At 72.0% G+C, this 57,005-nt stretch carries 51 protein-coding genes and 1 pseudogene (1 of these 52 running past the window's edge); 40 read left to right on the top strand and 12 right to left on the bottom strand.

Annotated elements, in window-relative coordinates:
- The 4 genes from V5O46_RS20975 to V5O46_RS20960 form a co-directional block, all read left to right on the top strand.
- Window positions 1–2,126, top strand: partial view of a polysaccharide deacetylase family protein gene (locus V5O46_RS20975; RefSeq protein WP_332886173.1) — the 3' portion only. The gene continues 82 nt to the left of window position 1, outside the view; only the last 2,126 of its 2,208 coding nucleotides appear in the window; its start codon lies off the left edge, out of view; its stop codon occupies window positions 2,124–2,126.
- Entirely contained in the window at window positions 2,123–3,415 is a 1,293-nt protein-coding gene (locus V5O46_RS20970) for an acyltransferase family protein (RefSeq protein WP_332886172.1), read from the top strand. Before V5O46_RS20975 ends, V5O46_RS20970 begins: the two co-directional genes overlap by 4 nt.
- A gap of 452 nt (window positions 3,416–3,867) precedes the next feature.
- Window positions 3,868–4,299, top strand: a complete 432-nt coding sequence (locus tag V5O46_RS20965; protein WP_332886171.1) for a hypothetical protein — start codon at window positions 3,868–3,870, stop codon at window positions 4,297–4,299.
- Window positions 4,300–4,498: 199 nt separating this feature from the next.
- The gene (locus V5O46_RS20960; RefSeq protein ID WP_332886170.1) at window positions 4,499–5,191 is read left to right on the top strand and encodes a Hint domain-containing protein; all 693 of its coding nucleotides are present in this window, start codon (window positions 4,499–4,501) and stop codon (window positions 5,189–5,191) included.
- A 242-nt stretch (window positions 5,192–5,433) separates the two neighbouring features.
- On the opposite strand, the pseudogene V5O46_RS20955 reads toward V5O46_RS20960, so the two are convergent.
- Window positions 5,434–6,065, bottom strand: a pseudogene (locus V5O46_RS20955) (tyrosine-type recombinase/integrase); the annotation flags it as partial.
- Between the two features lie 57 nt (window positions 6,066–6,122).
- On the opposite strand from V5O46_RS20955, the gene V5O46_RS20950 reads away from it, so the two are divergent.
- The 12 genes from V5O46_RS20950 to V5O46_RS20895 all read left to right on the top strand — a co-directional run bounded on the left by V5O46_RS20950 (window position 6,123) and on the right by V5O46_RS20895 (window position 19,798).
- The gene (locus V5O46_RS20950; protein ID WP_332886169.1) at window positions 6,123–6,320 is read left to right on the top strand and encodes a hypothetical protein; all 198 of its coding nucleotides are present in this window, start codon (window positions 6,123–6,125) and stop codon (window positions 6,318–6,320) included.
- A gap of 10 nt (window positions 6,321–6,330) precedes the next feature.
- The gene (locus V5O46_RS20945) at window positions 6,331–6,735 is read left to right on the top strand and encodes a type II toxin-antitoxin system VapC family toxin (protein WP_332886168.1); all 405 of its coding nucleotides are present in this window, start codon (window positions 6,331–6,333) and stop codon (window positions 6,733–6,735) included.
- Between the two features lie 602 nt (window positions 6,736–7,337).
- A complete protein-coding gene (locus tag V5O46_RS20940) occupies window positions 7,338–8,171 on the top strand; it encodes an alpha/beta fold hydrolase (protein WP_332886167.1) in 834 nt (277 codons plus the stop codon).
- A gap of 137 nt (window positions 8,172–8,308) precedes the next feature.
- Window positions 8,309–9,220: a hypothetical protein gene (locus V5O46_RS20935; protein WP_332886166.1), complete on the top strand. Its 912-nt coding sequence runs from the start codon at window positions 8,309–8,311 to the stop codon at window positions 9,218–9,220.
- 165 nt (window positions 9,221–9,385) lie between these two features.
- Window positions 9,386–10,786 carry a nitrate/nitrite transporter gene (locus V5O46_RS20930; RefSeq protein ID WP_332886165.1) on the top strand — a complete coding sequence of 467 codons (1,401 nt, stop codon included), beginning with the start codon at window positions 9,386–9,388 and terminating at the stop codon, window positions 10,784–10,786.
- Window positions 10,787–10,905: 119 nt separating this feature from the next.
- Window positions 10,906–12,057 carry a uroporphyrinogen-III synthase gene (locus V5O46_RS20925; protein WP_332886164.1) on the top strand — a complete coding sequence of 384 codons (1,152 nt, stop codon included), beginning with the start codon at window positions 10,906–10,908 and terminating at the stop codon, window positions 12,055–12,057.
- A 500-nt stretch (window positions 12,058–12,557) separates the two neighbouring features.
- On the top strand, window positions 12,558–13,154 hold the full coding sequence (locus V5O46_RS20920) for a CGNR zinc finger domain-containing protein (protein WP_332886163.1): 597 nt from the start codon (window positions 12,558–12,560) through the stop codon (window positions 13,152–13,154).
- 306 nt (window positions 13,155–13,460) lie between these two features.
- The gene (locus tag V5O46_RS20915; protein ID WP_050782511.1) at window positions 13,461–13,985 is read left to right on the top strand and encodes a sigma-70 family RNA polymerase sigma factor; all 525 of its coding nucleotides are present in this window, start codon (window positions 13,461–13,463) and stop codon (window positions 13,983–13,985) included.
- The gene (locus V5O46_RS20910) at window positions 13,985–14,851 is read left to right on the top strand and encodes an anti-sigma factor family protein (protein ID WP_332886162.1); all 867 of its coding nucleotides are present in this window, start codon (window positions 13,985–13,987) and stop codon (window positions 14,849–14,851) included. Before V5O46_RS20915 ends, V5O46_RS20910 begins: the two co-directional genes overlap by 1 nt.
- Before the next feature lie 107 nt (window positions 14,852–14,958).
- Complete coding sequence (locus V5O46_RS20905) at window positions 14,959–17,256, top strand: HelD family protein (protein ID WP_332886161.1); 2,298 nt, start codon at window positions 14,959–14,961, stop codon at window positions 17,254–17,256.
- Window positions 17,257–17,756: 500 nt separating this feature from the next.
- The gene (locus tag V5O46_RS20900; protein WP_332886160.1) at window positions 17,757–19,172 is read left to right on the top strand and encodes an NAD-dependent malic enzyme; all 1,416 of its coding nucleotides are present in this window, start codon (window positions 17,757–17,759) and stop codon (window positions 19,170–19,172) included.
- A 344-nt stretch (window positions 19,173–19,516) separates the two neighbouring features.
- Window positions 19,517–19,798 carry an HU family DNA-binding protein gene (locus V5O46_RS20895; protein WP_003990598.1) on the top strand — a complete coding sequence of 94 codons (282 nt, stop codon included), beginning with the start codon at window positions 19,517–19,519 and terminating at the stop codon, window positions 19,796–19,798.
- A gap of 94 nt (window positions 19,799–19,892) precedes the next feature.
- On the opposite strand, the gene murA is transcribed toward V5O46_RS20895, so the two are convergent.
- Window positions 19,893–21,239, bottom strand: a complete 1,347-nt coding sequence (gene murA / locus V5O46_RS20890; RefSeq protein ID WP_332886159.1) for a UDP-N-acetylglucosamine 1-carboxyvinyltransferase — start codon at window positions 21,237–21,239, stop codon at window positions 19,893–19,895.
- Between the two features lie 251 nt (window positions 21,240–21,490).
- On the opposite strand from murA, the gene V5O46_RS20885 reads away from it, so the two are divergent.
- From V5O46_RS20885 to V5O46_RS20820, 14 genes are all read left to right on the top strand, one after another.
- Window positions 21,491–22,063, top strand: a complete 573-nt coding sequence (locus tag V5O46_RS20885) for a YqgE/AlgH family protein (protein ID WP_332886158.1) — start codon at window positions 21,491–21,493, stop codon at window positions 22,061–22,063.
- A gap of 30 nt (window positions 22,064–22,093) precedes the next feature.
- Window positions 22,094–22,378, top strand: coding sequence for a DUF3039 domain-containing protein (locus V5O46_RS20880; protein WP_332886157.1), 285 nt, complete (start codon window positions 22,094–22,096; stop codon window positions 22,376–22,378).
- A gap of 289 nt (window positions 22,379–22,667) precedes the next feature.
- Window positions 22,668–23,960, top strand: coding sequence for an extracellular solute-binding protein (locus V5O46_RS20875; protein WP_332886156.1), 1,293 nt, complete (start codon window positions 22,668–22,670; stop codon window positions 23,958–23,960).
- Window positions 23,957–24,847: a carbohydrate ABC transporter permease gene (locus V5O46_RS20870; RefSeq protein WP_332886155.1), complete on the top strand. Its 891-nt coding sequence runs from the start codon at window positions 23,957–23,959 to the stop codon at window positions 24,845–24,847. Before V5O46_RS20875 ends, V5O46_RS20870 begins: the two co-directional genes overlap by 4 nt.
- A complete protein-coding gene (locus tag V5O46_RS20865) occupies window positions 24,844–25,689 on the top strand; it encodes a carbohydrate ABC transporter permease (protein WP_332886154.1) in 846 nt (281 codons plus the stop codon). Before V5O46_RS20870 ends, V5O46_RS20865 begins: the two co-directional genes overlap by 4 nt.
- A gap of 13 nt (window positions 25,690–25,702) precedes the next feature.
- Window positions 25,703–27,325, top strand: a complete 1,623-nt coding sequence (locus V5O46_RS20860) for a beta-N-acetylhexosaminidase (RefSeq protein ID WP_332886153.1) — start codon at window positions 25,703–25,705, stop codon at window positions 27,323–27,325.
- Between the two features lie 245 nt (window positions 27,326–27,570).
- Entirely contained in the window at window positions 27,571–28,464 is an 894-nt protein-coding gene (locus V5O46_RS20855) for an FAD binding domain-containing protein (RefSeq protein ID WP_332886152.1), read from the top strand.
- Window positions 28,461–30,299, top strand: coding sequence for a (2Fe-2S)-binding protein (locus V5O46_RS20850; protein ID WP_332886151.1), 1,839 nt, complete (start codon window positions 28,461–28,463; stop codon window positions 30,297–30,299). Before V5O46_RS20855 ends, V5O46_RS20850 begins: the two co-directional genes overlap by 4 nt.
- On the top strand, window positions 30,296–32,596 hold the full coding sequence (locus V5O46_RS20845; protein WP_332886150.1) for a xanthine dehydrogenase family protein molybdopterin-binding subunit: 2,301 nt from the start codon (window positions 30,296–30,298) through the stop codon (window positions 32,594–32,596). Before V5O46_RS20850 ends, V5O46_RS20845 begins: the two co-directional genes overlap by 4 nt.
- Before the next feature lie 116 nt (window positions 32,597–32,712).
- Complete coding sequence (locus V5O46_RS20840; RefSeq protein WP_332886149.1) at window positions 32,713–32,910, top strand: Arc family DNA-binding protein; 198 nt, start codon at window positions 32,713–32,715, stop codon at window positions 32,908–32,910.
- A complete protein-coding gene (locus V5O46_RS20835; RefSeq protein ID WP_332886148.1) occupies window positions 32,910–33,278 on the top strand; it encodes a type II toxin-antitoxin system death-on-curing family toxin in 369 nt (122 codons plus the stop codon). Before V5O46_RS20840 ends, V5O46_RS20835 begins: the two co-directional genes overlap by 1 nt.
- A gap of 120 nt (window positions 33,279–33,398) precedes the next feature.
- Window positions 33,399–35,189, top strand: a complete 1,791-nt coding sequence (locus tag V5O46_RS20830) for a DEAD/DEAH box helicase (RefSeq protein WP_332886147.1) — start codon at window positions 33,399–33,401, stop codon at window positions 35,187–35,189.
- Between the two features lie 292 nt (window positions 35,190–35,481).
- On the top strand, window positions 35,482–36,132 hold the full coding sequence (locus V5O46_RS20825) for an IclR family transcriptional regulator (RefSeq protein ID WP_332886146.1): 651 nt from the start codon (window positions 35,482–35,484) through the stop codon (window positions 36,130–36,132).
- A gap of 181 nt (window positions 36,133–36,313) precedes the next feature.
- The gene (locus V5O46_RS20820; protein WP_332886145.1) at window positions 36,314–37,102 is read left to right on the top strand and encodes a YlbL family protein; all 789 of its coding nucleotides are present in this window, start codon (window positions 36,314–36,316) and stop codon (window positions 37,100–37,102) included.
- Window positions 37,103–37,146: 44 nt separating this feature from the next.
- On the opposite strand, the gene V5O46_RS20815 is transcribed toward V5O46_RS20820, so the two are convergent.
- Genes V5O46_RS20815 through V5O46_RS20795 form a run of 5 tightly spaced genes read right to left on the bottom strand, consistent with a single transcriptional unit; the run spans window position 37,147 to window position 41,515 of the window.
- Window positions 37,147–38,154: a glycine betaine ABC transporter substrate-binding protein gene (locus tag V5O46_RS20815; protein ID WP_332886144.1), complete on the bottom strand. Its 1,008-nt coding sequence runs from the start codon at window positions 38,152–38,154 to the stop codon at window positions 37,147–37,149.
- The gene (locus V5O46_RS20810) at window positions 38,151–39,035 is read right to left on the bottom strand and encodes an ABC transporter permease (RefSeq protein WP_408649030.1); all 885 of its coding nucleotides are present in this window, start codon (window positions 39,033–39,035) and stop codon (window positions 38,151–38,153) included. The genes V5O46_RS20815 and V5O46_RS20810 overlap by 4 nt, the downstream gene beginning before the upstream one ends.
- Entirely contained in the window at window positions 39,032–40,303 is a 1,272-nt protein-coding gene (locus V5O46_RS20805; protein WP_332886185.1) for a betaine/proline/choline family ABC transporter ATP-binding protein, read from the bottom strand. The genes V5O46_RS20810 and V5O46_RS20805 overlap by 4 nt, the downstream gene beginning before the upstream one ends.
- A gap of 43 nt (window positions 40,304–40,346) precedes the next feature.
- Window positions 40,347–40,994 carry an ABC transporter permease gene (locus V5O46_RS20800; protein WP_332886143.1) on the bottom strand — a complete coding sequence of 216 codons (648 nt, stop codon included), beginning with the start codon at window positions 40,992–40,994 and terminating at the stop codon, window positions 40,347–40,349.
- Window positions 40,995–41,038: 44 nt separating this feature from the next.
- A complete protein-coding gene (locus V5O46_RS20795) occupies window positions 41,039–41,515 on the bottom strand; it encodes an Lrp/AsnC family transcriptional regulator (protein WP_332886142.1) in 477 nt (158 codons plus the stop codon).
- A gap of 124 nt (window positions 41,516–41,639) precedes the next feature.
- Here V5O46_RS20795 and hppD point away from each other — a divergent pair, with 124 nt between their 5' ends.
- The gene (gene hppD, locus V5O46_RS20790) at window positions 41,640–42,785 is read left to right on the top strand and encodes a 4-hydroxyphenylpyruvate dioxygenase (protein WP_332886141.1); all 1,146 of its coding nucleotides are present in this window, start codon (window positions 41,640–41,642) and stop codon (window positions 42,783–42,785) included.
- A gap of 13 nt (window positions 42,786–42,798) precedes the next feature.
- Here the strand turns inward: hppD and V5O46_RS20785 are convergent, their stop codons facing one another.
- Window positions 42,799–44,211: a tetratricopeptide repeat protein gene (locus V5O46_RS20785; RefSeq protein ID WP_332886184.1), complete on the bottom strand. Its 1,413-nt coding sequence runs from the start codon at window positions 44,209–44,211 to the stop codon at window positions 42,799–42,801.
- Between the two features lie 100 nt (window positions 44,212–44,311).
- On the opposite strand from V5O46_RS20785, the gene V5O46_RS20780 reads away from it, so the two are divergent.
- Window positions 44,312–45,721 carry an FAD-binding oxidoreductase gene (locus tag V5O46_RS20780; RefSeq protein ID WP_408649029.1) on the top strand — a complete coding sequence of 470 codons (1,410 nt, stop codon included), beginning with the start codon at window positions 44,312–44,314 and terminating at the stop codon, window positions 45,719–45,721.
- A 10-nt stretch (window positions 45,722–45,731) separates the two neighbouring features.
- Here the strand turns inward: V5O46_RS20780 and V5O46_RS20775 are convergent, their stop codons facing one another.
- Window positions 45,732–46,148: an SsgA family sporulation/cell division regulator gene (locus V5O46_RS20775; RefSeq protein WP_332886139.1), complete on the bottom strand. Its 417-nt coding sequence runs from the start codon at window positions 46,146–46,148 to the stop codon at window positions 45,732–45,734.
- 256 nt (window positions 46,149–46,404) lie between these two features.
- On the opposite strand from V5O46_RS20775, the gene V5O46_RS20770 reads away from it, so the two are divergent.
- Both V5O46_RS20770 and V5O46_RS20765 read left to right on the top strand, forming a co-directional pair.
- Window positions 46,405–47,967 (top strand): RDD family protein, encoded by a 1,563-nt coding sequence (locus tag V5O46_RS20770; protein WP_332886138.1) that lies wholly within the window; start codon window positions 46,405–46,407, stop codon window positions 47,965–47,967.
- 668 nt (window positions 47,968–48,635) lie between these two features.
- On the top strand, window positions 48,636–49,397 hold the full coding sequence (locus tag V5O46_RS20765) for an RDD family protein (RefSeq protein WP_332886137.1): 762 nt from the start codon (window positions 48,636–48,638) through the stop codon (window positions 49,395–49,397).
- A gap of 27 nt (window positions 49,398–49,424) precedes the next feature.
- Here the strand turns inward: V5O46_RS20765 and V5O46_RS20760 are convergent, their stop codons facing one another.
- Window positions 49,425–49,724: a hypothetical protein gene (locus tag V5O46_RS20760; RefSeq protein ID WP_332886136.1), complete on the bottom strand. Its 300-nt coding sequence runs from the start codon at window positions 49,722–49,724 to the stop codon at window positions 49,425–49,427.
- A 402-nt stretch (window positions 49,725–50,126) separates the two neighbouring features.
- Between V5O46_RS20760 and V5O46_RS20755 the strand changes: the two genes are divergently transcribed.
- Complete coding sequence (locus V5O46_RS20755) at window positions 50,127–52,493, top strand: immune inhibitor A domain-containing protein (protein ID WP_332886135.1); 2,367 nt, start codon at window positions 50,127–50,129, stop codon at window positions 52,491–52,493.
- Between the two features lie 134 nt (window positions 52,494–52,627).
- Window positions 52,628–52,972 (top strand): hypothetical protein, encoded by a 345-nt coding sequence (locus tag V5O46_RS20750; RefSeq protein WP_332886134.1) that lies wholly within the window; start codon window positions 52,628–52,630, stop codon window positions 52,970–52,972.
- A 27-nt stretch (window positions 52,973–52,999) separates the two neighbouring features.
- Here V5O46_RS20750 and V5O46_RS20745 read toward each other — a convergent pair whose 3' ends face one another.
- A complete protein-coding gene (locus tag V5O46_RS20745) occupies window positions 53,000–53,587 on the bottom strand; it encodes an isochorismatase family protein (protein ID WP_332886133.1) in 588 nt (195 codons plus the stop codon).
- A 142-nt stretch (window positions 53,588–53,729) separates the two neighbouring features.
- The gene (locus tag V5O46_RS20740; RefSeq protein ID WP_332886132.1) at window positions 53,730–55,076 is read right to left on the bottom strand and encodes a nicotinate phosphoribosyltransferase; all 1,347 of its coding nucleotides are present in this window, start codon (window positions 55,074–55,076) and stop codon (window positions 53,730–53,732) included.
- Window positions 55,077–55,184: 108 nt separating this feature from the next.
- Here V5O46_RS20740 and clpS point away from each other — a divergent pair, with 108 nt between their 5' ends.
- The 4 genes from clpS to V5O46_RS20720 all read left to right on the top strand — a co-directional run bounded on the left by clpS (window position 55,185) and on the right by V5O46_RS20720 (window position 56,944).
- Window positions 55,185–55,502, top strand: a complete 318-nt coding sequence (clpS, locus tag V5O46_RS20735) for an ATP-dependent Clp protease adapter ClpS (protein WP_332886131.1) — start codon at window positions 55,185–55,187, stop codon at window positions 55,500–55,502.
- A 12-nt stretch (window positions 55,503–55,514) separates the two neighbouring features.
- Window positions 55,515–56,123 (top strand): DUF2017 domain-containing protein, encoded by a 609-nt coding sequence (locus tag V5O46_RS20730; protein WP_332886130.1) that lies wholly within the window; start codon window positions 55,515–55,517, stop codon window positions 56,121–56,123.
- A gap of 169 nt (window positions 56,124–56,292) precedes the next feature.
- Window positions 56,293–56,715, top strand: coding sequence for a M67 family metallopeptidase (locus V5O46_RS20725; RefSeq protein ID WP_332886129.1), 423 nt, complete (start codon window positions 56,293–56,295; stop codon window positions 56,713–56,715).
- A gap of 133 nt (window positions 56,716–56,848) precedes the next feature.
- Window positions 56,849–56,944, top strand: coding sequence for a putative leader peptide (locus V5O46_RS20720; RefSeq protein ID WP_317774922.1), 96 nt, complete (start codon window positions 56,849–56,851; stop codon window positions 56,942–56,944).
- The last annotated feature ends 61 nt before the right edge of the window (window positions 56,945–57,005 follow it).

Genomic DNA, 57,005 nt, shown 5'->3' with positions numbered 1-57,005 from the left:
TGCTGCCGCTGCTCGTCCTCGTCGCCCTGATGGCGATGCTGATGCTGCGCGGCTACGTACACAGCGAGATCCTCGCCGACCACCGCGTCCGCCCGCCCGCCGCCACCGACCAGGTCCCGCAGAAGATCCTGGAGGGCGGCCCGGTCATCGACACCCGCAGCGGCCGCACCGAGAGCCTCGGCGTCCCCGACCACCGACTCGTCCTCACCTTCGACGACGGACCGGACCCGACCTGGACCCCGAAGGTGCTGGACGTGCTCAGGAAGCACGACGCCCACGCCGTCTTCTTCGTCACCGGCACCATGGCCTCCCGCTACCCGGACCTGGTCCAGCGCATGGTCGACGAGGGCCACGAGGTCGGCCTGCACACCTTCAACCACCCCGACCTCTCCTACCAGTCCAGGGAACGCATCGACTGGGAGCTGTCGCAGAACCAGCTCGCCATCACCGGCGCCGCGGGCATCCGCACCTCCCTGTTCCGCCCGCCGTACTCCTCGTTCGCCGACGCCATGGACAACGAGTCCTGGCCGGTCACCGAGTACATCGGCGCCCGCGGCTACATCACCGTCGTCAACAACACCGACAGCGAGGACTGGCAGCGGCCCGGCGTCGACGAGATCATCCGCCGCGCCACCCCGAAGGACGGCGCGGGCGCCATCGTCCTGATGCACGACTCCGGCGGCGACCGCAGCCAGACCGTCGCCGCGCTCGACCGGTTCCTGCCGGACATGAAGGAACAGGGCTACGAGTTCGACAACCTCACCGAGGCCCTGGACGCGCCCAGCGCGCACAGCCCGGTCACCGGCGGCGAGCTGTGGAAGGCCAAGGCCTGGATCTTCCTGGTCCAGGCGTCCGAGCACATCACCGACGGACTCGTGGCCGGGCTCGCGGTCATCGGCTTCCTGGTCATCGCCCGCTTCGGGCTGATGCTGCTCCTCTCCGGCATCCACGCCCGCCGGGTGCGCCGCCGCGACTTCCGCTGGGGACCGCCGGTCACCGAGCCGGTCTCGGTGCTGGTCCCGGCGTACAACGAGGCCAAGTGCATCGAGAACACCGTCCGTTCCCTGATGGACAGCGACCACCCCGTCGAGATCCTGGTCATCGACGACGGCTCCACCGACGGCACCGCCCGCATCGTGGAGGCGATGGGACTGCCGAACGTCCGGGTGGTCCGCCAGCTCAACGCGGGCAAACCGGCCGCACTCAACCGCGGCCTGGCCAACGCCCGCCACGACATCGTCGTGATGATGGACGGCGACACCGTCTTCGAGCCGTCCACCGTCCGCGAACTCGTCCAGCCCTTCGGCGACCCGAGGGTCGGCGCGGTCGCCGGCAACGCCAAGGTCGGCAACAAGGACTCCCTGATCGGCGCCTGGCAGCACATCGAGTACGTGATGGGCTTCAACCTCGACCGCCGTATGTACGACGTCCTGCGCTGCATGCCGACGATCCCGGGCGCGGTGGGCGCCTTCCGCCGCTCCGCCCTGGAGCCCATCGGCGGCATGAGCGACGACACCCTCGCCGAGGACACCGACGTCACCATGGCGCTGCACCGGGACGGCTGGCGCGTGGTCTACGCCGAGAACGCCCGCGCCTGGACAGAGGCGCCGGAGACCGTCCAGCAGCTGTGGTCCCAGCGCTACCGCTGGTCGTACGGCACCATGCAGGCGATCTGGAAGCACCGTCGGGCAGTGATCGACAAGGGCCCCTCCGGCCGCTTCGGCCGCGTCGGCCTGCCCTTCGTCTCCCTCTTCATGGTCCTGGCCCCGCTGCTCGCCCCTCTGATCGACATCTTCCTCCTCTACGGCATCATCTTCGGCCCCACGGAGAAGACGATCGCGGCCTGGCTGGGCGTCCTGGCGATCCAGGCGGTCTGCGCGGCCTACGCCTTCCGCCTCGACCGCGAACGCATGACCCACCTGATCTCGCTGCCGCTGCAGCAGATCCTCTACCGCCAGCTGATGTACGTGGTGCTGCTGCAGTCCTGGATCACCGCCCTCACCGGTGGTCGGCTGCGCTGGCAGAAGCTGCGCCGCACCGGTGTCGTCGAGGCGCCCGGCGGCGCGCCGTCGACGCCCCGGCAGCGCACGGGCAGCGGCGACGACCACCGGAGGCCGGTGGCATGACCCACGCACCCGGACACCCGGCCGGCACGGGCACATCTCCGGAGCCGTTCCGGGAGCCGTTCCCCGCCGTCCCGGACCAGCGGACGCCGGACCCCGAACCCGCCCCCGCTCCCCCCGGCGCGCGCAAGCCGGGCCGCGACCGGTACCTCGACCTGCTGCGCTCCCTCGCCCTGTTCCGCGTCGTCGTCTACCACCTCTTCGGCTGGGCCTGGCTGACGGTGCTGTTCCCGTCGATGGGGGTGATGTTCGCGCTGGCCGGCTCGCTGATGGCGCGTTCGCTCAGCCGCCCCGCGCTCGGCGTGATCAGGAGCCGGATCCGCCGTCTGCTGCCCCCGATGTGGGCGTTCGGCGCGGTCGTGCTGACGCTGCTGTTCGCGGGCGGCTGGAACCCGGCCGACGACCCGGACCACGGCGACACCTGGGGCCTGCTCGGCCTGGTCAACTACCTGGTCCCGATCGGCGCCCCGCCCTTCCCCTGGCACATCGGCTCCCCGTCCGGCCTGCTGGACGACACCTGGGCGGTGCAGGCCGCCGGCCCGCTGTGGTACCTGCGCGCCTACCTGTGGTTCGTGATCGCCTCCCCGCTGCTGCTGTGGGCCTTCCGCCGGGCCCCCTGGCCGACGCTGCTCGCGCCGCTCGGCCTGACCGCGGTCGTCGGCACCGGCCTGGTCACCGTCCCCGGCGAGACCGGCAACGCGGTCACCGACTTCGCGGTGTACGGCGGCTGCTGGGTGCTGGGCTTCGCCCACCACGAGGGCCTGCTGAAGCAGATCCCGCGGTACGTCTCCGTCTCCTGTGCGTCGCTGGTCATGGCCTTCGGACTGTGGTGGGCCTCGAACCACCTCGGCGCCGACGGCTGGGACCTCAACGACATCCCGCTGGCCCAGGCCACCTGGTCCTTCGGCTTCGTCGTGATCCTCCTCCAGTACTCCCCGTCCTGGCAGGAGCTCCCGGGCCGGCTGAAGAAGTGGGACCGGCTGGTGACCCTCTCCAACAACCGCGCGGTCACCGTCTACCTGTGGCACAACCTGCTCATCATGGCCACGGTCCCGGTCATCGACCTCGTCTACAAACTGCCCTTCATGCAGAACGCGCAGGCGGCGGACGCCCTCGGCACCACCTACCAGCTGTGGATGTTCTGCCTCGTCTGGCCCCTGATCGGTCTGACGATCGTCGCGGTGGGCTGGCTGGAGGACCTCGCCGCCAAGCGCCGCCCTCGCCTGTGGCCGAACGGCGCACGGCGCGGCGGCTCCCGAGGCGGGAACGGTCGTTCGATATCAAGGCGATGAGCCCAGAGCACGCGCCAGGCCCACCGGCTTGGAGTCACCGCTCTCCCAAGGGGTTCATCAGGTCCCTCCTTCGTGGATACCCCTGCCTTCAGGCAGGGCGAAACGAAGCTCCTGCGGAGCAGCGCAGGGAAAGCCGGTCCGCCGTCGGGACGGACCGGCGTCCATCCCCAGCCACCCACGCTCTGCCGCAAGTTGACGGGGTAGTACAACGGAGTACTCCGGGCGGGCGGTCGGCGACGAAGCGGAAACTCCTACGGCGCGAGCCGTAGGAATCCCCCTCCTTCAGGAGGGGGAGGAAGTCAAGTCGTACTTCTACGGCGCCGTGCATGCACCGAGGACTTCGGCGACACCTCCACGGCCGGGGACGACTTCTGCCACCCGCCTGTGCGGCGATCGGGGTTGGTGGAGCAGTCGACCGCGACGGACTCGCTGCGCGAGGGCAGGTCGTAGATGTGATCGGACGGATTGTCCGCGCACTTCCTACGACGGCGGGACCTACGGCACCGCACCCACCAAGGGGCGACGCCACCAGGACCGAGCGGCTGACCGAGCACGACGGCACCACCGCCACGTACCAGGTCAGCGGCATCACCGAGTACGACCGGTTCGGCCGCCCCACCGCCCAGACCGACGCGGGCGGTGCCCGGACCACCACGGCGTACACCGACGTCAACGGGCTGATCTCACAGACCGAGCACACCAACGCCCTCGGCCATGGCACGACCACCGACTACGCCCCCGCCTGGGGCCAGTCCACCGGCCAGACCGACCCCAACGGCAAGCGCACCGACCTCGCTTACGATCCGCTCGGCCGACTGGTCTCCGTGTGGCTGCCCGACCGGGCCAGGACGACGATCCCGACTACCTGCCCGGCATGGAACTGAGCCTGGCCAAGGGCGGCAGCACGGTCAGAGCCACGCGGGGGCTCCCTGGAACTGGGTCAAGGGCTACAAACTCGCGAAACGCGTCAAGGGCCTCGTCGGCGACCTCATCAGCGGCGTCAAGAACGTCTGGAAGAACTCCAAGGCACTCGGCAAGGCCAAGGACACGCTCAAAGCGGTGCGAGAAAAGACCAAGGCTGCCGTGGCCAAGGCCAAGGAGCGGCTGATCAAGTGCCACAGCTTCCTGCCCGGCACCAGGGTCCTGCTCGACGACGGCACCACCAGACGGATCGAGGACGTCGAACTCGGCGACAGGGTCACCGTCACCGACCCGGACACCGGTGGGACCGTCACCCGCGAGGTCGTCGGCACCATCGTCACCGAGGACGACAAGTACTTCGTCGACCTCACGATCGACACCGGCGGCGATCCGGCCTCGCTGACCTCCACGACCACCCACCCCATCTGGGTGCGGTCGGAGAACCGGTGGCTCGAGGCCGGCGACCTCGAGCCCGGCAGGACGTCCGCCCCTTCCAGAAGCGCCAGCGCACCCACGATCTCACGGTCAGCGGGATCCATACGTACTATGTGCTCGCGGGGGGTGCGCCAGTCCTGGTTCACAACTGTAATGGTGTCTCTATTTATAGGACGCCGAAGGTTGATGACATGGCGCATGAGTTGGAGCGTGGCCCCAACCCGGCATCGCATCAAGATGGCGACGCTTCGGTCTATCTCGGGGAGAAGAGCGTGGCGAAGGAATATCAGAATCGCGGCTCCTGTGCGAATGGGTCAATTCGTTGCGACATGCGCGAGGATTTCCTCAAGGGATTCTCGGACACCGTACTCCGGTATGACCGTAAGGGGCCTGGAGGTTCCGCAAGAATCGAGTTCGTGATCCCAGTTGGGCGACTTGATCGATTCAACGAGCTTACGCTACGTAGAGTGTGGGAGCCCGGGAATGGGTGACGGCATGGTGCGGGTTGACGAAGAGCTGGAAGTGGTCGTGTCTGCGACTACGGCATGGGGGGTCAAGGTGACCACTCGGGATGGAGTGGAGGGGTTTATCGACAACCTCAAAATTCCGTCATGGCTAGCTCGGGAGGAACTGCCAGTGAGCGGCACATCTCTACGGCAACGTCAGCGGACGGGGGCGGCCGGGCAGGGAGGTGGTCCGTCGCCGCCGGAGTGTGTCGTCTTGTCGTTCTCCAGGCTGCCGAGTGCATTGCTGAGGGTGTCGATGGCGTCGCGCTGGAGTCGGAGTCTTACGTGAGCGTAGACGGTGGCGGTGACGCCGATGTGGGCGTGGCCGAGGAGTTCCTTGATGACGACGAGGTCGACGCCCTGTTCCAGGAGCAGGGTCGCGGTCGAGTGCCGGAGATCATGGAACCGGATCGTCCGGAGCCTTGCGCTGTGGATGAGGCGACGGAAGCGGCGGGTGAGGTTGGTGGGGTCGAGCGGCCTGCCCTTCGGGGTGGTGAAGACGAGCCTGTTGTCCAGCCAGCCCGTTCCGCCTGCCTGACGTTCTTCCCGCTGCCGTCCTTGGTGGATCTTGAGGGAGTTGATGCACTCGGCGGGGAGGGCGATGCGGCGTTCGGAGGCGAGGGTCTTGGTGTTCAGGACGGTCAGGCCTTGGGGCTGCGGGTGCTCTGGAGGGAGCGGTGGATGGTGGCGGTGCCGCCGTCGAGGTCGAGGTCTCCCCAGTGGAGGCCGAGGAGTTCGCCTTTACGGACGTTCGGAGATCGGCTGTGGGGTGAAATCCGGTGTCGGCGCGGGGCAGCCCCCGTATGCTGGCCCTGGTAGCGGCATCCCATCCCGTGGAGGTCCCGATGAGCACACCTGAGGCGGAGTACTCCGGCTACCCACCGCTTCGGCCCCGCGTTTCGGTCGAGGAGCTGCTGGCCGCGAAGAACACCCAGCCGATCCGGTCCCTGGACGACCTCGCCGCCGACACCTTCGAGTCGGATGAGGAGCTGGAGGAATTCCTGGCCTTCACGCACGCCGAGCGTCACCGCGACGTCGCCTGAGCCGCTGCAAATGCAACCTGCCATCCTCGACACCGACGTCGCCTCGCTGTCCCACAAGCGCAAGCTCACCGGCCCGCTCGCCACCAGGCTGATCGGCCGCAAGCCGCTGATCACCTTCGTGACCTTCGGTGAACTGACCAAGTGGACCGAGATCCGTCACTGGGGGACCCGCAGCCGCCAGGAACTCGCCGACTGGCTCTCCGGCATCCCGATCCTGCCCGGCGACGAAGCCGTGGCCGCGACCTGGGGCCGCCTGTCAGCCGCGGGCATCCAGCGCGGACGACCACGCCCGATCAACGACATGTGGATCGCGGCCCGCGCCCTCGCCTACGACCTGCCGCTGGCTACGCTCAACGTCAAGGACTACGAGGACTTCCGAACCCACCACAGTCTGCGCATCCTCGGCACGGAGTAGCCGCTCGCCGTTGGCGCAGTCGGACCGGCTCCCGGACGAGGCAGCGGCCCGTGACCGGGCTGATCGGAAACGGGCTGTCGGCGCGTCGCCTCCGACGGGGAGCGAAGCCGGCCTTCTCCGAGCGGCGAACCCGCCCCGCCCCGGCCCCGCACTACCGGATCGGCGGACGGCCGAGCCGCCGCGAGGCCCACCGCTGGCTGAGGGGTCAAGACTCTTGGCGGCGGTAGTGACGGCGACAACCACGAACAACCCCGGCCGAACCCGCACCTCAGCGGACCGCAGAATATCGCTTGACCTGCGAAAACGATTGGCAGCAACGCTGACGGCAACGTCAGCGGATGATGGACCGATGCTCTCCGAGTGGCCGGATCGCGCGGACAGCGCAGCCCGGACCCGCAGGAAGAGGCGGCCGAGCATGCCTGACACCGGCACGCCGGCCCGGAAGCAGCGACGGCAGCAACCACGGATTCCCCCGTACCACCACGGACACCAGCGGAACGCAGATCACGCTCGTGGTGTGCCGGCCACGACCGATGAGTCCGGGCCGTTCGCGGAGTCTGGGTGAGTGAAGGATTCGTCACCGCCCCCATTCCGGAGGATGCATGCCCACCGATGCGAGCGCCCCCGCCACCGCCCGTTCCCTTCAGGTGCCCGGCGCACGTCTGTACTACGAGGTGCGCGGCGAGGGACCGCTCATCGTGCTGGTCGGGGCCCCGATGGACGCCGCCGCCTTCGCCCCGCTGGCCGAGTTGCTCGCCGTCGACCACACGGTGCTCACCACCGATCCGCGCGGCATCAACCGCAGCAGGCTCGACGACCCCGAGGAGGACTCGACTCCACAGCTGCGCGCCGACGACCTGTCCCGGCTGATCGCCCAGGTCGGCGCGGGACCGGCCACCGTGCTGGGCTCCAGCGGCGGTGCCGTCAGCGCGCTGGCCCTCGTCCAGGACCACCCCGAGCAGGTGCACACCGTCGTGGCCCACGAACCCCCGGTGATCGAGCTGCTGGAGGACCGGGAGCAGCTGCGCACCGGTACCGAGGAACTCGTCGCCACCTACCTCGCCGGCGATGTGACGGGGGCCTGGAGGAAGTTCTTCGCCCAGGCCGGCATCACGATGCCCGAGCCGCTGATCGAGGAGATGTTCGGCGGGGAGCGTGACCCGCGGCAGGTGGCGGACGAACGCCGCTGGTTCGCCCACGAGATGCGCCTCTCCACCTACTGGCAGCCAGACGTGTCGGCCCTGCGCGCGGCGGCCACCCGCGTCGTGGTGGGCGTCGGCGACGACTCCGCCGGTGAGCTCTGCGACCGGACGTCCCGGGCGCTCGCCCGGTCGCTGGGCGCGGAGCCGACCTCCTTCCCCGGTGGCCACACCGGGTTCGTCGAGACCCCGGACGCCTTCGCCGACCGACTGCGGTCGGTCGTGGGTGACGGCTGAGACAGCACGGCGGGCGCGCTTCCGGCCCCGACACCTCGTCCCGGGTCGGCGGCGCGCGCGGCGGCGAAGGGGGTGTGTGGAAGACTTCCCGAGTCGGGTCGTGAGAGCAGGGACAGGCCGGGGGAGATGGTGCGGACGTGAGCGGGCGGCAGGTGCAGGAGATGCTGCGGCGGATGGCGAGCGGTACGCCCGTGGAGCTGACCAGCCGGATGGCGTCCGTGAAGAAGCTGGCCCGGCTGGCCGGGATCGCACAGCAGTTCGGGTACGAGTATGCCGATGTGCGGCAGGGCTCCGGTCTCAACGGTGCGATCACCATGCTGCTCGTACCCGACCCCGGCCCCGAGGCCCGGGCCCGCGCCGCACAGAACTGGGCGCAGTACCCGAACGCGGGCGACGGGGTCTCCGTGCCGCCCGTGCCGCCGGAGTCGTACGAGCTGCTGAAGACCCGGATCAACTACGACTACACCGGCAAGATCGCCGAGCGCGGGATGAGCTACGGCGCACTCGGCGCCACCATGGGCTGCGCGGCGCTCACCCTTCGGCTCGGCGGTGAGTCCGGCGACTACGTCCTCGCCGGCGGGCTGTGGCTCGGACTGCTCGTGCTCATCGGAGTCGCCTTCCTCGTCAACCGGAAGCGCAACGCCAGGTTCGGGGCCCGGTTGCAGCAGCTCGGGTTCGTGCCGGTGAGGGAGGGGACGGGCCGGGTGCGGTACCTCCCGCCGGGCACGGCGGGAGCCTACCCGGCTCCGCCGCCCGGTCCGGGTGGCCACGCCGGTCCGCCCGCGCCGGGGGCGTACGCTCCGCCGTCCGTCCCGGGCCAGTACCCGGGTGCGCCCGCCGCCGGCCCCTACGCCGGGCAGCCCTCCCCGTCCGCGCCTGGCCCGTACCCCGGTCAGCCCGCGTCCGTGCCTGGCCCGTACGCCGGTCAGCCCGCCCCTGGCCCGTACGCCCCCGGCCCGTACGCCTCGCAGGGACAGCCCCCGCAGCAGCCTCAGCCGCCCTCCGGCCCGCCCCGGCAGAGCCCCCACTGGCAGCCCCCGCAGGGCTGACCGCGTCGCCGGGAGACCCTCGAGGATCCGGTGACCTCTCATCGCGCTCCGGGGGAGGGTGAGAGCAAAGTTCCCTCGCGGTCACCCGCAGCCACAGTGCGGAAACGCGCTCTCCCTACCTTCGGTTCTCGGCCACACCTGAGCCCCGGAGCCCGTGGAGGCGTGATGACAGCCCCGAGTACCGTCCCGAGCACACCCCCCGCACCCCGACGGGGGTCCCGTTGGATCGAGGAGTGGGACCCCGAGGACGAGGTCTTCTGGGAGGCGAAGGGCAAGCACGTCGCCCGGCGGAACCTGACCTTCTCGGTGATCTCCGAGCACATCGGGTTCTCCGTGTGGAGCATGTACTCGGTGCTCGCGCTGTTCATGGGCCCCGCGTACGGCATCGACCCGGCAGGCAAGTTCTTCCTCGTCGCCGTGGCCTCCCTGGTGGGTGCGGTCCTGCGGGTGCCGTACGGCTTCGCCGTCGCCCGGTTCGGCGGCCGGAACTGGACGGTCTTCAGCGCGGGGCTGCTGCTGGTGCCGACCACCGCGCTGCTGTTCGTCATGGAGCCCGGCACCTCGTACACCACCTTCATGATCGTGGCGATTCTCACCGGTGTCGGCGGGGCCAACTTCGCCTCCTCCATGACCAACATCAACAACTTCTATCCGCAGCGCCTCAAGGGCTGGGCCCTCGGCATGAACGCGGGCGGCGGCAACATCGGCGTCGCCGTGGTGCAGCTGCTCGGACTGCTGGTCATCGGCGTCGTCGGCGCCGGGCACCCGCGGGTGCTGCTGGCCGTGTACGTGCCGCTGATCGTGGTCGCGACCGTGCTCAGCGTCCGCCGTATGGACAACCTGGCGCCGGTGAGCAACGACACCGGCGCGTTCAAGGAGGCCGTGCGGGAGACCCACACCTGGATCATGTCCTTCCTGTACATCGGCACCTTCGGCTCGTTCATCGGGTACGGCTTCGCCTTCGGCCTGGTGCTGCAGAACCAGTTCGGCCGCACGCCGCTGCAGGCGGCCTCCCTCACCTTCATCGGTCCGCTGCTGGGCTCGCTGATCCGGCCCGTCGGCGGCCGGCTCGCCGACCGGATCGGCGGGGCGAAGGTCACCCTGTGGAACTTCGCGCTGATGGCCGTCGCCGCCGCCTTCGTCGTCCTCGCCTCGGTGCAGCACTCGCTGGGGCTGTTCATCGGCGCGTTCATCGCGCTGTTCGTCCTCACCGGCATCGGCAACGGCTCGACGTTCAAGATGATCCCCGGCATCTACGGTGCCAAGGCCGCCGCGCAGGGCCTGGCCGGCGAGGCCGCGTCCGTCTACACCCGCCGGATGTCCGGCGCCTCGATGGCCCTGATCGGCGCGGTCGGCGGGCTCGGCGGGCTCGGCATCAACCTGGCGCTGCGCCAGTCCTTCCTCACCGTGGGCAGCGGCACCGGCGCGTTCGTCGCCTTCCTCGGCTACTACGGCGTGTGCTTCCTCGTCACCTGGGCGGTATACCTTCGCCGGTCGGAGCCCGGCACGCCGGGTCTGCCGGCCACGCCCGAGACAAAGCGTCAGCCCAGCTATGCCCAGGTGTGATCGAGTGTGACGTAACACGTGCGACATACACCCGAACCGAGCCTGTCACGAGCCGTTGACAGGCTCGGTCGGCACGTGAACGGCGCTTGGAAGTGAACGACCGGATCGGGGCAACAGCCATGGACGACCGACAGCAGCGACCGGACCAGGGCCCCCTGGCCGGCTTCACCGTGGGGGTGACCGCCGCCCGCCGTGCCGACGAACTCGGCGCGCTTCTCCAGCGGCGCGGCGCGGCGGTCATGCACGCCCCCGCACTGCGGATCGTGCCGCTCGCCGACGACAGCGAGCTGCTCGCCACGACCAAGGAGATCATCGACCGGGTGCCGGACGTCGTCGTCGCCACGACCGCGATCGGCTTCCGCGGCTGGGTCGAGGCCGCCGACGGGTGGGGGTTCGGCGAGGCCCTGCTGGACCGGCTGCGCACCGTGGAGCTGCTGGCCCGCGGCCCCAAGGTCAAGGGCGCGGTGCGGGCCGCCGGGCTGACCGAGGCGTGGTCGCCGATGTCGGAGTCGCTGGCCGAGGTGCTGGACCGGCTGCTGGAGGAGGGCGTCGACGGCCGGCGCATCGCGGTCCAGCTGCACGGCGAGCCGCTGCCCGGGTTCGTGGAGGCGCTGCGGGCGGGCGGCGCCGAGGTGGTCGGGGTCCCCGTATACCGATGGCTGCCGCCGGAGGACATCGGCCCCGTCGACCGTCTCCTGGACGCCGCCGTATCCCGCGGGCTGGACGCGCTGACCTTCACCAGCGCCCCGGCCGCCGCCTCCCTGCTGTCCCGCGCCGAGGAGCGCGGCCTGCTGCCCGAACTGCTCGCCGCCCTCGGCCACGACGTGCTGCCGGCCTGCGTCGGCCCGGTCACCGCACTGCCGTTGCAGGCGCGCGGTATCGACACCGTGCAGCCCGAGCGGTTCCGGCTCGGCCCGCTCGTCCAGCTGCTCTGCCAGGAACTCCCCGCCCGTGCGCGGTCCCTGCCGCTGGCCGGGCACGAGGTGGAGATCCGCGGGCACGCGGTACTGGTGGACGGCGAGCTCAAACCCGTACCGCCCGCCGGGATGTCCCTGCTGCGGGCACTGTCCCGGCGGCCCGGCTGGGTGGTGCCCCGCGCGGAGCTGCTGCGCGCGCTGCCCGGTGCCGGTCGGGACGAGCATGCGGTGGAGACGGCGATGGCCCGGCTGCGCTCCGCCCTCGGGGCGCCGAAGCTGATCCAGACCGTGGTCAAGCGCGGCTACCGGCTCGCCCTGGACCCGGTCGCCGACACCAAGTACGTCGGCGCCTGACGCGTCTGCGGTCTGCCGTCCCGCCGACGCCTGGTAGGCGCGGTGCCCGACGTGTCTGCGGTCCGCCGTCCCGCCGACGCCTGGTACGCCCGGTGCCCGACGCGTCTCCCGTCCGCCGCCCCCGGTACGCTCGGCGCCCGACGCGTCCGCCGGTGTCGAGTCCGCCGGCACCACCCGCGTCCCGGCCATGTCCGCCGGCCTGCCGGCCCAGGTCCGCCCGCGCCGCCCGCGTCCCGACGGCTGCCGGCCGGACGTCCGCCCGCGTCCGTCCGCGTTCGGCCGTGCCTGACTGGCGCGCCGACGTCGGACCGGCCTCTGTGCCGGCGTCGGACCGGCCTCTGTGCCGACGTCGGTCCGCCTCCGTGCGTGCCGCCCGGCCGGTATGGGGGCTTCCGGTGTGCGGCGCGGACGGGCACTGTGGATGCAGAACGGTCCCTCCTTCCCGCGAACGTTTCGCTTCCCTCACTCCTGCTGGGGAACTCCTAGGCGGTGACAGGCACATGGCACTGGGTACGGCGACCTCCCCGTACGAGCTGCGGTTCGACACCGGGCGGATCTGTCTGGACCTCCTCGCCACCACCCACCCGGTGGAACGGCTCGGCTCCGCCGAGGTACTGCGGGCCTGGATCACCGGATCCGGACTCGTCCCGCCCGGGACCGAGCTGGCCCACGCCGACGCCTCCTGGCTGACCGCGTTCCGGGAACTGCGTGCCCAGACCGCCCGGTTGGTGCGGGCCCCCACGGCGTCCGGCATCCTTCCGTACGACCGCGCGCTCGCCCGCGTCAACGACCTCGCCCGTGCCGCGCCCCCGGCTCCGCGCGCGGTGCGCGGCGCGGACGGTGCCCTGGTCCGGGAGCTGAGCGCACCGCCCGAGTGCACCGCCCTGCTGGCCGTGGTCGCCCGGGACGCCGTGGAGCTGCTCACCGACCCGGTTGCACGGGCCGCCCTGCGCCAGTGCGAGGGCGACAACTGTCCGATCGTCTACCTGGACACCTCCCGGGGCCGTCGCAGGCGCTGGTGCTCCAGCGAGATCTGCGGCAACCGCGAGCGCGTCGCCCGCCACCGCCGCCGTACCGCCGCCCTCGCCCGCGCATGACGGACGGCCGACGCCCGGGAGGCATGTGATCTCGGCAACACCCGCTCCGTCCGGGCCGCCCCGCCCGCGTCCGACGACGGGCGGCAATGTGCGGGAAATGTAAAGGAGATGGGGGAGATATATGGCCCCATGTCCCGCTCAGGACGGCGCCCTCGGAAAACTTGCGGCTTCCTTTGAACACCCCGCGCCCCGTGTCCGTACCGGATGGGCGAGCGACCGACTCGGGGGAACCCCCGGACATCGGAGGTGGGCGTGCGCAAGGATCCCGTCGTGGCCAAGGAACGTGGAGCGAGGGCCCGACATCGCATGTCTTCCCAGCCCTCGGAACCCGACGAGGAGCTGATGCGTGCGCTGTACCGGGAGCACGCCGGACCGCTGCTGGCGTATGTGCTGCGACTGGTCGCGGGGGACCGGCAGCGCGCCGAGGACGTGGTGCAGGAGACGCTCATCCGTGCCTGGAAGAACGCCGGTCAGCTCAATCGGGCGACCGGTTCGGTACGCCCCTGGCTGGTGACGGTCGCCCGGCGCATCGTCATCGACGGCCACCGCAGCCGGCAGGCCCGGCCGCAGGAGGTCGATCCGTCGCCGCTGGAGGTCATCCCCGCGGAGGACGAGATCGACAAGGCGCTGTGGCTGATGACGCTGTCTGACGCGCTCGACGACCTGACCCCGGCCCACCGGGAGGTGCTCGTCGAGACGTACTTCAAAGGGCGTACCGTCAACGAGGCGGCGCAGACCCTGGGAATACCCAGCGGCACCGTCCGCTCCCGGGTGTTCTACGCCCTGCGTTCGATGAAGCTGGCTCTGGAGGAGCGGGGGGTGACGGCGTGATGAGCGAGTACGGGGGTTTTCCGGGATTCGGCGCGGGTGGCACGGGTAATTCTGGCCCCATGGGCCCCATGCAGGGATCACCTCAGGGATCACCGGTGCCGAACGAACACGAGACCGTCGGCGCCTACGCCCTCGGCATCCTCGACGACGCCGAGGCGACCGCCTTCGAGACGCACCTCGCGGGCTGCGAGTGGTGCGCCCAGCAGCTCGACGAGCTCGCCGGGATGGAACCGATGCTGGCCGCGCTGGCGGACCTGCCGGGCTCCGGCACGCCCGCGGTCGGCGATTCGCTGTCCGCCCGGCCCGCCCCGCGGCTGGCGGAGAAACTCGTCGACGAGGTCGCCGAGCGCCGCGCCCGCAAGAAGCGCCGCAACCTCTACCTGGTGGGCACGGCCGCCGCGCTGATCATCGGCGGCCCGTTCGCCGCCGTGGCGACGACCGGCGGCGACGGCGGCGACGGCGGCGGTGGCGGCAACCGTACGACCGAGGCTGCCCCGGAGGCCGGTCCAGCCCAGTCCGCCTTCGCCGAGATGCCCGACCGGGTCAGCGCGACCGACCCGAGCACCGAGGTCAGCGCGACCGTGGCGCTGGAGAAGAAGGCCTGGGGCACCCACGCCGTCCTGGAGCTGAAGAACGTCAAGGGCCCGCAGAGGTGCGCGCTGATCGCCGTCGGCGAGAACGGCGAGCGGGAGACCGTCACCTCCTGGTCGGTCCCGGACTGGGGCTACGGCATCCCCGACGCCACCACCGAGCAGGCCAAGAAGCCGCTCTACGTGCACGGTGGCGCCGCCTTCGAGCCCAACGAGATCGACCACTTCGAGGTGATGACCTTCGACGGGAAGAAGCTGGTGGAGGTCGACGCATAGCCGGGCTCCGGGCCCGGCTCGTGACCGGGCCCATGGACAGGCCGTAGCCTCCGGCGGCCCCCTTCGCGTACGGTTGACGGCTGCCCAGCACGTCAGAAGGGGGCCCGGTGGCCGCACAGGCGCAACAGGAATCAGCGGTCGGCTCGGTTCACGACTCCGTACGCGACCGAGAGATCGGCGTGGAACAGGAACACCTGGACCGGGTGTACCGCCGCCTGGAGGAGAAGATCCACGAGGCCGAGTTCCTGATGGACGACGCCGCCCGGCGCGCCCAGGTCGGCACGCCCGGCGCGCTGGCCGAGCGGGACGCACAGGTCTTCCGGGCGGGCATCCACCTCAACCGGCTGAACAACGAGTTCGAGGACTTCCTCTTCGGCCGGATCGACCTGCTGCAGGGCAGGGACGGCAAGAAGGGCCCGGACGGCGCGTACACCGCGGTCGAGCCCGCCGAGGGGGCGGTCCGCCCGGACAACACCGCCGACATCGCCGAGACCCTGCACATCGGGCGCATCGGCGTCCTCGACGCGGAGTACGCGCCGCTGGTCATCGACTGGCGGGCGCCCGCCGCCGCGCCCTTCTACCGCTCCACCCCGGTCGACCCCGGCCGCGTCGTGCGCCGCCGCGTCATCCGCTCCAAGGGCCGCCGGGTCCTCGGTGTCGAGGACGACCTGATGCGGCCGGAGCTCACCGCCCGGCTGGACGGCCGCGAGCTGCCGGTGATCGGCGACGGCGCCCTGATGGCCGCTCTGGGCCGGGCCCGCTCCCACACCATGCGGGACATCGTCGCCTCCATCCAGGCCGAGCAGGACCTGGTGATCCGCGCCCCCGCCGCCTCCGTCACCCACGTCGAGGGCGGCCCCGGCACCGGCAAGACCGCCGTCGCCCTGCACCGCGCGGCCTATCTGCTCTACCAGGACCGGCGCCGGTACTCGGGCGGCATCCTGATCGTCTCCCCGACCCCGCTGCTGGTGGCGTACACCGAGGGCGTGCTGCCCTCGCTCGGTGAGGAGGGGCAGGTCGCCATCCGCGCCATCGGCTCACTGGTCGACGGTGCCGAGGCCACCCTGTACGACTCGCCGGGCACCGCCCGCGCCAAGGGCTCCGCCCGGATGCTCAAGGTGCTGCGCCGCGCCGCCCGCGGAGCTCTGGAGCTGAACGATTCGCCGCAGCGGTTGCGCGTGGTCGCCTTCGGCCGCCGTCTGGAGCTCGAGGCCGAGGCGCTGGCCGGCATCCGCCGCGCCGCCCTCGGCGGCACCGCCCCGGTGAACCTGCTGCGCCCGCGTGCCCGAAGGCTGCTCCTGGACGCCCTGTGGGAGCTGTCCGGCGCCGCCGCCCGGCACACCGACCCCGAGCTCGCCGCCGAACTGCGCTCCTCCTTCGACGAGGACGTGTCGGCGGAGGACTCCTTCACCGCCTTCCTCGACGCCTGGTGGCCGGAGCTGACCCCGGCGGCGGTGCTGGCCGCCATGGCCGACGAGCGGCGGCTGGGCCGCTGGTCCCGGCGGGTGCTCAACCCGGGCGAGGTGCGCCGGGTCGCCCGCTCGCTGCGCCGCGACGGCCGTTCGGTGCACGACATCGCCCTGCTCGACGAGCTGCAGGCGATCCTCGGCGCCCCGGCCCGCCCGGCCCGGAAGCGCGAACTGGATCCGCTGGAGCAGCTCACCGGCCTGGAGGAGCTGATGCCGCAGCGCGAGGAGAGCCGGCGCGAGCGTGCCGAGCGGCTGGCCCAGGAGCGCGTCGAGTACGCCCATGTCATCGTCGACGAGGCACAGGACCTCACGCCGATGCAGTGGCGGATGGTCGGCCGCCGCGGCCGGCACGCCACCTGGACGGTCGTCGGCGACCCGGCCCAGTCCTCCTGGTCCGACCCCGACGAGGCGGCCGAGGCCCGCGACGAGGCGCTCGGGACCCGGCCCCGGCGCCGCTTCCGGCTGACCGTGAACTACCGCAACCCGGCCGAGATCGCCGAGCTGGCCTCCCGGGTGCTCGCCCTGGCCATGCCGGGCTCCGAGTCGCCCTCGGCGGTGCGCTCCACGGGCGTCGAGCCGCGGTTCGCGGTCGCCGGGGAGTCGCTCGCCGGGTCCGTCCGGGCGGAGACCACGCGGCTGCTGGAGCGGGTCGACGGCACGGTCGGCGTCGTGGTGGCGATGAACCGCCGCGAGGAGGCCCGGCGGTGGCTCGCCGGGCTGGGCGACCGGGCGGTGGCCCTGGGCAGCCTGGAGGCCAAGGGTCTGGAGTACGACGCGACGGTCGTCGTCTCGCCGGCCGAGATCGCCGACGAGTCCCCGGCCGGTCTGCGGGTGCTCTACGTCGCGCTGACCCGGGCCACCCAGCAGCTGACGGTGGTCTCGGGGGAGCGGGACGAGCCGGATGCGGCCGGGGTGCCGGACCTGCTGCGCGACTGACGGATCCGGATCCGTCAGTCGCACCCACGGCCGCGGAGACACGCGCGGAAGCGTGAGACACGGAAGCGTGAGACACGGAAGCGTGAGGCCCGCACCGGCATCCGGTGCGGGCCTCACGCATGCGTCCCGTGCGCGACGCGTACGTTCACATGGCACCGACCCGCCATGCTCGCCTCGCGGCAAGTGGTCGCTCGAAGCGACGAAGGTTGGGCCCGGGGGCTTGGATCGGGCCGGTGCCACGTCCACGGTAACAAACGATCGCGGCGCGGCCATTCCCCTTCCGGGTGCCTTTTCCCGGCCTCCTGCTCCGCTGTCGGAGCCCCTTCCTTCGCGATCAGAATTCTCGTATGGTGGAAGTTATTTTCCGAAAGCACCGTCCGGTGTCGCGTCGTACGCGAACAAAACGTTCGCAATCCACGGCGGCTACCGCGTACTCAGCGGTAGGTGCGACGATCGGACGGCACAGCACAGCCTTACGGTGAAAGCAGAGGAAGTCGGCCATGGCAACGGCGCCCAGCGTCTCCTACTCGATGACGGTCCGGCTGGAGGTGCCCGCGAGCGGAACCGCCGTCTCACAGCTCACCACCGCCGTGGAGTCCTCCGGAGGCTCGGTGACCGGCCTCGACGTCACCGCTTCCGGCCACGAGAAGCTCCGGATCGACGTCACCGTCGCCGCCAGCTCCAGCTCCCACGCCGACGAGATCGTGGAGAAGCTGCGCGGCATCGAGGGCGTCACGCTGGGCAAGGTCTCCGACCGTACGTTCCTCATGCACCTCGGCGGCAAGATCGAGATGGCGTCCAAGCACCCCATCCGCAACCGCGACGACCTCTCCATGGTCTACACCCCCGGTGTCGCCCGGGTCTGCATGGCCATCGCCGAGAACCCCGAGGACGCCCGCCGGCTGACCATCAAGCGCAACTCCGTTGCGGTCGTGACGGACGGCTCCGCCGTGCTGGGCCTGGGCAACATCGGCCCCAAGGCGGCACTGCCCGTCATGGAGGGCAAGGCGGCCCTGTTCAAGCGGTTCGCCGGCATCGACGCCTGGCCGATCTGCCTCGACACCCAGGACACCGACGCGATCGTCGAGATCGTCAAGGCCATCGCCCCCGGGTTCGCCGGCATCAACCTGGAGGACATCTCCGCCCCGCGCTGCTTCGAGATCGAGGCGCGGCTGCGCGAGGCCCTGGACATCCCCGTCTTCCACGACGACCAGCACGGCACCGCCATCGTCGTCCTCGCCGCCCTCACCAACGCCCTGCGCGTGGTCGGCAAGGCGATCGAGGAGGTGCGCGTGGTGATGTCCGGCGCCGGCGCGGCCGGTACGGCGATCCTGAAGCTGCTGCTCGCCGCCGGTGTGAAGAACGCCGTCGTCGCCGACATCCACGGCGTGGTGCACGCCGGCCGCAAGGACCTCGTCGACGCCGCCCCCGGGTCGGCGCTGCGCTGGATCGCGGACAACACCAACCCCGAGGGCCTGACCGGCACCCTGAAGGAGGCGGTGCACGGAGCCGACGTCTTCATCGGTGTCTCCGCCCCCAACGTCCTCGACGGCGACGACGTGGCCGCCATGGCGGACGGCGCGATCGTGTTCGCGCTCGCGAACCCCGACCCCGAGGTCGACCCGGCAATCGCCCGGCAGACGGCCGCAGTTGTGGCCACCGGCCGCTCCGACTTCCCCAACCAGATCAACAACGTGCTGGTCTTCCCGGGTGTCTTCCGCGGTCTGCTGGACGCCCAGTCCCGCACGGTCAACACGGAGATGATGCTGGCCGCCGCGCAGGCCCTGGCAGACGTGGTGACCGAGGACGAGCTCAATCCGAACTACATCGTCCCCAGCGTCTTCAACGACAAGGTCGCCGGCGCCGTCGCCGGCGCGGTGCGGGACGCGGCGAAGGCGGCCGGAGCGACCGCGTAGCCGTTCGGCCTCTCCGGGCCTCAGCGGCGGCTGTGAGGAGTACCACGGTCGCCGCACCGGCGCGTCGCGGAACCGATGGGCCCGGCGCGCCCTCTAATGTGGCGGCCAGGCTCAGGCCCTCTCATCGTGTGACTCCCAAGGGTGTTCTCACGACTCCTGGGGGTGCCGGATTGGCTTTACCGCCGCAGGTGGAGGCAGGATGCCTCCCTGGGCGCGAGGGTCCGACAAGGGACCCGGGTCCGGGACCTCACCGGGGACCCTGGCAGCATCGGCTTGGCCGTGCCCATCATGCGGCTTGGCCGCGTGGCACGCCGCAACGGCAAGAAGAACACGGGAGTAACAACATGAACCGCAGTGAGCTGGTGGCCGCGCTGGCCGACCGCGCCGAGGTGACCCGCAAGGACGCCGACGCCGTGCTGGCCGCGTTCGCCGACGTCGTCGGCGACATCGTCTCCAAGGGGGACGAGAAGGTGACCATCCCCGGCTTCCTGACCTTCGAGCGCACCCACCGTGCCGCTCGCACCGCCCGCAACCCGCAGACCGGCGAGCCGATCCAGATCCCGGCCGGCTACAGCGTGAAGGTCTCCGCGGGCTCCAAGCTCAAGGAAGCCGCCAAGGGCAAGTGATTCCGGCCCCTGCGCCGCCGGACGGCGTACGGGGTGCACCGAACGCGCAAGGGGCGGCCACTCTCGGAGTGGCCGCCCCTTTGCGTACGAACCGTCAGCCGAGCACCTTGCCCGGCAGTTCCACCTTCGCGCCGAGCTCCATGAGCTTCTCCATGAAGTTCTCGTAGCCCCGGTTGATCAGCTCGATGCCGTGCACGCGGGAGGTGCCCTGGGCGGCCAGGGCGGCGATCAGATACGAGAAGCCGCCGCGCAGGTCGGGGATGACCAGGTCGGCGCCCTCCAGCTTGGTCGGGCCGGACACCACCGCCGAGTGCAGGAAGTTCCGCTGGCCGAAGCGGCAGTCGGAGCCGCCGAGACACTCGCGGTAGAGCTGGATGTGTGCACCCATCTGGTTCAGCGCCGAGGTGAAGCCGAGCCGGGACTCGTACACCGTCTCGTGGATGATGGACAGCCCGGTGGCCTGGGTGAGCGCCACCACCAGCGGCTGCTGCCAGTCGGTCTGGAAGCCGGGGTGCACGTCGGTCTCCAGGGCGATGGACTTCAGCTGCCCGCCCGGGTGCCAGAAGCGGATGCCCTCGTCCTCGATCTCGAAGGCGCCGCCCACCTTCCGGTAGGTGTTCAGGAACGTCATCATCGAGCGCTGCTGGGCACCGCGGACGTAGATGTTGCCCTCCGTCGCCAGCGCCGCCGAGGCCCAGGACGCGGCCTCCAGGCGGTCCGGCAGGGCGCGGTGGTTGTAGCCGCCGAGCTTGTCCACACCGGTGACGCGGATGGTCCGGTCGGTGTCCATCGCGATGATCGCGCCCATCTTCTGCAGGACGCAGATCAGGTCCTCGATCTCCGGCTCCACGGCCGCGTTGGACAGCACGGTGACGCCCTCGGCGAGCACGGCCGTCAGCAGCACCTGCTCGGTCGCGCCCACCGACGGGTACGGCAGCCGGATCTTCGTACCGCGCAGCCGCTGCGGCGCCTCCAGATACTGGCCGTCCGCCCGCTTCTCGATCGTCGCGCCGAACTGCCGCAGCACGTCGAAGTGGAAGTCGATGGGCCGCCCGCCGATGTCGCAGCCGCCGAGCCCGGGGATGAAGGCGTGCCCGAGGCGGTGCAGCAGCGGCCCGCAGAACAGGATCGGGATCCGGCTGGAACCCGCGTGGGCATCGATGTCGGCGACGTTCGCGCTCTCCACGTGCGTGGGGTCGAGCACCAGCTCGCCCGGCTCCTCGCCCGGACGGACCGTCACCCCGTGCAGCTGCAGCAGCCCGCGCACGACCCTCACGTCACGGATGTCCGGCACGTTGCGCAGCCGGCTCGGCGCGCTGCCGAGCAGCGCGGCCACCATGGCCTTCGGTACCAGGTTCTTCGCACCGCGGACACGGATCTCGCCCTCCAGCGGGGTTCCGCCGTGGACCAGCATTACGTCATCAGCGCCGTTGACGGTCATGAATCTCGCGTTCCGTGGGTGGGGCAGGGGGCAGGAGGCACAGCGTAATCGCCTTTCACCCCCCTTCTGTAAGCCTGCGCACCGCACCGGGACGTCATAGCTCTGTCACAACACGAACGGTTCGCCGCCGGGCACGTGGCGTCACGGCCCCGCACGTGCGCGTGCGGTGCACCTCTGCGCCTGACCAGGCTCCGCACCGGGGCGCCCGATTGCCTCCCCACGGGCAGGCAGGATGCGGGATCATGTCTGGCATGACCGAGGTGTCCTCGCTCACAGGGCGGCTGCTCGTGGCCACCCCTGCCCTGGCGGACCCGAACTTCGACCGTGCGGTGGTGCTCCTTCTCGACCACGACGAGGAGGGCTCCCTCGGTGTCGTCCTCAACCGCCCGACGCCGGTCGGCGTGGGCGACATCCTGGAGGGCTGGGCGGACCTGGCCGGCGAGCCCGGCGTCGTCTTCCAGGGCGGCCCGGTCTCCCTCGACTCCGCCCTCGGTGTCGCGGTCGTCCCCGGCGCGGCGGCCGGCGAGACCGCGCCCCTGGGCTGGCGCCGGGTGCACGGGGCGATCGGCCTGGTGGACCTGGAGGCCCCGCCGGAGCTGCTGGCCCCCGCGGTCGGCTCGTTGCGGATCTTCGCCGGATACGCGGGCTGGGGCCCCGGCCAGCTGGAGGAGGAGCTGTCGGAGGGCGCCTGGTACGTGGTCGAGTCCGAGCCCGGTGACGTGTCCTCCCCGGTGCCCGAGCGGCTCTGGCGCGAGGTGCTGCGCCGCCAGCGCAACGAACTGGCGATGGTGGCGACGTACCCGGACGACCCTTCGCTCAACTGAACCGCGCGGGCTTAAGTACCCTTGACTCCTATGAGCACTCTCGAGCCCGAGCGCGGGACTGGTACGGGGACCCTCGTCGAGCCGACGCCGCAGGTCTCCCACGGTGACGGCGACCACGAGCGCTTCGCCCACTACGTCCAGAAGGACAAGATCATGGCGAGCGCTCTCGACGGCACCCCCGTCGTGGCGCTGTGCGGCAAGGTCTGGGTGCCGGGCCGTGACCCGAAGAAGTACCCGGTGTGCCCCATGTGCAAGGAGATCTACGAGTCCATGAGCTCCGGCGGCGACGAGGGCAAGGGCGGCGACAAGAAGTAGCCCCGGCCCGGCCGGGCCCCGTTCCCGCTCCCGCTCCTGATCCTGCCCCGGGCGGGATGTCCGGCTGAGACCTGTGAGGCCCTCGGTGCGCGTTTCGGCGCGTTCCGGGGGCCTTTGTGCTGCTCTGCGCCGGTCTGCCGCCCCGTGGCGTTGCACAGGGTGCGCCGGGCGGTCACAGAGTGGTTGAGACCTCTTGTGGGGCCGTTCATCCAGTACTTAGCCTCCGTGGTGTTGTGCAGAGCAAAACCGTCATTGCGTATGTTGCAACACCCTCTCGGAGGCTCGCTCCATGAAACTCCCCGTCCGCCTGGCCCTGCTCCTCACCCTCGTGGCCGCCACCGCCTGCGCCCCGCAGACGTCCGACAACTCCTCCTCCGGCAAGGACGACAAGACCGGCACCCTCCGGGTCTGGCTCTTCCAGGAGGTCGGCAACCAGCCGAAGGAGGCGGTCGTCGACACGGTTCTGGCCGACTTCGAGAAGGCCCACGAGGGCACCGAGGTCACCGTCGAGTACATCCCCGTCGAGACCCGTGCCCAGCGCATCAAGGCCGCCTTCAACGACCCGGCCAGCGCCCCCGACGTCATCGAGTACGGCAACACCGACACCGCCGGATACGTGAAGGACGGCGGGCTCCTCGACGTCACCGCCGAGTTCGCCGCCTGGGACGAGGCCAAGGACACCGACCCCACGGCCCGGCAGTCGGTCACCGTGGACGGCAAGGTCTACGGCGCCCCGTACTTCGTCGGCGTACGCGCCCTGTACTACCGCACCGACGTCTTCGAGCGGCTCGGCCTCGACGTCCCCAGGACCCTCGACGAGGTCGGGTCCGCCGCGGAGGCGGTCCGCGCCGCCGAGCCCGACCTGTACGGCATCGCCGTCGGCGGCGCCTACACCTACGGCGCCATGCCGTTCATCTGGGCCCACGGCGGCGAACTCGCCACCGGCAAGGGCGGTTCGTACGCCGCCGCCATCGACAGCGCCGCCGCGCAGCAGGGCATCGAGGCGTACACCTCCCTCTTCGGCGACGACAACTGCCCCGCCGCCAAGTGCGCCGGCATGGGCGGCAACGACACCGTCACCGCGTTCGCCTCCGGCAAGGCGGCCATGGCGATAGCCGGCAACTTCAGCCACCAGGCCGTGGAGGCGGGCAAGGTCAAGGGCAACTACGCGGTCGTCCCGCTGCCCGGCGTGGAGCGCGGCTCCATCGCCCCCGCCTTCGCGGGCGGCAACAACATCGGTGTCCTGAAGAGCACCTCCCACCGGACCCTCGCCGTCGACCTGATGAAGCGGCTGGCGTCCAAGCAGACGCAGGCGCAGCTGTTCGACGAGATGGGCTTCCTGCCCACCTTCGCCGACGTCCGGCAGCAGGCGGCGGCGAAGGACCCGTTCGTGAAGCCGTTCGTCGACACGCTCGCCGCGGGCACCAGGTTCGTGCCGGCCTCGCCGGCGTGGGCCCAGATCGACTCGTCGCTGGTGCTGCCGACGATGTTCCAGGAGGTCGTCAGCGGCAGGAAGGAGGTGCCGGCCGCGGCGGGGGACGCCGCGCGGAGGATGAACGAGGCGTTCGGCTCCGCCGGATGAGCGGGGTGCGGAGCCGGAACCCCGGTACCCCCTGGCTCTATCTCGCCCCTGCCCTCGTCGTCCTCGGCGGACTGCTCGTCTATCCCGTCTACCAGCTCGGGCTGATCTCGTTCCTGGAGTACACGCAGGCCCAGGTCAGCGGCGGGGAGCCGACCCGGTTCCGGGGGCTGGGGAACTACGCCGAGCTGTTCGGGGACCCGCGGTTCTGGCAGGTGCTGCTGGCCACCGTGGTGTTCGCGGCGGCGTGCGTGGTGTCGACCCTGGCAGTCGGCTGTGCCCTCGCCGTGCTGCTCACGCGCGTGCGTGCGGTGCCGCGGCTGGCGCTGATGCTGGCCGCGCTGGGCGCGTGGGCCACCCCGGCGGTCACCGGGTCGACGGTCTGGCTGATGCTGTTCGACCCGGACTTCGGCCCGGTCAACCGCCTCCTCGGCCTCGGCGACCACTCCTGGACGTACGGCCGCTACAGCGCCTTCCTCCTCGTCCTGCTCGAAGTGGTCTGGTGCTCCTTCCCGTTCGTGATGGTCACCGTCTACGCCGGCATCCGCGCCGTACCCGTCGAGGTGCTGGAGGCCGCCGCCCTGGACGGCGCCTCGCAGTGGCGGATCTGGCGCTCGGTGCTCGCACCGATGCTGCGGCCGATCCTGGTGGTCGTCACCATCCAGTCGGTCATCTGGGACTTCAAGATCTTCACGCAGATCTACGTCATGACGAACGGCGGCGGCATCGCCGGGCAGAACCTGGTCCTGAACGTGTACGCCTATCAGAAGGCGTTCGCCTCCTCGGAGTACAGCCTCGGCTCCGCGATCGGCGTCGTGATGCTGCTGATCCTGCTCGCAGTGACCCTCGTGTACCTGCGGCTGCTGCGGCGCCAGGGGGAGGAGCTGTGAGAATCTCGCGCGCGCGTGTGCGCCGTCCGTGGCGGCTGGCCGCCGAGGTCTCGGCGCTGCTGATCGCGGTCGTCGTCGCCTTCCCGCTGTACTGGATGGTGCTCAGCGCCTTCAAACCGGCCGGGGAGATCGAGTCGGCCGAGCCCCGCCCGTGGACGGCCGCCCCGTCGCTGGACTCCTTCCGGCGCGTCTTCGAGCAGCAGGAATTCGGCCGCTACTTTCTCAACAGCCTGATCGTCGCGGGCGCCGTGGTGATCGCCTCCGCGCTGATCGCGTTTCTCGCGGCGACGGCCGTGACCCGATTCCGGTTCCGCTTCCGGACCACTCTGCTGATCATGTTCCTGGTGGCCCAGATGGTGCCGGTGGAAGCCCTCACGATCCCCCTCTTCTTCCTCATGCGGGACTTCGGCCAGCTGAACACGCTGGGATCGCTGATCCTGCCCCACATCGCGTTCTCGCTGCCGTTCGCGATCTGGATGCTGCGGGGCTTCGTGAAAGCCGTGCCCGAGGCCCTGGAGGAGGCCGCCTGCCTGGACGGCGCGAGCCGGGCGCGATTCCTCTGGCAGATGCTTTTCCCGCTCGTCTTCCCGGGGCTGGTGGCGACCAGTGTGTTCTCCTTCATATCGACCTGGAACGACTTCCTGTTCGCCAAGTCGTTCATCATCAGCGACACCTCCCAGTCCACCCTCCCGATGGCGCTGCTGGTCTTCTACAACCCGGACGAGCCGGACTGGGGCGGGGTGATGGCGGGTTCCACGGTGATGACGATTCCGGTGCTGGTGTTCTTCGTGCTCGTACAGCGACGGCTGGTCTCCGGACTGGGCGGAGCGGTCAAGGACTGAGGTGGATTCACGGATGGATCTGATTCCCGCGCCCCGCAGCGTCACCGCGGGTTCCGGCGAGGTGCGGCTCACGGAGCACTCCCGGCTCCGCGCCGGCCGCGGCACGGAGGGTGCCGGCCGCCGGCTGCGCACCGACCTCTCGCAGGCCACCGGTCTGCCGCTGCACGAGGCGCGCGAGTCCGACGGCGCCCGCGACGACGGCATCCGCCTCCGGCTCGCCCCCCGGCTGGGCCCCGAGGAGTACCGCCTGGTCAGCGACCGGACCGGGGTCCTCATCGAGGGCGGCACCGCGGCGGGTGTCTTCCTGGGCGCGCAGACGCTCCGGCAGCTCCTGGGCGCCGACGCGTTCCGCAGCGCCCCGCTGGGCCGGGACCGGCCCTGGGCCGTACCGCACGTCACGATCGAGGACGGCCCGCGATTCCGCTGGCGCGGATTCATGCTCGACGTCGCCCGGCACTTCATGCCCAAGGACGGCGTGCTGCGCTATCTGGATCTGCTGGCGGTGCACAAACTCAACGTCTTCCACTTCCATCTGACGGACGACCAGGGCTGGCGCATCGAGATCGGGCGGTACCCGGAGCTGACCGCCACCGGCGCCTGGCGGGCCCGCACCAAATTCGGCCACCGGGCCTCGCCGCTGTGGGAGGACAAGCCGCACGGTGGCTACTACACCCAGGACGACATCCGCGAGATCGTCGCCTACGCCGCCGAACGGCACATCACCGTCGTCCCCGAAATCGACGTACCCGGACACTCGCAGGCCGCCGTCGCCGCGTATCCGGAACTCGGCAACACCGATGTCGTCGACACCGCCGCGCTGTCCGTCTGGGACAGCTGGGGCGTCTCCCCGAACATCCTGGCCCCCACCGACCGCACCCTGTGTTTCTACGAGGGCGTCCTGGAGGAGGTCCTCGCGCTGTTCCCCTCGGAGTTCATCCACATCGGCGGCGACGAATGCCCCAAGGACCAGTGGCGGAGCTCGCCCGCGGCGCAGGCCCGCATCGAGGAACTCGGGCTCGCCGACGAGGACGCGCTGCAGTCCTGGTTCATCCGGCATTTCGACGGCTGGCTCCGCGCGCGCGGGCGGCGGCTCATCGGCTGGGACGAGATTCTCGAGGGCGGACTCGCCGACGGGGCGGCGGTGTCGTCCTGGCGCGGCTACGCCGGCGGGATCGCCGCCGCGCGGGCCGGGCACGACGTCGTCATGTGCCCGGAGCAGCAGGTGTATCTGGATCACCGTCAGGACCCGGGCGCGGACGAGCCGGTGCCGATCGGGTACGTGCGCACCCTGGAGGACGTCTACCGGTTCGAGCCGGTTCCGCCCGAGCTGACACCGCAGGAGGCCCGGCACGTGCTGGGCGCCCAGGCCAATGCGTGGACCGAGGTGATGGAGAGCCCCGCCCGCGTCGACTACCAGGTCTTCCCGCGGCTCGCCGCGTTCGCGGAGGTCGCCTGGAGCACCCTGCCGGCCCCCGCTGAGCGGGACTTCGCCGGCTTCGACCGCCGGATGGCCGCCCACTACCGGCGGCTGGACGCGCTCGGTGTGGCCTACCGCCCGCCCGCCGGGCCCCGGCCGTGGCAGCGCCGCCCGGGAGTGCTCGGCCGGCCGATCGACGGCCCGCCGCCGATCAAGTAGCCGGGTAAGTGCGGAAGAACGCCGCAACCATCACCGAAGAGTGGCAATCTCCACGGTGCGCCTGCACTGTGAAGATGTCGTGTGAAAACGGACCATCTCCTCGGTGACGGGGCGAACGTCTCCTAGCGGACCCCCGCGTTCGGCCCCCGCGAAGATGTGCCAGAGTTGCCACGTCCGCCCTGTCAGCACGTACCGTACGGCAGCACAGGCGCGACCCGGTGGGACAGCGGGAAGGGGCAGCCGGTTTGAGCACGCAGACACCGCAGACGGCGCAGGCCGTCACGCTGCCCGCGACACTGGACGAGGCCGTCGCGGCGCTCACCGCCATGCCCGCCGCCGTCCCGGTGGCGGGCGGCACCGATCTGATGACCTCCGTCAACTCCGGACAGCTCAGGCCCGCCGCCCTGGTCGGTCTCGGCCGGATCAGCGAGATCCGCGGCTGGCAGTACCAGGACGGGCACGCGCTGCTCGGCGCCGGACTCACCCACGCCCGCATGGGCCGCCCCGACTTCGCCGCCCTCATCCCGGCGCTGGCCGCAGCCGCGCGCGCGGCGGGCCCGCCGCACATCCGCAACGCCGGCACCCTCGGCGGCAACATCGCCTCGGCCGCCCCGACGGGTGACGCGCTGCCGGTGCTGGCCGCCCTGGAGGCGACGCTGATCGTCGCGAGTCCGGGCGGGGCCCGCCGGGAGATCCCGGTGTCGCACCTGCTCGCCGGGATGGAGCTGCTCCGCCCCGGCGAGCTCATCGGCTTCGTGAGGGTGCCGCTGCTGCACGCCCCGCAGGTCTTCCTCAAGGCGACCGGCCGGACCGGACCGGGCCGCGCGATCGCCTCCGTCGCCCTCGTGCTCGACCCGGCCCGGCGCGGGGTGCGCTGCGCCGTCGGCGCCATCGCCCCCCTGCCGCTGCGGCCCCTGGACGCCGAGCAGTGGGTCGGCGGCCTCATCGACTGGGACAACGACCGGGCGATCGTCCCCGAGGCCGTGCACGCCTTCGGGGAGTACGTCGCCGCGGCCTGCATCCCCGATCCGGCCCCGGCCGAGGACGGTTCCGCGGGGCAGCTCCCGCCCGCCGTACTGCACCTGCGGCGCACCGTCGCCGCGCTGGCCCGACGAGCACTGGGGAGGGCGCTGTCGTGACCGACGACCAGCACGGGGGCCGGCACCCCGAGGGCACCGGGCGGCCCGGCGGACGCTGGGACCCGCTGCCCCAGGGCGACTACGACGACGGCGCCACCGCCTTCGTGCAGCTGCCCGAGGGCGGCGTCGACGCGTTGCTCGCGGCCGCGGACAGCCCGCTCGCCGCGCCCGGCCACGGCTACACGCCCCCGCAGATCACCGTCACCCCCGCCACCACCGGGACCGACCCGGCCGCCACCGGCAGCTGGACGATGCCGGACGTGCCGGCCGACGGGCCCCAGTGGCCCGTTCCGGACTCCGACGGCCCGTACGCGGGCCACCATCAGGACCCCTACGGCGCGGCCGGGCAGCAGCCCCCCGTGGTGGACGACCGGTTCGGATACGACGCGGGGGCGGGAGCCACCGGCCAGTGGAGCGTCGCCGGGCCCGCCGCCCCTGAGGCGGCCGGCGACGCGCCGACCGCACCCGGCCACGACGTGACCGGACAGTGGTCGATCCCGGTGGCCGACGGCGACCTCCCGGACGAATCGGGCGAGTTCCCCGCGTCGTCCCTGGCCGACCAGTGGAACGGCACGGCGCCCGCCACCCTCCCCGGCGGGGCCCCCGCCCCCTGGGCTCCCCAGGCGGCCGGAGCGCCCTGGGGCGACCGGCCTCGACAGCCCGGCGCCGTGCCCCCGGCCGACGAGCCGGACGGCGGGGAACCGGAGGCGGCCGCCGCCTCCGGGACCGTCGAGGCCCCCGCGGCCCCCTCGGCCCCCGGGGCCGACGGCGACTCCCGGGGTCCGGAGCAGACCGCCGCTCCCGAGACCACCGGGGCGGCCCCGCCGCCCCCCGCGGGCCCGGCCGAGCCCCCGGCGGACCGCGCCCGGACCGCGGCGACCTCGGAACCCGGATCCGCGCCGGACGACCCGGCCCGGGCACCGGCCACGGCCGAACCCGCAGCCGGCCCCGGACCCGCCGCTGCCGCCGGACCCTCCGCCACCCCCGCCGCGGATCCCGAGCAGGACGCGACCGACGCCCCCACCACACCCGACCCCACCCCCGTACCCCCGCAGGACCCCGCCGTCCCCGGCGGCGGCCACCACGACGAGCACCCCCTCGCCTCCTACGTGCTCCGGGTCAACGGCGCCGACCGCCCCGTCACCGACGCCTGGATCGGCGAGTCCCTGCTGTACGTGCTGCGGGAGCGGCTCGGACTCGCGGGCGCCAAGGACGGCTGCTCCCAGGGCGAGTGCGGCGCCTGCAACGTCCAGGTCGACGGGCGGCTGGTCGCCTCCTGCCTGGTGCCCGCCGTGACCACCGCGGGCAGCGAGGTCCGCACCGTCGAGGGCCTGGCCGCCGACGGGCGGCCGTCGGACGTGCAGCGGGCGCTGGCCCGGTGCGGCGCGGTGCAGTGCGGGTTCTGCGTCCCCGGCATCGCGATGACACTGCACGATCTGCTCGAGGGCAACCCGGCGCCCACCGCGCTGGAGACCCGCCAGGCGCTGTGCGGCAACCTGTGCCGGTGCTCCGGCTACCGGGGCGTCCTGCGCGCCGTCGAGGAGGTCGTCGCCGAGCGCGAGGCGACCACCGCGGCCGAGGCGCCCGGCACCGACGACGGCCGCGACACCCGGGACGGCTTGGGCGGCCACGACGCCCACGGTTCCCGGGACGCCCATGGCAGCCAGGCCGCCCAAGCCCCCCACGAACCGCCCGGAACCGGCGTCGGCGAGCCCCGTATCCCGCACCAGGCAGGCCCCGGCGCGGGCGGCGTGCACCCCTCGGCGTTCGAGACCCCGGACACCGACCAGCCCCACGGCGACCGGTCGTACGGCCAGGACGGAGGCCACGCGTGAGCCACGAAGCCGCCACCGCGGAGGCCGCCCCCGCCGCCGAACCGATCCCGCACGGACTCGGCGCCTCCCTGCCGCCCGCCGACGCGCGCGCCAAGACGGAGGGCACCTTCCCCTACGCCGCCGACCTGTGGGCCGAGGGCCTGCTGTGGGCGGCGGTGCTGCGCTCCCCGCACCCGCACGCGCGGATCGTGTCCATCGACACCTCCCACGCGCGCGAGATGCCCGGTGTCCGCGCGGTCGTCACCCACGAGGACGTGCCCGGCGCGACGCTGCACGGCCGCGGCCGTGCCGACCGACCCGTCTTCGCCTCCGAGGTGGTGCGCCACCACGGCGAACCCATCGCCGCCGTCGCCGCGGACCACCCGGACACCGCGCGGATGGCCGCCGCCGCGGTCATCGTCGAGTACGAGGCGCTCGATCCGGTCATCGACCCCGAGCAGGCCTTCGAGGCGGAGCCGCTGCACCCCGACGGCAACCTGATCCGGCACATCCCGCTGCGGCACGGCGACCCGGACGCGGACGGCGAGATCGTCGTCGAGGGGCTGTACCGCATCGGCCGCCAGGACCCCGCGCCCGTCGGCGCCGAGGCAGGCCTCGCCGTGCCCCGCCCCGACGGCGGCGTGGAGCTGTACGTGGCCTCCACCGACCCGCACACCGACCGCGACACCGCCGCAGCCTGCTACGGCCTGTCCCCCGAACGGGTGAAGATCGTGGTCACCGGGGTGCCGGGTGCCACCGCCGACCGCGAGGACCAGGGCTTCCAGCTGCCGCTCGGCCTGCTGGCGCTGCGGACCGGCTGCCCGGTGAAGCTGACCGCCACCCGTGAGGAGTCCTTCCTCGGCCACACCCACCGGCACCCCACCCTGCTGCGCTACCGCCACCACGCGGACGGCGAGGGCCGGCTGGTGAAGGTCGAGGCGCAGATCCTGCTCGACGCGGGCGCCTACGCCGACACCTCCTCCGACGCGCTGGCCGCCGCCGTCGGCTTCGCCTGCGGCCCGTACGTCGTGCCGAACGCGTTCATCGAGGGCTGGGCGGTGCGCACCAACAACCCGCCCTCCGGCCATGTCCGCGGCGAGGGTGCCATGCAGGTGTGCGCCGCGTACGAGGCGCAGATGGACAAGATCGCCAGGAAGCTGGGTCTGGACCCGGCCGAGGTGCGGCTGCGCAACGTCATGGCCACCGGGGACGTGCTGCCCACCGGCCAGACCGTGACCTGTCCGGCCCCGGTCGCCGAACTCCTCCAGGCGGTACGGGACTTCCCGCTGCCGCCGCTGCCCAAGGACCTCCCCGAGGAGGAGTGGCTGCTGCCCGGCGGCCCCGAGGGCGCCGGCGACCCCGGCGCGGTGCGTCGCGGCGTCGGCTACGGCCTCGGCATGGTGCACATGCTCGGCGCGGAGGGCGCCGACGAGGTCTCCACCGCCACCGTGAAGGTGCAGAACGGGGTGGCGACCGTGCTGTGCGCGGCCGTCGAGACCGGCCAGGGCTTCACCACGCTGGCCCGGCAGATCGTGCAGGAGACCCTCGGCGTCGACGAGGTGCAGGTGGCACCGGTCGACACCGACCAGCCCCCGGCCGGCGCCGGTTGCCGCGGCCGGCACACCTGGGTGTCGGGCGGCGCGGTGGAGCGGGCCGCCAAGATGGTCCGCACCCAGCTGCTCCAGCCGCTCGCCCACAAGTTCGGCATGTCGGCGGAGCTGCTGCAGATCACCGACGGCAAGATCACCTCGTACGACGGCGTGCTGTCCACGACCGTCACCGAGGCGCTGGACGGCAAGGAGCTGTGGGCCACCGCGCAGTGCCGCCCGCATCCCACCGAGCCGCTGGACGGCGCGGGCCAGGGTGACGCGTTCGTCGGCATGGCCTTCTGCGCGATCCGCGCGGTCGTCGACGTCGACATCGAGATCGGTTCGGTACGGGTGGTGGAGCTGGCCGTCGCCCAGGACGTCGGCCGCGTGCTGAACCCGGCCCAGCTGACCGCCCGGATCGAGGCCGGGGTCACGCAGGGCGTGGGCATCGCGCTGACGGAGAACCTGCGCACCCCGCGCGGTCTGATCCGCCACCCCGACCTGACCGGCTACGCCCTGCCGACCGCCCTGGACGCCCCGGACATCCGGATCGTGAAGCTGGTCGAGGAGCGGGACGTGGTGGCGCCGTTCGGCGCCAAGGCGGTCAGCGCGGCGCCCGTGGTGGCCTCCCCGGCGGCCGTCGCCTCCGCGGTGCGCGCGGCGACCGGCCGCCCGGTCAACCGGCTGCCGATCCGCCCGCAGGCGGCGGTGGTGACGGCGGAGCGGTGACGGCGGGGCGCGGGCCCGCCCCGAACCGGCGGCAGGACCCACGGGCGTAAGTGGTACGGCGGCTGCGGGAGCAAACGCGGTGCCACTAGGTGGTACCGCGTAGTACCGTTGTGGGTATGGCTGGACTGAACGTGCGGTTCTCGGAAGAGGAGCTCGACGCCCTGCGCGAGCGCGCTGCGGCGGAGGGGCGCAGCATGCAGGCCTTCGCGCACGACGCCGTGATGGCCGCCATAAACGAGCACTCGAGACTGTTCAACGAGGCGGCCGAGCACGTCCTGAAGGCGAGCGCCGAGCTGAACCGGAGACTCGCCTGATGCACTACCTCACGCTGCCCGAACTGCTCCACCTTGCGAAGCGGCTCGGGGCGGACGAGGTGCGCGACTACGGCCTGCTCGACTCGGCGCTGGCCCGTCCGCGGTCAAGCGTCTTCGGTCAGGACGCCTACCCCGACGTGTGGCAGAAGGCCGCCGCTCTCATGGAGTCACTCGCCCGCAACCACGCACTCGTCGACGGGAACAAGCGTCTCGCCTGGTATGCGACCTGGGTGTTCCTTCACGTGAACGGCCATCCCCTGGACGCGGACTTCGACGTGGACGAAGCCGAGCGCTTCGTGCTGGACGTCTGCCAGGGCGCGCTGGACGTGCCCAAGATCGCGGCCCAGCTGCCGCGGTTCGCTCGGTGACTGTGACGTCGGTCCCACCCGCGGGTGACCCGGGCCGGACCCGGGGTTGACGGGGGCGGGGCGCCGGTAGGGTGGCCCGGTTGTCGTACGTGGCCGAGCCGTTCAACCCCTTCGGAGACCGTGACTACCACCGCCAGCTCCTCGCACCACCTGTCCCCGGCCTTCCCGGGCCGCGCCCCCTGGGGCACCGCCAGCAAGCTGCGCGCCTGGCAGCAGGGCGCGATGGACAAGTACATCCAGGAGCAGCCCCGCGACTTCCTGGCGGTCGCCACCCCCGGCGCCGGCAAGACGACCTTCGCGCTGACGCTGGCGTCCTGGCTGCTGCACCACCACGTCGTGCAGCAGGTCACCGTCGTCGCCCCGACCGAGCACCTGAAGAAGCAGTGGGCGGAGGCGGCGGCCCGGATAGGCATCAAGCTCGACCCCGAGTACAGCGCCGGGCCGCTCGCCAGGGACTACCACGGCGTCGCCGTGACCTACGCCGGAGTCGGCGTGCGGCCCATGCTGCACCGCAACCGCGTCGAGCAGCGCAAGACCCTCGTCATCCTCGACGAGATCCACCACGCCGGCGACTCCAAGTCCTGGGGCGAGGCGTGCCTGGAGGCGTTCGAACCGGCCACCCGGCGCCTCGCGCTCACCGGTACGCCCTTCCGGTCCGACACCAACCCCATCCCCTTCGTCTCCTACGAGGAGGGCGGTGACGGCATCCGGCGCTCCGCCGCCGACTACACCTACGGATACGGCTCCGCGCTCACCGACGGTGTCGTGCGGCCCGTCATCTTCCTCTCCTACAGCGGCAACATGCGCTGGCGCACCAAGGCCGGCGACGAGATCGAGGCCCGCCTCGGCGAGCCCATGACCAAGGACGCCGTCAGCCAGGCCTGGCGCACCGCCCTCGACCCGCGCGGCGAGTGGATGCCGGCCGTGCTGCGCGCCGCTGACCAGCGGCTGACCGAGGTCCGCAAGGCAGTCCCGGACGCCGGTGCCCTGGTCATCGCCGCCGACCAGGACTCGGCCCGCGCCTACGCCAAGCTGATCCGGGAGATCACCGGTGACAAGGCCACCGTGGTGCTGTCCGACGACGCCGGCGCCTCGAAGCGGATCGACGACTTCAGCGCGAGCACCGACCGCTGGATGGTCGCCGTGCGCATGGTCTCCGAGGGCGTCGACGTGCCCCGGCTCGCGGTCGGGGTGTATGCGACGACCATCTCCACCCCGCTGTTCTTCGCGCAGGCCGTCGGCCGGTTCGTACGGTCCCGGCGGCGCGGCGAGACCGCCTCCGTCTTCCTGCCCACCGTGCCCGACCTGCTCTCCTTCGCCAACGAGATGGAGCGTGAGCGGGATCACGTCCTCGACAAGCCGACGAAGGGCGGCGAGGAGGACCCGTACGCCGAGGAGGAGCAGCTCCTCAAGGAGGCGGAGAAGCAGCAGGACGAGGACACCGGCGAACAGGACATGCTGCCCTTCGAGGCGCTGGAGTCCGACGCCGTCTTCGACCGGGTGACGTACAACGGCGCCGACTTCGGTATGCAGGCCCACCCGGGCAGCGAGGAGGAGCAGGACTACCTGGGCATTCCCGGGCTGCTCGAACCGGACCAGGTGCAGATGCTGCTGCAGAAGCGGCAGGCCCGGCAGATCGCGCACAGCCGCAAGAAGCCGGACGAGGAGGCCGACCTGCTCGAACTGCCCGCCGAGCGGCGGCCGGTCGTCTCGCACAAGGAGATGATGGAGCTGCGCCGGCAGCTCAACAACCTGGTCGGTGCCTACGTCCACCAGAGCGGCAAGCCGCACGGCGTCATCCACACCGAGCTGCGCCGCGTGTGCGGGGGTCCGCCCAGCGCCGAGGCCACCCCCGGGCAGCTGCGGCAGCGCATCGCCAAGGTGCAGGAGTGGGCGACCCGGATGAAGTGAGTGGCGCGGGCCACAGACGTGCGCCGTACGTATCGGGACAAACGCCGGTACTCCTCACCGCTCGCTGCCCGGATTCTGGACGGAGGCTTTCGCTGAGCGGACCGGCTCGCTAATGTCCCTGCACGCACACGCCCCGTGGCAGCGCCGCCGCGGAGCGCAGCCGTGAAGCGACTTGGGTCCGGACCGCCGCCGGGCCGCCGGCCGATCGGCGGCCTGAAGCGCGTCACCGACGGGACTCGGTGACGCATCTGCCGCGAGGGCCGCCGACCTCACCACTGAAGGAGTGGGCGTCGTGACCGCGGAGACTTCCCAGACGCTCGACAGAGGACTACGCGTCCTCAAGCTGCTCGCCGACACCGACCACGGTCTGACCGTGACCGAACTCTCCCACCGGCTGGGGGTGAACCGGACCGTCGTGTACCGGTTGCTCGCCACGCTGGAGCAGCATGCCCTGGTACGCCGTGATCTGGGCGGACGGGCCCGGGTCGGGCTCGGGGTGCTCGGGCTGGGCCGCCAGGTGCACCCGCTGGTCCGGGAGGCCGCCATGCCGGCGCTGCGGGCACTGGCCGAGGACATAGGGGCCACCGCTCATCTGACGCTGGTGGACGGCGCGGAGGCACTGGCCGTGGCCGTCGTCGAGCCGACCTGGACCGACTACCACGTGGCCTACCGTGCCGGGTTCCGGCATCCGCTGGAGCGCGGCGCCGCCGGCAAGGCGATCCTCTCCGCCCGGCAGCAGCAGGTGGCCGTGGACGACGATCCCGGCTACACGCTCACCCACGGAGAGCTGGAGGCCGGGGCGTGCGGGGCCGCGGCGCCGCTGCTCGGGGTCTCCGGGGTGGAGGGGAGCGTAGGGGTCGTGATGCTTGCGGACGTGGTGCCGGAGCGGGTGGGTGCGCGGGTGGTGGACGCGGCACGGGAGGTGGCGGAGGCGCTGCGCTGACGCTCCCCCCTCCAGCCCGGGCGGTCGGGCCGCGGGGCGGCCGGGGTGGGCTCTCGGGGTACCCCCTCCGGGGGAGGCACCCCGCCGGCGGCGGACCGCAGGCACGGCGGAGCGCAGCGCAGCGGGGCGCGGCACAGCACCGGGCCCTGGCCGGAACGTACCCCCACGTTAGATTGACCCCGTGCTCTCTCGGTTCTCCCGCCTCACACGCCCCCAGGCCCTCACCCTCTGCGCGCTGCCCGTCGTAGGGCTGCTGGCCGTCGCGCTGTTCGCGCCGCTCCCCTTCACCGTGGCACAGCCCGGCCTGACGGCGAACGTGCTCGGCGAGAACCGCGGCACCCCGGTGATCACGATCTCCGGTGCCCCGACCCACGACACGACCGGCCAGCTGCGGATGACGACCATCGAGGCGACCGGACCGGACGCCCGCGTCTCGCTCGGCGACGTGCTCGACGGCTGGTTCGACACCGACCGGGCGGTCATGCCCCGCGACGCGGTCTACCCGCGCGGCGACGACCTGCGGGAGATCGAGCAGTACAACCGGGAGCAGATGGAGGAGTCCCAGGACGCCGCCACCACCGCCGCCCTGGACCACCTGGACCTCAGCGCCGCCGACGTCGACGTCACGCTGCGCCTCGCCGACGTGGGCGGACCCAGCGCCGGACTGCTGTTCTCCCTCGGCATCATCGACAAACTGGACACCGGCGACCTCACCGGCGGCCGGGTCGTCGCCGGCACCGGCACCATCACCCCGGACGGCGAGGTCGGCGCGGTGGGCGGGGTGCCGCTGAAGACGCAGGCCGCCCACCGGGACGGCGCGACCGTCTTCCTGGTGCCGAGGGCGGAGTGCGCGGACGCCGAGGCGGAGCTGCCGGAAGGGATGCGGCTGATCCCGGTGGAGACGCTCACCGGTGCGGTGGACGCGCTGACGGCTCTGGAGACGGGCCGGGGAACCGTCCCCGCCTGCTGATCAGCCCGTGCTCGGCCGGTACTCGGCCCGGGCCCGGTTCCCGGTCAGCCCCCCTTCACGAATCCCTTCTCGATCATCCAGTCCAGCGCCACCTGGTGCGGATCCTCCCCGTCGACGTCGACCTTCCCGTTCAGCGTCCGCGCCACCTCGTTGGTCAGCGCCTTGGTCACCGGCGCCAGCACGGAGGCGATCGCCGGCCACTCCCGGAGGGTCGCGGTGCGCACCATGGGCGCCGCGTTGTAGTTCGGGAAGAAGTGCTTGTCGTCCTCCATCACCACCAGGTCCATGGCCTTGATCCGGCCGTCGGTGGTGAACACCTCGCCGTAGGTGCAGGTGCCCTCGGCGGCCTGGGTGTAGATGATGCCCGTGTCCATCTGCGTGACGTTGCGCGGCGGGATGTCCATCCCGTACGCCTTCTCCATGCCCGGCAGCCCGTCCGCCCGGTTGGCGAACTCGCCCTCCACGCACAGCGTCACCGCACTCGGGTCGGTCCTCGACAGCTCGGCCACCTGGGAGAGCGTGTCGGTGCGGTACTTCCTGTGGTTGGCCTGGTTCATGGCCAGCGCGTAGGTGTTGTTCAGGGGAGCGGGCGGCAGCCAGGTCAGCCCGTTCTTCAGGTCCGCGTCGTACACCGCCTGCCACTGCGCCTGCTCGTCGGGGATGGGCCTGCTGTGCCCCAGGTAGGTGATCCAGGCGGTGCCGGTGTACTCGTAGGTGGCGTCGGCGTCGCCGTTCTCGACGGCCGCGCGGGTGCCGACGGAGCCCTGGATGCCGGTGCGGTCCAGCACCTCGGCGCCGGCCGCCTCGAAGGCGATGCCCATGATCGCGCCGAGGACGAGCTGCTCGGTGAACTCCTTCGAGACGACGGTGAGATCGGCGCCCTCCAGCGGCCTGCCCCGGCCGATGGTGCCCGGCTCGACGTCGTCGGTCATGGGGGAACCGCTGTGCAGCCCGCAGCCGGCGGCGGCCAGGGCCGCGGCCAGCACCCCGGCCAGCAGCGCCCGCCCACGCCCGCGCGGGCGCTCCGCGCCGCCGGCCGTCCGCACGCTCATGTCCCCACCTCCAGGCCGCGCGGGCGCAGCAGCAGCTCGGCCAGCGAGGCCAGCCAGTCCACCAGCAGGGCCAGCGAGACGGTGAGGATCGAGCCGAGCATCAGCACCGGCATCCGCTGGCTGGTGATGCCGGTGGTGATCAGCACCCCCAGCCCGCCGCCTCCGCCGAAGACCGCGAGGGTCGCCGTGCCGACGTTGAGGACCAGGGCGGTGCGCACCCCGGCCAGGATCAGCGGGACGGCGAGCGGGAGCTCCACCCGGGTCAGCACGCCCAGCGGGGACATGCCGATGCCGCGGGCCGCCTCCAGCAGCGCCGGTTCGTTGGCCTTCAGCCCCGCGATCGTGTTCGACAGCACCGGCAGGATGGCGTAGATGATGATGCCGATCAGCGCCGACCGGCGGCCGATGCCCAGCCAGATGACCAGCAGCGCCAGCAGACCGATCGCCGGGGTGGCCTGGCCCGTGTTGGCGAGGGCCAGCGCCACCGGGGTGGCCTTCCGCAGCGTCGGGCGGGTGAGCAGGATGCCCGTCGGGATCGCGATGATCAGGACGAAGAAGGTGGAGATCGCCGTCAGCTGGATGTGCTGCCACAGTGCCTCGGTGACCCGGCCCTCGGCCAGGGCGTTCTCGCTGAGCGGGTCCAGCTCGGCCTGTTCGAACCACAGCCAGGTGGCCAGCAGCACCGCGATGACGAACGCCGGCAGGAACGTCAGCTTCTGCCAGCTGATCCGCCGCTGGGGCACGGCAGGCGCCGGAGGCCGCGGCTCCGGCTCCTCCGCCTCCTCCGCCTCCTCCGGCTCCCGTTCCTCGTCCCGCAGCCGCAGCGACGGCTCGCGCTCCTCGGGCGCGTCCCCGAGCGGGGGCCCGGACGATCCGCTCACGCCTTCGCCTCCCCGGTGAAGCCCTCCTGCTCGGCATGGGTCTGCTCGGCGCGGGCCTCCTCCAGGTCGTGCCGGTGGGCCAGCGCGTCCAGCCGGTCGGCCTCCAGGAGCTCGTGCACCGAGTTCATCAGCGTCTCCATGTCGACGACTCCGGTGTACTCGCCGCGCCGACCGGTGACCGCGACCCGTCCCGTGTTGTCGGTCAGCACCGCCTCCAGCGCGTCCCGCAGCGTCGCGTCCCGGGTCACGGTGTCGGTGACCAGCGTGCCCGCCCGGGCCAGCGAGCCCTTGGCCCGCATCAGATCGCCGCGGCGCAGCCACTTGTAGGGGCGGCCCCGCTTGTCGAGCAGCAGGATCTCGTTGCTGCCGCTGTCCCGGAGCCGGTCGAAGATCTGCTGCAGCGGGTCGTCCACCCGCACCGTCGGATAGCCGATGATCTCCACGTCCCGTACCCGGCTGAGGTTCAGCCGCTTCAGCGCGGCCCCGGCGCCCACGAAACCGGAGACGAAGTCGTCCGCCGGATTGGTCAGGATCGCCTCCGGGGTGTCGAACTGCGCGATGTGCGAGCGTTCGCGCAGCACGGCGATCCGGTCACCCAGCTTGATCGCCTCGTCGAAGTCGTGGGTGACGAAGACGATGGTCTTGTGCAGCTCGTGCTGCAGCCGGATCAGCTCGTCCTGCAGATGGTCGCGGGTGATCGGGTCCACCGCGCCGAACGGCTCGTCCATCAGCAGCACCGGCGGATCGGCCGCCAGCGCCCGGGCCACGCCCACCCGCTGCTGCTGACCGCCGGAGAGCTGCCGGGGATAGCGGCCGTGGAACTCGCCCGGGTCCAGCCCCACCAGGTCGAGCATCTCCTCCACCCGGGACCGGATCCGCGACTTCGGCCAGCCGACCATCTTCGGTACCAGGGCGATGTTCTGTGCGACCGTCATGTGCGGGAACAGCCCCGAGGCCTGGATGGCGTAGCCGATCTTGCGGCGCAGCTTCACCGGGTCCATGTCGGTGACGTCCTCACCGCCGATGCGGATCCGGCCGCCGGTCGGCTCGATCAGCCGGTTGACCATCTTCAGGGCGGTGGACTTCCCGCACCCCGACGGGCCGACCAGGATGACCGTCTCGCCCGCCCTGATCTCCATCGAGACGTTGTCCACGGCGGGCTGCGCGCTGTTCGGGTAGCGCTTCGTGAGGTTGTGCAGCTCGATGGCGGCCCCGGACGCGGCAGCACCGGCGGCGCTCCCCGCAGCCCCGGAACTCCCGGAGGGCACCGAAGGTGCGGAGGCTCTGGCGGACTCGGATCTCTCGGACGTCTCAGGCACGGATCCCCCTGGGGATGGTCAGCCGACCGATCAGGACGTACGCGGCGTCGAACAGCAGGGCCAGGACGATGATCCCGAGCGTGCCCGAGAGCACCAGGTTGAGTGCGTTCTTGCTGCCCAGCGAGGCGATCCCGCGGAAGATCTCGTTGCCGAGGCCGGGCCCGGAGGCGTAGGCGGCGATCGCGGCGATACCCATCAGCATCTGGGTCGAGACCCGGATGCCGGTCAGGATCGGCGGCCAGGCCAGCGGCAGCTCCACCCGCAGCAGCCGGGCCGCACGGGACATCCCGATCCCCTTGGCCGCGTCCACCAGAGCCGGGTCGACCCCGCGCAGCCCCACGATGGAGTTCCGCACGATCGGCAGCAGCCCGTACAGGGTCAGCGCGGTCACCGTCGGCGGCACGCCCAGCCCGACGACGGGGATGAGCAGACCGATCATGGCCAGCGACGGAATGGTCAGGATGGTCGAGGTGGTGAGCGTGGCCAGGTTCCCGGCCCACTCGCTGCGATAGGTGACGACCCCGATCAGCACACCGATGAGCGTGGCCACCACCATGCACTGGAAGACGGCGCTGGCATGCTGGTAGGCGTCGGTGAGCAGCTGCTCGTGCCGGTTGACCAGGAAGTCCCAGAAGTTCACCCGTGACTCACCTCCGGGACGGCCGTGCCCTTTTCACATCGGTCCTACTCGCGCCGGTCCCCGGCCGCCTGCTCCACCAGCGGGATGATCCGCAGCGGAACCGGGTTCTCCATGACGATGGCAGTGGCGGCCCGGACGATGCCATCAAAACCGACAACCCGGTCGATCACCCGCTGGAGATCGGCGTTCGAGCGGGCCACCAGCCGGCACAGCATGTCCCCGGTGCCGGTCGTGGTGTGCAGCTCCAGCACCTCCGGCACGGACGCCAAGTGCGCCCGGACATCGGCGCCTTGGCCCTGCCGGATCTCCAGCGTCGCGAACGCCGTGACCGGGTAGCCCAGCGCGGCCGGGTCGACCTGCGGCCCGAACCCGCGGATGACTCCGTTCGACTGAAGCCGGTCCAGGCGCGCCTGCACCGTCCCGCGCGCCACCCCCAGCCGCCGGGACATCTCCAGCACCCCTATCCGCGGCTCCCGCGCCAGCAGCCCGATGATCCGTCCGTCCAGACGATCGATCGCCACGCCTCACCATCCCGACTGGTCATCCTGTACAGAACGCCCGCCCATGCGGCCATCACACCAAGCAGATTGCCCAGTGAACAGGCAAACTATTGCGCACCTTGCCGACGCGGGAGACCCTGCGGATATGACCCAGACCACACACCACACTCCCGACACCGCACGGCAGGCCGACCCCTTCCCGGTCAAGGGAATGGACGCGGTCGTCTTCGCCGTGGGCAACGCCAAGCAGGCGGCGCACTACTACTCCACCGCCTTCGGCATGCGGCTGGTCGCCTACTCCGGACCGGAGAACGGCAGCCGCGAGACCGCGAGCTACGTGCTGGAGAACGGCTCCGCCCGGTTCGTCCTCACCTCGGTGATCAAGCCCGCCACCGACTGGGGCCGCTTCCTCGCCACCCACGTGGCCGAGCACGGCGACGGCGTCGTCGACCTCGCCATCGAGGTCCCGGACGCGCGCGCCGCATACGCCTACGCCATCGAGCACGGCGCGACCTCCGTCGCCGAGCCGTACGAGGTCAAGGACGAGCACGGCACCGTCGTCCTCGCCGCCATCGCCACCTACGGCGAGACCCGCCACACCCTGGTCGAGCGCAGCGGCTACGACGGCCCGTACCTGCCCGGCTACGTCGCCGCCGACCCCATGGTCGAACCCCCCGCCCAGCGCACCTTCCAGGCCATCGACCACTGCGTGGGCAACGTGGAACTCGGCCGCATGAACGAGTGGGTCGGCTTCTACAACAAGGTCATGGGCTTCACGAACATGAAGGAGTTCGTGGGCGACGACATCGCCACCGAGTACAGCGCCCTGATGTCCAAGGTCGTCGCCGACGGCACGCTCAAGGTCAAGTTCCCGATCAACGAGCCCGCCGTCGCCAAGAAGAAGTCCCAGATCGACGAGTACCTGGAGTTCTACGGCGGCGCCGGCGTCCAGCACATCGCGCTGAACACCAACGACATCGTGCAGACCGTCCGCACCATGCGGGCCAACGGCGTGCGGTTCCTGGACACGCCCGACTCCTACTACGACACCCTCGGCGAGTGGGTCGGCGACACCCGCGTACCCGTCGGGACGCTGCGCGAGCTGAAGATCCTCGCCGACCGCGACGAGGACGGCTATCTGCTGCAGATCTTCACCAAGCCGGTCCAGGACCGCCCGACCGTATTCTTCGAGATCATCGAGCGGCACGGCTCGATGGGCTTCGGCAAGGGCAACTTCAAGGCCCTGTTCGAGGCGATCGAGCGCGAGCAGGAGAAGCGCGGCAACCTCTGACGGCCCCGGTCCGCTACGAGGCGGGCGGGTCCTCCACCGAGGGCTCGCCCAGCCGCTCCAGCGCCCGCTCCGCCTGCGGAACCCACAGCGGCGAGAAATACGGGTTGATCCGCAGCGCTTCCCGGAGATGCCGCCGGGCCGCGCCGTACCGCTGCAACTTCCGCTCGATCACACCCCGGTGGAACACGTACAGCGCGCTGCGCACCCCGCCGCCGTGCTCGCCCTCCGTCGCCCGCACCGCATAGCGCAGCGCCTCCTCGTGCCGCCCGGCGCGGTGCAGCGCCCAGCCCAGCGCATCCGCCACCGCGGTGCCCGGCTGCCGCCGCCACTCGGCCCGCAGCCGCTGCACCGCCGCCCGGGCGTCGCCGTGGTCCGCCTCGAACCGCCCCAGCACCAGCTCCTCGCCCACCCCGCCCGCGTCCGCCTTCCGCACCCGCTCGCGCAGCAGGTCGTACTGCACCCGCGCGGACCGCCCCAGCCCCAGCGACTCGTACAGCTCACCCAGCTCCAGAGCATGCTCCGGCCGGGGCCGCCCGGCCAGCGCCGCCTGGTACGCCGTCAGCGCCTCGGCCGTCCGGTCCAGCGCCACCAGCACCCGCCCCTGCCCGGCCAGCGCACCCCGACGGTCGGGATCGGCGCGCACCGCCGCCCGGAAGTACCGCAGCGCCGCCTCCCGGTCCCCGCGCTCGAAGGCCAGCTGCCCGGCCTGCTCCAGATACGCCGCCCGCTCGGCCGGTGCCTCGGCCGCCGCCAGCGCGTCGGAGATCTGCGCCGCCGCGTCCTCCCGCCAGCCCCGGTCCCGGTAGACCTGCGCCGCCCGCGCCCCGACCACCGGGCCGGAACCCAGCTTCTGCAACCGGTCCAGCGCCCGCCCCACCGCCTCGTGCTCGCCCAGCCCGGAGTAGGCGTCGATCAGCACCGCATGCGCCGTCCACCGCTTCGGCGCCGCCTTCCGCGCGGCCTCCCCCCACCTCTTCGCCGCCGGGAAGTCCCGCCGCGCCACCGCCAGCGCCGCCAGCCCCTCCAGCGCGGCAGCGTTGCCCCGGTCCGCCTTCAGCGACGCCCGCAGCGCCCGCTCGGCCCGCGGAAAGTCCGCCGCGTCCGCCGTGCGCCGCCCCCGCTCCACATACGCCGCCCCCAGCACCGCCCATGCCGCCGCGTCCCCGGGACGCTCCCGCAGATGCGCCTCGTGGCCGCCGATCAGCACCGCCAGATCGGCCGGCGCGGCAGGCGCCCCCGCGGTGAGCGCACCACGCGCCCGCGCCGCGGGCCCCGCCGCCGCGGGAGCGAAGCCCCGCTCCCAGGGCCGCAGCACCAGCACCCCGCCCAGCACACCGAGTACGGCGATCAGGGCACCCGAGGCGATCAGCACCCGCCGGGTGCGGCGGGCGCGCCGCCGCCGGACCGGATCGTCCAGAAGGTTCATCACACCGCAACTGTGCGCCCGTACCACGGGCCCACCCGGGCAGCCGAAGGCCACCGCCCACGGGGTTCACACCGATGGCGGCCGATGACACCCTGTGATCATGAGCGGTATCGAAGCGCGCCCCGACGCGGCCGGCGCGGCGGCCGGCGGACTCGTCGAGCGGCTGCTCGCCGGCCTGCCCGCCGAGGCCGTCCTCACCGACCCCGACGTCACGGCCTCCTACGCCAACGACATGGCGAGCTTCTGCCCGTCCGGCACCCCCGCCGTGGTGGTGCTGCCGCGCACCGTCGAACAGGTCCAGCACATCATGCGCACCGCCACCGAGCTGCGCGTCCCGGTCGTCCCGCAGGGCGCCCGCACCGGCCTGTCCGGCGGCGCCAACGCCTCCGACGGCTGCATCGTGCTCTCCCTGACCCGGATGGACCGCGTCCTGGAGGTCAGCCCCGTCGACCGTGTCGCCGTCGTCGAACCGGGCGTCGTCAACGCCGCGCTCTCCCGCGCGGTCGGCGCACACGGCCTCTACTACCCTCCCGACCCCTCCAGTTGGGAGATGTGCACCATCGGCGGCAACATCGGCACCGCCTCCGGCGGCCTGTGCTGCGTCAAGTACGGGGTCACCGCCGAGTACGTCCTCGGCCTCGACGTCGTCCTCGCCGACGGCCGGCTGATGTCCACCGGCCGCCGCACCGCCAAGGGAGTCGCCGGATACGACCTGACCCGCCTGTTCGTCGGCTCCGAGGGCTCCCTCGGCATCGTCGTCCGGGCCGTGCTGGGCCTGCGGCCCAAGCCGCCGCCGCACCTGGTGCTGGCCGCCGAGTTCGCCTCCGCGTCCGCCGCCTGCGACGCGGTCTGCCGCATCATGGCGGGGGGACACGTGCCCTCCCTGCTCGAGCTGATGGACCGGACGACCGTCAAGGCGGTCAACGACATGGCCCGGATGGGACTGCCGGAGACCACCGAGGCCCTGCTGCTCGCCGCCTTCGACACCCCCGACCCGGCCGCCGACCTCGCCGCCGTCGGCGCCCTGTGCGAGGCGGCCGGCGCCACCGCGGTCGTCCCCGCCGACGACGCCGCCGAGTCCGAACTGCTCCTGCAGGCCCGCCGGCTGTCCCTCACCGCGCTGGAGGCGGTCACGGGCACCACGATGATCGACGACGTGTGCGTGCCCCGCTCCCGGCTCGGTGACCTGATCGACGGGGTCGAGCGCATCGCCGCCGGGTACGACCTCACCATCGGCGTCGTCGCCCACGCGGGCGACGGCAACACCCACCCCACGGTCTGCTTCGACGCCCGGGACCCCGACGAGTCCCGGCGCGCCCGCGAGTCCTTCGACGCGATCATGGCCCTCGGCCTGGAACTCGGCGGCACCATCACCGGCGAGCACGGCGTGGGGGTGCTGAAGAAGGAGTGGCTGGCGCGCGAGATCGGCCCGGTCGGGCTGGAGATGCAGCGGGCGGTCAAGCAGGCCTTCGACCCGCTCGGCATCCTCAACCCGGGCAAGCTGTTCTGAGTCCCGTCGATCACTGGGCGAGCAGCCCGGCCAGCCCGTCGTCCAGGCCGAGCCGCCCGCCCTCACTCCCCGGGGGGCACGCTCGCAGCGTCCGCTCCAGCCAGGCCGACACCTGCGCCGTCGGCGCCTGCAGCAGTGCGTCCCCGTCCGGGCTGCTCAGCGCGATCAGCACCACGCTGCGCCCGTCGGTCTTGGTCGGCCACACCCGCACATCCCCGTGCCCGCACGGCCGGAACACCCCCTCCACCAGCAGATCGCGGGCGAACGTCCAGTGCACCGGCCGGTCGGAGTTGATGTGGAAGGCGATGTGCACGGCGTACGGGTCGTCGGTGCGGTAGGCGAGCCGGGCCGGTACCGGGACGCTGTGCTCCGGCGACAGGATGAGCCGCAGTTCCAGCTCCCGCTCCACGACGGTGTGGTGGTGCATGGCGTGGGTGTCCTCTCCTCGCAGGGATCCGAACGGGCCCTGTGGAACGGGCCCGCACGAGGGAGAGCGGCCGGGGCGGGGAGCATTACGCGGGTTCCCGGGAAAAGTTCTCCGGGCTCGCTGCGCGGGTGAAACGGCATGCGTGAGGTTGCCCGGAAAGGGGGCGGGTCCGGCAGGACCGGCGGTGCGGACTGCGCCGGTCTGATAGATGTGGAGGCTCCCATACCACCCACCGAGCAGATACGGGACGACGGACATGAGCGCCCCAACCCCGGCCCCGGGCGACGACAGGCCCCGCGAAGGGTATTACCCGGACCCGTCCATTCCTGGATATGTCCGGTACTGGAACGGCGCCTCCTGGGTGCCCGGCACCAGCCGGCCCGCGCCCGCGGCCGGCGAGCAGCTCGCCCCGCCGCCCGGTGTGCGGCCCGCCCGGCCGTCCGTCGAGGAGACCGGCCCGCACTTCTTCGACGAGGACCCGGTCGACGGGCCCGCCGCCGCGGCCCAGCACGGCAGTGCCCCGGAGCCGGCCGAGGCGTGGGGCGGCGACCAGCCGCGCCGCGCCCCGTGGCCGGCCCCGCAGGGCAGCGACCCGCGGGTGCCGCACGCGTCCACGGCGGGCTCGGCGAACTGGCCCGCCGCCGGCGCCGGTGCGACGGCCCCCGGGCCCGCCATGACGGACTCCGCCGCCGAGGGCCGGCCCGGCGGCACCGGAGCCGTGGCGCCGGGGGGCGGCAGTGCGGCGCCCGCCGAGGGCCGTGCCACCGACGCCGGGGACGCGGAGCGTTGGCCCGCCGCCGGCGGCCGGTCCCCCGAGCCCCCGGCCGGGAGCGACGACGCGGAGCCGGGCGGAGGCACGTTCGTCTTCCGCCGCCCGGCCGCCGGAGCCGGCAAGGCACCGGCCGCCGACGAGGGCACGATGACCTTCCGTCCGGTTCCCCCGCGCGCGGCGGAGCCGAAGGGACCGGCCGCCGACGCGCCCTCCGGCACCGCGAACCCGCCCGCCGCGGCTGCCTCGTCCGGTGGCCCCGGCTCCGGCCCCGGCTTCGGCGCAGGGAAGGCCGCCGCGGCGCGGGCCGCAGTAGCGGAGTCCGGGACCGCAACCCCGGCCCAGGCACCGGCCGCCGCCCCGACCGCCCTCTCCGGCCCCCAGCAGTCACCCCCGTCCGTCCCCCAGCAGTCGTCCGCGCCGCTCACCAGTGGCCCCGGCGGCGGGCAGTCCTCGTGGGCGCAGCAGGTCCACCGGCTCGCCGGCGCCGCCGGTGACGGCCGGCCGGTCGCCCCCTGGAAGCCGCCCGTCGAGGACCCCTTCCAGGCCGCCGCCCGGCGCCAGGCCTCGGCCCGCCCCGCCGGACTCGGCAGGCGGCTGGCCGCCCGGCTGCTGGACACCGTCGTCCTGGCCGCCGTCACCGCGGTGGCCGCCATTCCCCTCGGCACCCGGGCCCTCGACCACGTCAACGGCAAGATCGACGAGGCCAGGCTTTCCGGGGAGACCGTCACGGTCTGGCTGCTCGACGGCACGACCGCGCTGTATCTCGGTGCCGTCCTCGCCGTCCTGCTGCTCTTCGGCGTGGTCTACGAGGCGCTGCCCACCGCCAAGTGGGGCCGCACCCTCGGCAAGAAGCTGCTGGGCATCCAGGTCCGGGACATCGAGGGCCATGAGGCCCCGTCCTTCGGCGCCGCACTGCGCCGCTGGCTGGTCTACAGCATCCCCGGCCTGCTCGTCGTCGGTGTCGTCGGCGTCGCATGGTGCCTCTTCGACCGCCCCTGGCACCAGTGCTGGCACGACAAGGCAGCCCACACCTTCGTAGCAGCCTGACGCCACGCAGACACGCAGACGGCTCCGCCACCCGGCCAACCACGCCACCGCCGTCCGACCCCGCCGCCGCCCGCCCACCGGCTCAGCCGGGGCGGGCGCCCACCCGGCGGGGGGTGGGATCCGCCGGTCCGCGGGCAGTCGTTCCGCCTGGGACGGTGCCCACCCGTGCGGGCGGCGGGATCCGTTCACCCGCGGGCAGTCATGTCGCCGGGACGGCGTCCACCCACGGGCGGTGGGATCCGCCAAGTCGCGGGCAGTCGTGGCTCCCTCGGTGTCCGGACGGCCTGGGGGTGCCCCGTGGCGCGGTACGGGTGGGGGCGGGCGGCACCCGGTCGGCGCCGGGCCGGGTCGCCCTGCGCGGCGGTCACCGCGGTGTTGGGGAACCCTGCCACCTCCGGAGGTCACCGGAGTGCCGGGCAACCTGCCCTCCACGGAGGGTCCCGGGGCGCGGGGCAACCGCCCATTCCCGCTGCGGTCACCGCGGCGCGGTGAAACCGCCCGTCCCCGAGGTGGTCACCGCGACTCCGCTCCCGCCCATTGCCGGTGGCACCGGGCACCCGCGGAGGTACCCCGGGCCGCGACACCCCGGTAGAACCAGGCACCGCACCGGTACCCCGGACGGCGGCGCGCCGGATGCGCCGCCGATGCGTTCGCGGTCGACTCGGGCCATGAGCAGCGAACCGCCCCCCGGCCCCGGCCGGCAGCCCCCGGACGACAACGACCCGTTCAGGAAGCAGCCCCCGCCGCCCGGACCGGGCGCGGGCGGCTCCGAATCCGGCTCCGGCTCCGACTCCGGCTCCGACTCCGGATCCGGAGCCGGATCCCCGTACGACAGCCCACCCCCCGGCGGCCCACCCTCTGGAGGCCAGCCACCCCCGGGTGGCCAACCGCCCCCCGGCGGCCAGCCCCCGCCCTACTCCGGCGGCCCCTACGGCGGCGACCCGTACGGCGGCGGCAACTACCCCGGCGACCCGCTCGCCGGCATGCCCCCGCTCGCCGACAGCGGCCGCCGCACGCTCGCCCGGATCGTCGACATGATCCTGGTCGGCGTGGTGGTCTGGCTGCTCGGCTGGGCCTTCAACGTCGACGAGTACACGGTGGACGGCGACGAGATCGAGGTCAGCAGGTCCTTCGGCCAGGGCCTGATCGCCGCCGTGCTCTACATCGCCTACGACACCTTCCTGACCGCCAAGCGCGGACAGACCCTCGGCAAGCAGTGGCTCGGGATGCGGGTGGCCAACCTCGACAACGGCGCCACGCCCTCCATGCAGACCTCACTCATCCGGGCGGCGGTGCTGTGGATCCCGTTCGCGTTCTGCTGTGCCTGCATCTGGACCATCATCTGCGGCGGCTGGAGCTTCTTCGACAAGCCCTACAAGCAGGGCCTGCACGACAAGGCGGCCAAGACGGTCGTGGTCAGCGCCCGTTGAGCGGGATGCGGTGCCGCTGGGGCGGGGTCAGGCCGCACGCTCGCGCACCGGCTCGCCGGCCGCCGTCCCGGCGGTGCGGGCGGCCGGGACCGGATCGGTGCGGGGCGCGGCCGGAGCGACGGGCCGGGGCGCCGGCGTCCGCCGCGGCCTGGGCGCCGCCACGGTCAGGGCGACCAGCAGCCCGAGGGCGAGCGCCACGACGGAGATGGCGGCGGTGAGGGCGGCTCCCGGCCCCGAACCCGCCTGCGCCGCCAGCAGCATGGCGAGGGTCGAGAAGATCACGGTGCACGAGCCGTAGGCGATCTGTGCGACGGTCGGGCGTGGCATGGCCATCGTGTCCTCGGCAGACATCGGGGGCGAAACGGGCTGTCGGCCTGGCTTTCCGCCGACATCGGGGCGTTCCGCCAATCGACTCTAGTCGGCTGGATGCCCGAGCGGAACGAACGGTAAGCGTGACCTGACCAACAGTGCCGATGCACGGGGGGCGCACGGAGTCATGCCGTCCATCACGTGGACGGTGCCGCGCGCCCGTTCGACCGTCACTTGCCGTCCGCAAAGCGAACGCGCGCTCCGCATAGTGCACTTGATCTGCTCAAGTCAAGGTCTGTCTTTTCCGGCGAACCTCTAGTCAAATGTCGTCACTTGAAAACACGCGTGGTTCACGCGTGCGCGGACCCAACACACTTCTGACCCCCCATCCGCGCACGCGCACGCGGGGGAGGAACTCAAGTGACCAGAAGACCCTGGACGTTCAGAGCGGCGGCCACCGCCGTCGCGCTCGCCGCGGCCGGCGCCACGCTCTCCGCCGCCGGTGTCGCACAGGCGGACGCTCCCGCCCGGCCGCAGGCCGTGAGCAGTGACGGCCACGACGGCCACGACCCGCACCCGGCGAAGGACAACCACGCGCACGACCTCGACGGGCCGATGAGCAAGACTCAGGAGGCCCAGCGCGAGGAGGCCCTGAAGCAGGTCATCTCCGGCAAGGCCTCGGTCAGGAAGAAGGACGGCTCCAAGGTCGTCCAGCTCAAGAGCAAGCGCGGCGACGCCAAGTACGTCGAGCTGGGCCGGGAGAAGACCGACAAGATCTTCACCATCCTGGTCGAGTTCGGTGACGAGATCGACAGCCGCTACGGCGGCACCCCCGGCCCGCTGCACAACCAGATAGCCAAGCCGAACCGGCGCACGGACAACTCCACCGCCTGGAAGCGGGACTACGACCGGCAGCACTTCGAGGACCTGTACTTCGGCTCCGGCAAGGGCGTCAACTCGGTCAAGACGTACTTCGAGAAGCAGTCCTCCGGCCGCTACTCGGTCGAGGGCGAGGTCTCCGACTGGGTGAAGGTCCCCTACAACGAGGCCCGCTACGGCAACAACGCCTGCGGCCAGAGCAACTGCACCAGCGTCTGGAACGTCGTCAGCGACGGCCTGAACGCCTGGGTCGCCCAGCAGAAGGCGGCCGGCCGCAGCGACGCGCAGATCAAGGCCGATGCCGCCCGGTTCGACGAGTGGGACCGCTACGACTTCGACGGCGACGGCGACTTCAACGAGCCCGACGGCTACATCGACCACTTCCAGATCGTGCACGCCGGCGAGGACGAGTCCGCGGGCGGCGGCGCCCAGGGCACCGACGCGATCTGGGCGCACCGCTGGTACGCCTTCGGCACCGACGCCGGCGCCACCGGCCCCGAGCAGAACCGGCTCGGCGGCGCGCAGATCGGCTCCACCGGCATCTGGGTCGGCGACTACACGATCCAGCCGGAGAACGGCGGACTCGGCGTCTTCGCCCACGAGTACGGCCACGACCTCGGTCTGCCGGACCACTACGACACCGCGGGCGGCGAGAACTCCACCGGCTTCTGGACCCTGATGTCCTCCGGTTCCTGGCTGGGCACCGGCCGCAAGGAGATCGGCAACCTGCCCGGCGACATGACCGCCTGGGACAAGCTCCAGCTCGGCTGGCTGAAGTACGACACCGCCAAGGCCGGCATCAACTCCTGGCACAAGCTGGGCGTCGCCGAGTACAACACCAAGCACAAGCAGGCGCTGGTCGTCGAGCTGCCGGAGAAGGCGGTCACCACCGAGATCATCCCGCCGGCCCAGGGGGAGACCCAGTGGTGGAGCGGCAGCGGTGACAACCTCAAGAACACCCTGACGCGTTCGCTCGACCTCACCGGCAAGGGCTCCGCCGAGCTCACCTTCGACGGCTGGTACGACATCGAGGCCAACTACGACTACCTCTACACCGAGGTCTCCACCGACGGCGGCGAGAACTGGACCGCCCTCGACGGCACCGTGGACGGCAAGCCGATCCCGCGCGACGGCAGTGACAAGCCCGCCCTGCACGGCACGCTGGAGGGTTACACCAAGTTCGCGTACTCCCTCGACGCGTACGCCGGTCAGAAGGTCGACCTGCGCTTCCGCTACCAGACGGACGGCGGCGTGGCCCAGAAGGGCTTCACGGCCGACGCGATCACGGTCACCGCGGACGGCGCGCCCGTCTTCACCGACGACGCCGAGACCGCGGACGGCGCCTGGAAGGCCACCGGCTTCTCCCGCGTCGGCGCCTCGTTCACCAAGGACTACGCGCAGTACTACATCGCCGAGAACCGGCAGTACGTGTCGTACGACAAGACGCTGAAGGTCGGCCCGTACAACTTCGGCTTCACGTCCCGCCCGGACTGGGTGGAGCACTACGCGTACCAGAACGGTCTGCTGATCTGGAAGTGGGACACCTCCCAGGCGGACAACAACACCAGCCAGCACCCCGGCACCGGTCTGGTCCTGCCGATCGACTCCCACCCGACCGCGCTGAAGTGGTCCGACGGTTCGCTGATGCGCAACCGCATCCAGAGCTACGACGCGCCGTTCAGCAAGTACCGCACCGACGGCATGATGCTGCACAAGTCGGACGTGGCGACCTGGATCCCGGGCTCGAAGGGCGTGTCGGTCTTCAACGACCGCAAGAACGACTACTACGACGAGTCGAACCCGACCGGCGGTGTCAAGATCACTGACACCAACACGAAGATCAAGATCCTCAAGGAGGCCAGGAACGGCTCGACCATCGAGCTGGAGGTCGGCCCCGCGGGTAGGTAAACCGCATCTTCGCAGGTCAGAGCATGATCGGCGGTGACCCTCTGGCGGGTCACCGCCGATCCGTGTTTAGGTGCGTCCTGTGGTTCTCTTATTGACACACAGACCGACACCGACCGACACGGGGGTATGAGCGCATGGCCGCAGGAGGCTTCTGCAAGTTGCCGAACGGCACCGTGGTGGTGGCGCTGAACCTGTCCAGCCCCGCCGCCGACGGACCCGCCGGGGTGCGGGTGCTCGTCCACGCCCAGAACCGGGCGCGCGCCCTGACCAGGCTGCGCAACCTGGGGCTGCGCGCGGTCTACCTGCGGGGCAACGCGGCCCCGCCCACCCCGGACGAGATCACGGCGGTCCTGCACCATCCGGACGGCCTGATATGGCGGACCGCCCCGGTGGCCGGGGTCACCGGGGCCCCGAGCCCGGTCCAGGAGCTGTGGCACCCGATCCGCGCGCTGCTGCGCAGGCCGACGCCGCAGCCGTAGCCGCGTAGCCCGCGGCGCTCCCGCGGGCTACTGCAGGACGGGCTTGCCGGTCAGCTCCACGTCCGCCTGGCGGAGCTCCTCCAGGGCGCGCTCGGTGGTCTCCGCGGCGACCCCGGCGGTGAGGTCCAGCAGGACGTGGGTGCGGAAGCCCTCCTTGGCGGCGTCCAGCGCGGTGGCCCGCACACAGTGGTCGGTGGCGATGCCGACGACGTCCACCTCGTCGATCTCCCGGGCGCGCAGCCAGTCGGCGAGCCGGACGCCGTTCTCGTCCTCGCCCTCGAAGCCGCTGTAGGCCGCCGCGTAGGCGCCCTTGTCGAAGACGGCGTCGATGGCGCCGGAGGCGACGGCGGGCGCGAAGTTGGGGTGGAAGCCCACCCCCTCCGTGCCGGCCACGCAGTGCGCGGGCCAGGAGCGGACGAAGTCGGGGTTGTCGGCGAAGTGGCCGCCGGGCGCGATGTGGTGGTCCCGGGTGGCCACCACATGGCGGTAGCCGGCCGGAGCCTGCGCGATCAGCTCGGTGATGGCGGCGGCCACGTCGGCGCCCCCGGCCACCGCGAGGCTGCCCCCCTCGCAGAAGTCGTTCTGCACGTCTACGACGATCAAGGCGCGGCGCATGGCGGTGGTCCTTCGACTATGGGGTCGGGGCGGAAGGGGTGACAGGGGATGCCGGCCCGGCGGGTGTGGAACCTCCGAGCCTAGGGAATTCCGGCGCGGTACGGGAGAGGGCACCGCCGGCCGTAACGCGTCGCACCCGCATTCAGCTACCCGACCCGACGTGTACGTACTCCGTCGGAAGGACGGGTTCCCCGCGGGAGAGCTGTGTCGCGGACATCGGCAGTCCTGCGCGGGCCGCCGCGTGCCGGTCACGGGCGGCGTCCAGCGGTTCGCGGGCCACCGTCTCCCCGCCCTTGACCAGCTCGGCCAGCAGCTGCCGGCCGGCCAGCTCCGGCGGCACCGGTCCGGCACCCACCACCTCGGCCTCGGCGGTTCCCTCGGCGTCCAGCCGCCGGGCGGCCCACTTGCGCCCGCCGATCGAGGTCTTGCCGCCGGTGGACCGCTTGGCCACCGGCACCAGCGGGGCCTGGGGGCCGTCGGACTCGGCGCGGGCCACCAGCTTGTACACCATGGCGGAGGTCGGATGGCCGGACCCGGTCACCAGCTGGGTGCCGACACCGTAGGCGTCCACCGGCGCCGCCGCCAGCGAGGCGATGGCGTACTCGTCCAGGTCCGAGGTCACCACGATCTTCGTCCCGGTGGCGCCCAGCTCGTCCAGCTGCTGCCGCACCCGGTGCGCCACCAGCAGCAGGTCGCCGGAGTCGATCCGCACCGCGCCCAGCTCGGTCCCGGCCACCTCCACCGCCGTACGCACCGCCTCGGCGACGTCGTAGGTGTCGACCAGCAGGGTGGTGCCCCGGCCCAGGGAGTCCACCTGGGCCCGGAAGGCGTCCCGCTCGCTGTCGTGCAGCAGCGTGAAGGCGTGGGCGGAGGTGCCGACGGTCGGGATGCCGTAGCGGAACCCGGCGGCCAGGTCGGAGGTGGTGGCGAAGCCGCCGATGTACGCGGCCCGGGAGGCTGCCACCGCGGCCAGCTCGTGGGTGCGGCGGGCGCCCATCTCGATCAGCGGGCGGTCCCCGGCCGCGGCGGACATCCGCGAGGCGGCCGACGCGATGGCGGAGTCGTGGTTGAGGATCGACAGGACCACCGTCTCCAGCAGCACGCACTCGGCGAAGGTGCCCTCCACCCGCATCACCGGCGACCCCGGGAAGTACACCTCGCCCTCCGGATAGCCCCAGATGTCCCCGGTGAAGCGGTAGCCGGCGAGCCAGGCCAGGGTCTCCTCGTCGACGATGCCGCGTTCCCGCAGGAAGCCGAGGACGTCGTCGTCGAAGCGGAAGTTCTCCACCGCGTCCAGCACCCGGCCGGTGCCGGCGACGACGCCGTAGCGGCGCCCGCTCGGCAGCCGCCGGGTGAAGACCTCGAACACGCTCCGCCGCCCGGCCGTTCCCGCCCGCAGGGCGCCCTGCAGCATCGTCAGCTCGTACTGGTCCGTGAAGAGCGCCGTCGAGGGGACTTCGACCGGCAGCCCAAGGTCCGCTGTGTCCATGGCAACGGATCGTACTCCCATTTCGTCAGTCTGACGATTTCGGGGGACCGGACCGGTCCGCCCGCCCCCGCATGCCCGTTTGTGCGAGTACCCCCCTGTGGTGGCAGCATGGGCCCTGTGACGGCAGCCGCACCCATCGAGATCGAGAAGACCGAGTCGGCGGAAGAGGTCTCCGCCGTGCCCGAACCCGACGTGCCATGGGTGACGATCGTCCACAACGACCCCGTCAATCTCATGAGCTATGTGACCTACGTCTTCCAGTCGTACTTCGGCTACTCCAAGGACAAGGCCACCAAGCTGATGCTCGACGTCCACCACAAGGGCCGGGCGATCGTCTCCAGCGGCTCCCGCGAGGAGATGGAACGGGACGTACAGGCCATGCACGGCTACGGGCTGTGGGCCACCCTGCAGCAGGACCGGAAGTAGCGAATCTCCTCCATGCCAGGAACCTTCGAACCGCTCCCCGGCGGCGGCGCGGCCGTCGCCCTCGACGACGTCGAGATCTCCATCATCCGGTCGCTGGCCGTCCAGCTCCTGGAGCTGATCGGCCCCGGCCCCGCCGAGGACGCGCCCGACGACCCGCTCGCCGAACTCTTCGCCGAAGGCCCCAGCGAGCCGCCCTCCGACCCGGTGCTCCGGCGGCTGTTCCCGGACGCCTACGGCGATCCGGAGGCGACCCCCGGCCCGCGTGAGGCGGAGGAACAGCGGGCGTACTCCGCCGAGTTCCGCCGCTACACCGAGAACGACCTGCGGGCCGGCAAGCGCGACAACGCGCTCACGGTGGTCCGCTCCCTGGACGCGCTGGCCGCGGAGTCGGCCGGCGAGGGCGGCGCGGTGCTCAAGCTGTCGCCGGGGGAGTCCCGGCAGTGGCTCGCCGCCCTCAACGACCTGCGCCTGGCGATCGGCTCCCGGCTGGACATCGCCGACGAGGACGACACCGACCTGCTCTACCGGCTCCCGGACGAGGACCCGCGCAAGCCGATGGTGATGGCGTACCTGTGGCTGGGCGGCCTCCAGGAGACCCTGGTCGGCACGCTGCTGCCCTGAGCCGGGTGTCCGCTCAGCGGACACCCGGCGTCAGCAGCCGCAACCCCGAGGCCGCCGGGCACCGCCCGGCGCGGTCCGAGCAGGCCCGCGGACCCGGCTTGGTCCGGCATGTGGGCCATCTCGTACCACCCATCGGTACGGGGTGGCCCGTCTGCTTATCCTGACCCTCATGCTGACCATCACCCAGGCCCTGTACGACCAGATCGTCGCCCACGCCCGCGCCGACCACCCCGACGAGGCGTGCGGCGTGGTCGCCGGACCCGTGGGCGAGGGCCGCCCCGAGCGCTTCATCCCGATGCTCAACGCCGCCCGCTCGCCCACGTTCTACGAGTTCGACTCGCAGGACCTGCTCAAGCTCTACCGCGAGATGGACGACCGCGACGAGGAGCCGGTGGTCATCTACCACTCCCACACCGCGACCGAGGCCTACCCCTCGCGCACCGACATCTCCTACGCCAACGAACCCGGCGCCCACTACGTCCTCGTCTCCACGGCCGACACCGACGGCGCCGGAGACTTCCAGTTCCGGTCCTTCCGGATCGTCGAGGGCGAGGTGACCGAGGAGGAGGTCAAGATCGTCGCGGCCGGCTGACCACTGCCGGCCGGCCCGTCCTGACCCCTGCCGACCGACCGCTGACCACGGGCATCTCGACATACGGATGAGGAACGTCCGAAGTATGAGATCACACTCCGAGGGGCCGACCGGGAATCGATACGATGAGCCCATGGTTCTTCTCGACGTGAGCGACAAGGCGCCGGGCATGCTGCTCGTGGCGCGGCTGCACGTCGACCTGTGCAGGCTGAACAGCGCCATCTGTTGACCTTCCGCCGCCGCCGTTCGGCCCCCTCGCGGCCGCGGTGGCGCCGCCGCGCGCCGTTTCG

Origin of the sequence: Streptomyces poriticola, assembly GCF_036689765.1 — a bacterium.
Taxonomy (GTDB): Bacteria; Actinomycetota; Actinomycetes; order Streptomycetales; family Streptomycetaceae; genus Streptomyces; species Streptomyces poriticola.
The sequence above is the reverse complement of the archived record's forward strand: the minus strand, read 5'-3'. Positions and strand labels throughout refer to the sequence as shown.

Excerpts from the sequence above, each read along its gene's own strand:
- V5O46_RS20940 (WP_332886167.1), top strand. The coding sequence starts at position 7,338 with ATGCCCACCGATGCGAGCGCCCCCGCCACCGCCCGTTCCCTTCAGGTG.
- V5O46_RS20970 (WP_332886172.1), top strand. The coding sequence starts at position 2,123 with ATGACCCACGCACCCGGACACCCGGCCGGCACGGGCACATCTCCGGAG.
- murA (WP_332886159.1), bottom strand. The coding sequence starts at position 21,239 with ATGACCGTCAACGGCGCTGATGACGTAATGCTGGTCCACGGCGGAACC.
- V5O46_RS20950 (WP_332886169.1), top strand. The coding sequence starts at position 6,123 with ATGAGCACACCTGAGGCGGAGTACTCCGGCTACCCACCGCTTCGGCCC.
- V5O46_RS20880 (WP_332886157.1), top strand. The coding sequence starts at position 22,094 with ATGAGCACTCTCGAGCCCGAGCGCGGGACTGGTACGGGGACCCTCGTC.
- clpS (WP_332886131.1), top strand. The coding sequence starts at position 55,185 with ATGGGCCCTGTGACGGCAGCCGCACCCATCGAGATCGAGAAGACCGAG.
- V5O46_RS20765 (WP_332886137.1), top strand. The coding sequence starts at position 48,636 with ATGAGCAGCGAACCGCCCCCCGGCCCCGGCCGGCAGCCCCCGGACGAC.
- V5O46_RS20760 (WP_332886136.1), bottom strand. The coding sequence starts at position 49,724 with ATGCCACGCCCGACCGTCGCACAGATCGCCTACGGCTCGTGCACCGTG.
- V5O46_RS20875 (WP_332886156.1), top strand. The coding sequence starts at position 22,668 with ATGAAACTCCCCGTCCGCCTGGCCCTGCTCCTCACCCTCGTGGCCGCC.
- V5O46_RS20835 (WP_332886148.1), top strand. The coding sequence starts at position 32,910 with ATGCACTACCTCACGCTGCCCGAACTGCTCCACCTTGCGAAGCGGCTC.
- V5O46_RS20915 (WP_050782511.1), top strand. The coding sequence starts at position 13,461 with ATGTCTTCCCAGCCCTCGGAACCCGACGAGGAGCTGATGCGTGCGCTG.
- V5O46_RS20775 (WP_332886139.1), bottom strand. The coding sequence starts at position 46,148 with ATGCACCACCACACCGTCGTGGAGCGGGAGCTGGAACTGCGGCTCATC.
- V5O46_RS20920 (WP_332886163.1), top strand. The coding sequence starts at position 12,558 with ATGGCACTGGGTACGGCGACCTCCCCGTACGAGCTGCGGTTCGACACC.
- V5O46_RS20925 (WP_332886164.1), top strand. The coding sequence starts at position 10,906 with ATGGACGACCGACAGCAGCGACCGGACCAGGGCCCCCTGGCCGGCTTC.
- V5O46_RS20910 (WP_332886162.1), top strand. The coding sequence starts at position 13,985 with ATGAGCGAGTACGGGGGTTTTCCGGGATTCGGCGCGGGTGGCACGGGT.
- V5O46_RS20860 (WP_332886153.1), top strand. The coding sequence starts at position 25,703 with ATGGATCTGATTCCCGCGCCCCGCAGCGTCACCGCGGGTTCCGGCGAG.
- V5O46_RS20895 (WP_003990598.1), top strand. The coding sequence starts at position 19,517 with ATGAACCGCAGTGAGCTGGTGGCCGCGCTGGCCGACCGCGCCGAGGTG.
- V5O46_RS20945 (WP_332886168.1), top strand. The coding sequence starts at position 6,331 with ATGCAACCTGCCATCCTCGACACCGACGTCGCCTCGCTGTCCCACAAG.
- V5O46_RS20930 (WP_332886165.1), top strand. The coding sequence starts at position 9,386 with ATGACAGCCCCGAGTACCGTCCCGAGCACACCCCCCGCACCCCGACGG.
- V5O46_RS20870 (WP_332886155.1), top strand. The coding sequence starts at position 23,957 with ATGAGCGGGGTGCGGAGCCGGAACCCCGGTACCCCCTGGCTCTATCTC.
- V5O46_RS20745 (WP_332886133.1), bottom strand. The coding sequence starts at position 53,587 with ATGCGCCGCGCCTTGATCGTCGTAGACGTGCAGAACGACTTCTGCGAG.
- V5O46_RS20770 (WP_332886138.1), top strand. The coding sequence starts at position 46,405 with ATGAGCGCCCCAACCCCGGCCCCGGGCGACGACAGGCCCCGCGAAGGG.
- V5O46_RS20785 (WP_332886184.1), bottom strand. The coding sequence starts at position 44,211 with ATGAACCTTCTGGACGATCCGGTCCGGCGGCGGCGCGCCCGCCGCACC.
- V5O46_RS20900 (WP_332886160.1), top strand. The coding sequence starts at position 17,757 with ATGGCAACGGCGCCCAGCGTCTCCTACTCGATGACGGTCCGGCTGGAG.
- V5O46_RS20730 (WP_332886130.1), top strand. The coding sequence starts at position 55,515 with ATGCCAGGAACCTTCGAACCGCTCCCCGGCGGCGGCGCGGCCGTCGCC.
- V5O46_RS20740 (WP_332886132.1), bottom strand. The coding sequence starts at position 55,076 with ATGGACACAGCGGACCTTGGGCTGCCGGTCGAAGTCCCCTCGACGGCG.
- V5O46_RS20885 (WP_332886158.1), top strand. The coding sequence starts at position 21,491 with ATGACCGAGGTGTCCTCGCTCACAGGGCGGCTGCTCGTGGCCACCCCT.
- hppD (WP_332886141.1), top strand. The coding sequence starts at position 41,640 with ATGACCCAGACCACACACCACACTCCCGACACCGCACGGCAGGCCGAC.
- V5O46_RS20750 (WP_332886134.1), top strand. The coding sequence starts at position 52,628 with ATGGCCGCAGGAGGCTTCTGCAAGTTGCCGAACGGCACCGTGGTGGTG.
- V5O46_RS20725 (WP_332886129.1), top strand. The coding sequence starts at position 56,293 with ATGCTGACCATCACCCAGGCCCTGTACGACCAGATCGTCGCCCACGCC.
- V5O46_RS20780 (WP_408649029.1), top strand. The coding sequence starts at position 44,312 with ATGAGCGGTATCGAAGCGCGCCCCGACGCGGCCGGCGCGGCGGCCGGC.
- V5O46_RS20720 (WP_317774922.1), top strand. The coding sequence starts at position 56,849 with ATGGTTCTTCTCGACGTGAGCGACAAGGCGCCGGGCATGCTGCTCGTG.
- V5O46_RS20815 (WP_332886144.1), bottom strand. The coding sequence starts at position 38,154 with ATGAGCGTGCGGACGGCCGGCGGCGCGGAGCGCCCGCGCGGGCGTGGG.
- V5O46_RS20840 (WP_332886149.1), top strand. The coding sequence starts at position 32,713 with ATGGCTGGACTGAACGTGCGGTTCTCGGAAGAGGAGCTCGACGCCCTG.